The sequence below is a fragment of the Variovorax atrisoli genome (assembly GCF_014195185.1).
Classification (GTDB): Bacteria; Pseudomonadota; Gammaproteobacteria; order Burkholderiales; family Burkholderiaceae_C; genus Variovorax; species Variovorax atrisoli.
On sequence record NZ_JACIBG010000006.1, the window covers coordinates 443,136 to 499,438 of the forward strand.

A 56,303-nucleotide genomic window follows, 5' to 3' on the forward strand; every position below is an offset into this window, starting at 1 on the left:
GAGGGCCGGTCGTCGCTGAAGGCGCCGCGCAGCCTGCGCATCCGCCATGCGATCGAGGTGCGCCACCGCAGCTTCGCCGACCCCGATTTCATCGCCATGCTGCGCCGCCACGGCGTGGCCCTGGTGGTGGCCGACACGGCGGGGCGCTGGCCCCTGCTCGAAGACCTGACGGCCGATTTCGTCTACATCCGGCTGCACGGCGACAAGGAGCTCTATGCCAGCGGCTACGGCGATGTGGCGCTCGACCGCTGGGCGCAGCGCATCGAGGCATGGAGTCGGGGCCACCAGGTCGGCGACGCGCGGCTGGCCTCGGATGTCGCCGCGCGGCGGGGAAAACGCGATGTCTACTGCTACTTCGACAACGACATGAAGGTGCACGCGCCATACGACGCGGCGCATCTGGCGAAGCGGCTGGGGCTTGTGACGGGCTTCGGGCCCGACGACTCGTCCATCGATGAAGCCGCATCGGCCCTGCCGAAGAAGAAGGCCAGCCGCCGGGAATGAGAGAGAGAGAGGGAGAGCAGCGCGGCCGGCTCGCCGTGCGGCGCATTCTTCTTCAACTACATTGCCCGCATGACCGAATCCCTGCCGGGCGAAGCGCCCGTCTACCTCGAGGCCGCAGCGAGCGGCGAATTCATCGAACTGCACGAACACGACAATCGCCTGCGCGTGCGCGCCGGCGCGATCGGCCGGCCCTGTCTCGTGCTGCACGCCGGCTTCGAGTCGCCAGACAAGGCACATGCCCATCGCCAGCGCCTGCTCGATGCCTGGCGCGCCCGCGGCTTCGTGGAGTGTCCGCCATTGGCGCAGGTCCTCGAAGGCAGCGTCGCCGAAGAGCTGCATTGCGACGGCCGCGTGCCTCATCCGCTGCTGGCCCCGTTCTTCCAGATCGACGGCGCCGACGAACTGCAGGGCCAGCCCCGGCGGCTCGCGCTGTTTCGCGACGGCCTGCGCTGGCATGGCGACTTCGACTTGGAACGCATCGCCGAACTCGGCCTGTACGCGGGCGTCATCGTGGCCGGCGATGTCGACGTGGACGGCGTGTTCAGCCAGCTCACCCACACCTATCCGCGCCACGTGCTCGTGGGTGGCGACGTCCGTGCCGCCAGCTTCGGCCACGGGGACAGCCACATGCGCGTGCTCGGCGACGTGCGCGTGCGCAACATCGTCTACGGCGAGTACAACGACGGCAGCCTGCGCATCGATGGCGCCGTACATGGCCGCGCGTTCATCTCCGCCGACCATGCAATGCACGTCAAGGCCGGCTGCCATGCACCGGTGTGCGACTGGAACAGCGGGCAGAACTGGTCCGACTGCCTCCATCCGGGCCTGTTCGAGGCAGACGATCCGCAGGAGGCCGAGACCGGCGCCATGATTTCCCCCGACGCCATCCGCACCTTCATGCGCGAAGGCCGCGACCCGTTCCGTGATGGCACGCAGCCGGCGATGGACGAGTCGCCGCGGGCCACAGCGGAGCCTTCGCCGCTTCCACCGCCTTCATCGTCCTTTGCAGAGCGCCTGCGCGAGTGCGTCGAGGCCGGCGACACCGAAGCGATCACACAGCTGATCGAAACCTGGCCGCAGCGCGACGAGGAATGGCAGCAGGCCCTGACCGGCCGTCTTTTCGCGCCGAGCACCACGCCGCAGCAGCGTGTGCGGTTGAAGGCGGTGCAAGGCCAGGTTGTCTCCCGCACATGATCTTCGACCGCGACACCTACCGCCGCTTCTTCGACGGCTACTTCATCCGAGACTGCACCATCGGCATCGAGGACGGCCGCCTCGGCTTCCTGCTGTTTGAGGAGCAGGAAGACAAGGACCATGACGAGCCGTTCAAGGTCCGGCTGCTCGCCGTCAAGCTGGCGAATCCGGTCGAGACTCGGTTCTTCGCGCTGACCACCCAGGCGCTGGGGCTGGGCTGCGATCTGTCTAGCGCCTGGGCGCCAGACCATTCGGAGTTCGTCTCGGTGGGCATCGGACGGGAGACGCTGGCCTACAAGCCGAAGGTCCACAAGGGGCAGGAGGCAAGCATTCCTTTTCATGGCGCAGGCGAGCCGCATCCGGTGTCAGGGCTCCAGTACGACAGCATCGTGCTGCGCACCGCACGCGCCGGCACCACGGTGTTCTCGGTCGGTGCGCCGTTCCGGGTGTACGAGCGGCTGGGCCCTGAACAGTGGCGCGAGCACATGGAGATCCCGCTGCCCGAAGGGCTTGGCAGCACGGAGCCTGATGTTGCGGACGACACCTTGTCGAACTCGAACTTCAATGATCTTGCCGGCCTTTCTGCGCAGGACCTGTACGTGGTCGGGTCGCGTGGCGCCGTCTGGCGACGGCATGAAGGGCTCTGGAAGCAGCTGCCCTTTCCCTCGACACTGGATCTGAAGACCGTGGCTGTCGCGCCCGACGGCACGGCCTATGTCACCGACGAACGCGGCCACGTATGGCAAGGGCGCGACGACAGCTGGCGTTGCCTGACTCCGAAGCCACACAGCGAAAGCTTTCTCGACAGCGCCTGGTTCGCCGGCCGGCTCTGGTGCACTGGCAGGACGGGCGGCTGCTACGTGCTCCAGGGCAGCAGGATGGTGCTGGCCATGGATGCGCGCCGGCAGCCGATGCCCCATGACTACTCGCTGGTATCGCAGCGGCTGGATGTGTCGCCGGATGGCCGCAGGATGCTGGTTGCCGGTTGGCACGGGGCACTGGAGTTCGATGGCGAGCATTGGACGGTGCTGTTCTACGGCGAGCCCTGAGCCCGGCTATCCACCGGCTGCTAGGCTCGCGTGCTCATCCCCGCGAGAAGCTTCTCACCCATGTCCAGCAACAAGTTCCAGATCGGCAAGTGCGCGTTCGAGTTCGCACCGGATACCCAGGTCGTCTTCGAGGACGACGGCATGTCCTTCGAGCTGAAGGCACGGCCCGTCGCCTTCGACAAGGCGCTGCACGCGCCGCCCTTCGACCCGGAGGGCTCCGACAATCCTGCGCCCGGGCAGATCGCTCCTTCGTTCCGCTCCTCGACCTTTCACTTCTACGACAACCACGACACCCCACAGCGGCGCGTGCGCTACCTGAAGGACCAGCCGACGCACGGCTTCTACATGTGGGAGAAGGGCTTCGCGTACGGCACGCGCTTCTTCGGCGAGATCGACCTGCGGCCCGACCGGATCGCGATGCACGGCCTGCTGCGGCACGACTACGAGACGGACGAGGAGGGCGTCGCGGTGGATGTGGTGTGGCACTGCACGCCCGGAGAAGTGGAGCTGCGCCAGCACACCTACGGCAGCCTCGAGGAGGCGATGGCCGCGCCGCCCGAGCGCGTGCGCCGGCTGCTCGTCGGCGCATGGGACGCCCGCTGGCACGACGAGCTGCTTCGCTTCACGCAGCTCGAGTTCCTGTCGATGCAGGCCCTGTGGACCGGCGATGCGGAGAGTGCCGTCAGGGTCTTGCCGGAATCGCTCTGCACGCTCACGCGCCTGCGCGAGCTGCATCTGCGAAGCAGCAGCATCACCCGCCTTCCCGAGAACCTGGGTGCGCTCGAATCGCTGGAGGTGCTTTCGCTGCAGCATTGCCGGCTCGAAGCCTTGCCCGGCGGCATCGGCAAGCTCGCGCGCCTGAAGAGGCTGCTGCTGGACGGCAACCAGCTCAAGACAATTCCCGAGTCGGTGGGCCATCTGCCGGCGCTCGAACTGCTGAGCATCGACGGCAACCCCTTCGAATCGCTGCCGGCTTCGCTGCAGAACATCGAGAAGGTCAGCATAGAGAAGAAGAACGAGGCGCTCTTCCGCGACATCCGCTATCGACCGGAGTTGGAGATCTCGGTCGATCGCGAGGCCTTCATGGCCCGCAGCAGCCCGCGAGCGGCGGCGCTGCTGGGCGATGCCCTCGCGCGACATGGGCTCTCGAACTACGCAGGGCCGCTGCGGCGCCATGCACGTCAGGCGCTGCGTCTGCGCACCACCGAGCCCGAGGACTACGCGACGCCCGGCAGCACGCGCATCGGCGGCACGCCGGACCTGCCCCCCGGCGTCGACTACCCGAGCACCGACGGAAAGCTTTGGCGCTTCTTCGCGCAGATCGATCTCGCCGCGATCGCCGCGCTGCAATCGTGGCTGCCGCGCACCGGCCGGCTCTACTTCTTCTGCGAAGGGCAGGAGCATGGCGACGGTGTGCGCGTCCTGCATTCGGATGCGCCCGTTGCCGAACTGCGGCCCCATGCCTGGCCCGAAGGAGCGGAGTTCGCCGATGGCTTCGACGTGGGCGACGCGCACGAGGGCTACAAGGTCTGGATCGACTCCACGGTGTCGGTGCCGAATCTCTACAACGCAGGCGGAGGGCGCCTCATCGGCGAAGACGCCGTGCTGCTCGAGATCGAGGGGAATGATGAACTGCAGGAGGCCTGGTGGGCGCTCGAGGCCGAGCTCACCGGCGACGACGAGCGCAGGAACGGCGCGCACCTGATGAATGCCCATGTGTTCACGCAGCACGAGAACCCGCAGGAGCAGGCCTCGCGCGAGAAGGGCGGGCTGCCCGAGGAGTGGATCAACCTGCTGACGCTGCGGTCCGACGACAAGCCCGGCTTCTGCTTCTGGGACGCCGGCACCTTCACCTTCAGCATCCACGAGAAGGACCTGGCGCTCGGTGATTTCTCGCGCGTGCACGGTAGCCTGGAGAGCAGCTGAACCGGCTTTGCCGATGCGGACTAGAACTTTCGCAGTCCCGCCTGCGTTGTTCTTTCGCAATACCCGCATTTCGCCGCGCCAGATGGGACATCGGCGCGCATTCCGATACCTAGAATCGCGCCGGTCCGGGCGTCCGCCCGGCTCTGCCACTCCGGAGAAACCGCGATGTCCTTTTCGTTCGGTGCCGTCGTCGTCACGTACTTTCCCACCGACGGGCAACTGGCGAATCTCCATGCGCTTTCATGTATGTGCTCGCGCCTGTGCGTGGTCGACAACACACCGCAGCCCGGCGACTGGCACGGCAAGATCGCCGAAGAAGGGGTCACCGTGCTGCACAACGGCAACCGCGGCGGCATCGCGGGTGCCTTCAACTGCGGCATCGCCGCACTCGAAGCGCAGGGCGCGGAACTCTTCTTCCTTCTCGACCAGGACTCGGTGCTGCCGCCGGGCTACTTCGAGGCCATGTGCGAGGCGGCGGAGAAGGCACAGGGCATGGCTGAAGGCGAGGGCAAAGACGACGCCGCCTTCCTGATCGGCCCTCTCGTGCACGACACCAACCTCGATGCGCTGATCCCGCAGTTCGGCCTCCAGGGCAAGCGCGTCTACCAGTTCGACCTGCGCAAGCCCTTCACCGAGCCGCTGGCGCGCTGCGCCTTCATGATCTCCTCGGGCTCGCTGATCTCGCGCGGCGCATGGGCCAGGCTCGGCCGTTTCGACGAGCGCTATGTGATCGACCATGTCGACACCGACTACTGCATGCGCGCGCTGCGCAGCGAGGTGCCGCTCTATCTCAACACGCAGGTGGTGCTGCACCACCGGATCGGCGAGCTCGAGGCGAAGTCGCTCTTCGGCTGGAAGATCTACGTCATCAACTACCCGGCCGTGCGGCGCTACTACATCACGCGCAATGCGCTCGACCTCTCGCTGGCGCACATGCGCGCCTTTCCGGCGATCCTGTTCATCAACGTCTACACGCTCAAGCAGATCCTGCCCATGCTGATCTTCGAGCGCGACCGCCTGAGGAAGAGCGTCGCGCTGCTGGTCGGCTGCTTCGACGGCCTCTTCGGCAGGCTGGGCGGCATCCGCGAAGCTCGCCCGCGCGTTGGCAGGTACCTGAGCCGCAGCGGGTGAGGGCGCAGCGATGAGTTCAGGCCCCCAGGCACTTCACGTACCGCGCGTGCGCCGCGCAGCGCTCGCCTTCATCTTCGTGACGGTGCTGATCGACTTCCTGGCGTTCGGCCTCATCCTTCCCGGGCTGCCGCATCTCGTGGAGCGGCTGGCCGGCGGCAGCACCGCGGCGGCGGCCTACTGGATCGCGGTGTTCGGCACCGCGTTCGCGGCGATCCAGTTCGTGTGCTCGCCGCTCCTTGGCGCGCTGTCGGACCGCTTCGGCCGGCGGCCGGTGATCCTGCTGTCGTGCCTGGGGCTGGCGGTCGACTTCGCGTTCATGGCGCTGGCCGACAGCCTGCCGTGGCTCTTCGTCGGCCGCGTGGTGTCGGGCGTGTTCTCGGCCAGCCTCACCACCGCCAACGCGTACATCGCGGACGTGACGGCGCCGCAGGACCGCGCCAGGAGCTACGGCATCGTCGGCGCCGCCTTCGGGGTCGGGCTGGTGCTCGGGCCGGTGCTCGGAGGGCAGCTGAGCCACGTCGATGCGCGCCTGCCTTTCTGGTTCGCGGCAGGCCTCACGATGCTCAACTTCTGCTACGGATGCTTCGTGCTGCCCGAATCGCTGCCGCCCGAGCGGCGCAGCCCGAGGCTCGACTGGTCGCACGCCAACCCGGTCGGCTCGCTGATGCTGCTCAGGCGCCATCCGCAGGTCTTCGCGCTGGCAGCGGTGATCTTCCTGGTCAACCTCGCGCAGTACGTGTACCCGAGCGTGTTCGTGCTCTTCGCCGACTACCGCTTCCAGTGGAAGGAAGACACGGTGGGCTGGGTGCTCGGCCTGGTGGGCGTGCTCAGCGTGATCGTCAATGCATTGCTGGTCGGGCCGGGCGTGAAGCGCTTCGACGAGCGGCTGGCACTGTTGTTCGGGCTGGGCTGCGGCGTGCTGGGCTTCGCCATCTGCGGCGTAGCCGATGCCGCCTGGGTCTTCATGCTCGCGCTGCCGTTCTGCACCTTGCTGGCCTTCGCGGGGCCGGCCGCGCAGGCGTTGGTCACGCGGCAGGTCGACGCGGCGGAGCAGGGGCGCATCCAGGGTGCGCTGACGAGCCTGGTGTCGGTGGCGGGCATCGTTGGGCCCGCGGCCTTCGCCGGCAGCTTCGGCTACTTCATCGGCGCGGATGCACCGGCGCGGGTGCCGGGCGCGCCGTTCTTCATTGCCGCTCTGTTCCTGTGCGTGAGCGTGCTGGTCGCGTGGCGCTGCACGCGACCCGTGGTGGCGGCTGCAGGCGACGCAGCGGTAGAGCCAACCTGAGGCGCGCCGGCAGGCCGCTTCAGCCCAGGAACTCGCCCTCGTTGAACTGCTCTTCCATGCGCTGAGTCGCCTTCGCGACATGGGCGGCGAGCATCTCGTCCAGGTCGATGCCGGTCAGGGCCTTCTGGCAGAGCGGCTTGTATCGCGCCACCCAGTCTTCTTCGCCTGCGTCGTGCTCGTAGACGACGTTGTGGAAGGCGCCGTCCCGGTCGAAGGCCAGAAGGGTGCGGTCTTCATAGCGGTGATGCGCCCAGCCGAAGACCACGTAGTGCTCCGTCAGCGCTTCCTGAGAGGCCGGCTTCAGACCGCCGAACTCCTGCCGGCTGCCGAAGGTGCACAGCGCGCCCATGAGGCTGGGCCAGGCGTCGTCGACGTCCGGGCTCTCGCCCCAGGAGAGCAGTCTGTCGATGGCGAGCAGGTCGACATGGCGCATGCGGTTCTCGGGCAGCAGCGAGAAGGCGCCCAGCGATCCATAGAGCGCTTTCAGCGGCTCGGGCAGGCGCATCCCGATGCGGGCCTCCAGGCTCTCGATGGCGTCAGCGCTCTCGGGGCCCTGGCGAACCGCGGAGAAGGCGCATCCGAAATCCTCGGCCGTGTCTTCGTCCTCGATCCGGGCGACCTGCCTGGCGAGTTCCTCGACCCTGGCTTCGTGGCGGTCGAGGGCGGCGGTGAAGCGGGGGAGGCGGTCGGCCAGGGAAGGAACTGTCTGCATGGTCCGTGCGGCGGGGCAGGGCGCCAGCCGTGCTGTTTGGGGCGCGGCGAGTATAGGCGGGCGGTCTCCGGACGGCAGCCGGGCAGTACTGGCCGCATGGCCCGTACGTAATTCCCCTTACGGTCCGGTCAGATTGCAATCAGTTTGACGCCAGAGCATGCAGGGGTCCGGCTTTCCGCCCGGATGGAGACGATCAGTGCCGGTTCGCCGGTGCCGGTGATTTCGAAACCCATCGCACAAGAAGAGATGAAAAACAGAACCCTTGTCAGAGGCTTGTTCCTCATGGCGATAGCGTTGGCCTTCGGCCTGACCTCGCTTCGCTACCCCATCGGAGACTTGAGCCGCGCCGGCCCCGGTTTGTTCCCCGCCATGATCAGCGCGATGCTGCTGGTGATCGCGGTTTCCACCGTGATCCGCTCGTTCTTCGTGGAGAGCGTGAAGCTGGAGTTCAACTTCAAGAACATCTCGCTCATTCTCGGCAGCCTCTGCGGCCTGGCCGTGATCTCCATGTACGTGAACATGATCGCCGGGATCATCTTCATGGTCTTCTGCTCGGGCTTCGCAGCGTCGTCCTACTCGGTGATGCGCAACGTGAAGATCTCCGCCGGGCTGGTCATCATGGCGCTGGCCCTGCAGAAGCTGCTCGGCCTGAACCTGCCGCTGTATTGAGGAAAGACACGACATCATGGAAGTCCTCAACAATCTCGCGTTCGGGTTCTCGCATGCCCTGACCATGCAGAACCTGCTGTTCTGCGCCATCGGCTGCACGGTGGGCACGCTCGTCGGCCTGCTGCCCGGCCTCGGCCCGCTGGCCACCATCAGCCTGCTGCTGCCGCTGACCTACTCCATTCCCACCACCGGCGCGCTCATCATGCTGGCCGGCATCTACTACGGCGCCCAGTACGGCGACAGCGTCAGTGCCATCACGATGAAGATCCCGCATGCGAGCAGCATCGTGGCCTGCATCGACGGCTACGCGATGACGCTCAAGGGCCAGACGGGCCTTGCGCTCTTCACGGCCGGCTTCTCCAGCTTCATCGGCGGCACCGTGGCCATCATCGTGCTGTCGTTCCTTGCACCGGTGCTGGGCGAAGTGGCGTTCCTGTTCGGCCCCGCCGACTACGTCGCGATGATGCTCGTGGGCTTCGTGTGCGTGAGCTTCGTGACCACCGGCAGTCTGCTCAACGGCCTGGCGATGTGCATGATCGGCGTGCTGCTGGGCACCATCGGCACCGACGTGAACAGCGGCATGCAGCGCTTCACGCTCGACCTGCCGTTCCTGGTGGACGGCGTGGGCATCGTGAGCATCGCGCTGGGCTGCTTCGGCATCGCCGAGATCACCAAGAACCTCGACTCGCGCGAGGAGCGCTCGCCCTTCAACGGCAAGATCAACCTGATCCCGACCTGGGCCGAGTTCAAGCGGATCATCCCCAGCGCCCTGCGCGGCAGCGCGATCGGCTCCTTCCTGGGCATCCTGCCCGGCGGAGGCCCGACCATCGCCCAGTTCGCCGCCTACGCGATCGACAAGAAGGTCAGCAAGTACAAGCACGAGATCGGCACCGGCTGCATCGAGGGCGTGGCCGGCCAGGCCGCTGCCGACGAGGCCGCCGCGCGCACCAGCTTCATCCCGCTGATGAGCATCGGCATCCCCGAGAACGCGGTGATGGCGCTGATGCTGGCCGCTTTCATCATCAAGGGCATCCAGCCCGGCCCGAACATGATCGGCAGCCACCCCGAACTCTTCTGGGGCCTGGTGGCCAGCATGTGGATCGGCAACGTGTTCCTGCTGGTGCTGAACGTGCCGCTGGTGCGCTACTGGCTGTCGGTTTTCAAGATCCCGTACGCCGTGCTGTTCCCGTCGATCCTGTTCTTCTGCTGCATCGGCACCTACAGCGTGAACAACAGCCTGGAAGACATCTTCATCACCGCCGCCTTCGGCTTCATGGGCTACATGTTCATGCGGCTGGAGCTCGACGCGGCGCCGCTGATGCTGGGCTTCATCCTCGGCCCGATGCTGGAGGAGAACTTCCGCCGCGCGATGCTGCTGAGCCGCGGCAGCTTCGGCATCTTCGCCACCCGCCCGATCAGCGCCACGCTGCTGAGCCTGGTCGGCGTGTTCATCGTCTGGCAGGTGGTTTCGTTCCTGAACAACGTGCGCAAGAGCAAGGGCGCCGCGTTGCCGCCGCAGTCAGGCGCGGCGCTGGAGCCGCAGGAGTAAGCGGCCCGGCCGCCTTCCTGCAAGCGGACGAAACTGCATTCGCCGCGTTGCCCGATCCGGGTGACGCGGCGAATTGCTTTGCGGGGTGGTGGTCGCGCGTGGCGCGCCTGCCTCGCCTCGCCCTGAATCAATGCATGTCAATGCATGCGTGCGAACTTCCCCGGCGGCTGACCCACGTGCCGGCTGAATGCCGTGCTGAAGGTGCTCGCCGATCCGTAGCCTACCCGCTGCGCCACTTCCGCGATCGCAAGCTCGTCGCCGCGCAGAAGCTGCTTGGCCAGGGCCATGCGCCATGAGAGCAGGTACTCCATCGGAGGCATGCCGACCGCGCGGTTGAAGCGATCGAAGAAGGCCGAGCGCGAGAGCGCGCTCTTGCGCGCCAGCTGCTCCACCGTCCAGCTGCGTGCGGGGTCTCCATGCATGTGGCGGAAGGCGGCAGCCAGCCGCCTGTCGGCCAGGCCGCGCAGGAGCCCGGGCGAGGCCTGTTCGCCCGAGCTGCTGCGCAGCGCCTCCACGAGCAGCACTTCCACGAGCCGTGTGAGCACCAGTTCGCGGCCCGGCCTGCGTTCCAGCGATTCCTCGCGTACCAGCTGGGTCAGCAGCGGCAGCTTCTGCGAACCCTGCACATGCAGCACGGCGGGAAGCAGCGACACGAGCATGGCCGAATCGGGCGAGTCGAACTCGAAATAGCCGCCCAGCATCCGTACGTCGGGACGGCCGCCGCGCGTGCCGTGGCGGATCTCGCTGCCGCTCGTATCCATGGCGGCCTTGCGCGCATCGATGGCCACGGGTGTGCCGGGCTCCAGGCTCGTCATCGTGAAGCCGGGCGTGGTGGGCAGCAGCACGAAGTCTCCAGCTGCAAGCGTCAGCGTTTCCTCTGCGTCGACCGACAGCAGGCAGCTGCCTTCGAGAAGCGCGCAGAAGCTCGGAAGGCCGAACTGCGTGTAGCGCACGCCCCAGCGCCCGGCTCCGCTGATCACCTTGGAGAACACCGCGCGGGGCTTGAGCAACGAGATCACCTGCGACAACGGATCGACGGCCATGGCTGGACTCTCGCAAATGAATGATGGACTGATGATTGTAGATAGTCCGATCGAAGGCGCCTATCGTACGGGCTTCTTCCAACGCTCATTCACTCATCCACACAGAGGACCCCATGAAGACTGTTCTGATCACCGGCTGCTCGTCCGGCTACGGCCTTGCCACCGCGCGCCACTTCCATGCCCAGGGCTGGAAAGTCATCGCGACCATGCGCAAGCCGCAGGAAGGCCTGTTCGAGGACTCGCCGCGCATGCGCGTGCTGGCGCTCGACGTGGCGCAGCCGGAGAGCATCGCCGCAGCGCTCGATGCGGCCGGGCCGGTCGACGTGCTGGTCAACAACGCCGGCGTCGGCCTGTTCGGCGCCTTCGAGGCCACGCCCATGGCGACGACGCGCGAGCTCTTCGAGATCAACACCTTCGGCGTGATGGCCATGACCCAGGCCGTGCTGCCCGGCTTCCGCGAACGCCGCAAGGGCGTGATCGTCAACGTGACATCGAGCGCAACGCTCGCTCCCATGCCGCTGGTCGCTGTCTACACCGCCAGCAAGACCGCGATCGAGGGCTTCACCGCCTCGCTCGCCCACGAACTGCAGGCGTTCGACGTCGCAGTGAAACTCGTCGAGCCCGGCTATGCACCCACGACACGCTTCGCGGACAACGGCCGCGAGCGCATGCAGGGCCTGATCACCGAGCCTTACGCGCCCCTTGCGCATTCGATCTTCGGCATGCTGGCGCAGGCCACGCAACTGACGCAGGAGTCAGACGTCGCCGAGGCGGTCTGGCGAGCGGCGAACGACGCCACGGGGCAACTGCGATTCCCGGCGGGCGCCGACGCGGTCGCGCTGGCGCAGCGGGCCGCGGGTTGAAGCAGCCGGTCGGCGCTTTCGCCAGCCTCAGCCGGCCGAAGTCACTGCCGCGGTGGCTGGCTAAGAAGCCTCGGGCTCGCGCTGCAGCGCAGTGTCGGTATGGGGAATGGGCGCGGTGAGGATCTGCGCCAGCCAGTGATCGAGCGTGTCGCCCGATGGCCGTGCCAGGCGATGGCCGCCGGGCGAGGGTTGCGCGGCGCTTTCCGTGCGGCGCGTGATGGGCCCCACCTCGTCGGGAAACCATCTGAAGATGCTGAGCTGGCTCTTGTAGCCGTCACCCTGGCGCACGAACAGAAATCCCTGCTGCGCGTTGCCTTCCGCATCGACCGGGACACCGGCGGCACGCAGGGCCGTGACCCTTGCACCTGTGTCCATGTCGCGCGGCAGCTTCAAGGTGATGGTTGCGTTGTGGACCATTCGTCTCGCCATGTTCTTACCCTCATGCTTTCTTGTGGCTCGCTGACTCGAAAAGCTTTCCCAGGGGCCCGCGCTTTTTTGTGAGGGAGGCGCGGGCCTCCCGGAACTTCATTGCGCTACCGCTTACTTGTCGTGATGCAGGTAGCTCGCCTGCTTCGGCAGCAGCAGGCTCACGGTGAAGGCGACGACCATCATGGCCGTCACGTACCAGTAGAAGTACGACTCGTGCCCGATCGACTTCAGGCCCAGCGCCACGTACTCGGCGCTGCCGCCGAAGATCGCGTTGCCCACCGCGTACGACAGGCCCACGCCCAGCGCGCGGATCTCGGGCGGGAACATCTCCGCCTTCACGATGCCGCTGATCGAGGTGTAGAAGCTCACCACCGCCAGCGCGAGGGTGATCAGCGCACCGGCCACCAGCGGGCTGCTGACGTTCTGCAGGTTGCTCAGCACCGGCACCGTCATCAGCGCGCCCAGGGCGCCGAACAGCAGCATGTTGCTGCGGCGGCCGATGCGGTCAGACAGCGCGCCGAACAGCGGCTGCATGCACATGTAGATGAACAGGCAGGCCGTCATCACGTTGCTGGCGGTCTTGATCGACATGCCGGCCGAGTTCACCAGGTACTTCTGCATGTACGTGGTGAAGGTGTAGAAGATCAGCGAGCCGCCGGCCGTGTAGCCCAGCACCACGAAGAAGGCGCGCTTGTGGTGCGTGAACAGCTCGCGCATCGTGCCTGCGCCCTTGGCGGCACGGGTCTTGGTGCTGGCGGTCTCGGTCAGTGTGCGGCGCAGCATGAGCGCCACCACGGCCGCGATGGCGCCGAGCACGAAAGGAATGCGCCAGCCCCAGGCCTTGAGTTCGGCCTCGTCGAGCACCTGCTGCAGCACCACCACGACCACCACCGCGAGCAACTGGCCGCCGATCAGCGTGACGTACTGGAACGACGAGAAGAAGCCGCGCTGTCCGCGCATCGCCACTTCGCTCATGTAGGTGGCGGTGGTGCCGTATTCGCCACCCACCGACAGGCCCTGCAGCAGGCGCGCCAGCAGCAGCAGCGCGGGAGCGGCCGCGCCGATCTGCGCATAGGTCGGCAGGCAGGCGATGACCAGCGAGCCCACGCACATCATGACCACCGAGGTCACCATCGAGGTCTTGCGGCCCTTGCGGTCGGCCAGCCGGCCGAACAGCCACCCGCCGATCGGGCGCATCAGGAAGCCGGCGGCGAACACGCCGGCGGTGTTCAGCAGCTGAACGGTCGGGTCCGACTTCGGGAAGAAGGCCGGCGCGAAATAGATCGCGCAGAAGGCGTAGACGTAGAAGTCGAACCACTCCACCAGGTTGCCCGAAGAGGCGGCGAAGATGGCGAAGATGCGCTTGCGCTTTTCCTCGAAGGTATAGGGCGTGTTGTTGTTGGCGGAGGCGGTTGCCGCGTCGGGGCTCGATGCGCCGGCGGCCGCGCTTGCGATGGCGGTCATGGAAGGGGTCCTTGTCTCTGGCTGCGGCCCGCGGCGTAAGAAGAAAAGGCACGCGCGGGCCGTTGCGGCGAGTCTGTCCCGCTCGTGCGGCGCTGTCGTCCGTAGCTGGCCGTTGGCTGGCTACGTATCGGTACGCAAGGGTAAACCCCTAGATCGGGGGCACCCGGCAGCCTACAGCCCGTGTTCCCGCAGAAACCGATCCAGCTGGTGGCTGTTCGCCAGCCCCAGCTTCGCGAACACATGCGCGCGATGCGTTTCCACCGTGCGCTGTTCCAGCGGCGCCAGCTCCTGCGCGATCTGCTTGTTGGGCTTGCCCTCGGCCACGAGCCGGGCGACCTGCATCTCGCGCGGGGTGAGCTTGTCCCACAGGGCCTGCGCGGCCTGGCGGGCCTGGCGGCGGGTGGCGATCTCGCCGGCCTGCTGCAGGGCGCGGGCGATGGTGTCGAGCAGGCGCTCGTCGTTGCAGGGTTTCTCGAGCCAGCCGAAGGCGCCGTTCTGCACGGCCTCCACGGCCATGGGGATGTCACCGTGGCCCGAGAGGAAGATGACCACCAGCGGGCTGTCCTGGCTGCGCAGCGCGTCGAACACCTGCAGGCCGCTCATGCCCTCCATGCGCAGGTCCAGGATCACGCAGCCGGCGCGCTGCAGGTCGGTGCCTTCGAGGAAAGCCTCGCCCGAGGCGAAGGTCTGCACCGCGTAGCCGCGCGACAGCAGCAGCAGCCCGAGCGAGCGGCGCACGGCCTCGTCGTCGTCCACGATGCACAAGTTGTTGGCGGCAGCGGCGGTGTTGTTGGTCATGTCGGAGGCGATATTTCGAGCTCGAGGGTGAAGACGGTGCCACCGCCCGGACGGTCGGCGAAGGTGAGGCGGCCCCGGTGCGCCTCGACGATGGTGCGGCAGATGTTCAGGCCCAGCCCCAGGCCGCCGGTCTTGGTGGTGAAGAACGGCGAGAACACCTGGTCGGCCACTGCTGGATCGATGCCCGGGCCGCGGTCGGCCACATGGATGTGCATGCGGCCTTCCTTCAGCTCCGCCTCGATCTCCACCAGCCGCTGCTCGAGCGGCACGGCCTGCATGGCGTGCAGGCTGTTCGACAGCAGGTTGAGCAGCACCTGCTCCAGCAGCACGCGGTCGCCGCGCACCTCGGGCAGGCCGTCGGGAATGCGAAGCTCCGCGCGCGCCTGGCGCATGCGGATCTCACCCTGCATCAGCGCGATGGCGTTGCCGGCCAGCGCGGCCACCGAGCAGTCCTCGGTGCCCACGGTGCGCTGGCGCACGAAGCCCCGGATGCGCCGCACGATCTCGGCGCTGCGCTGGGCCTGCGTCACCGCCTCGTCGAGGCTGCTCACCAGCAGCTGCTGGTTGCCCTGCTCGGCGAAGGCCTTGGCGGCGCTCGCGAAGTTGCTCAGCGCCATCAGCGGCTGGTTGAGTTCATGTGCCAGCGTCGAGGCCATCTCGCCCAGGCTAGCGAGGCGCTGGGCGTGCTGCAGCTGCTCGTCGTTCTGGCGCTGGCGCAGCTCGGCGCGCTTCTGCTCGGTGATGTCCACCACCGAACTCATCCAGCCGGCGTGCTTGCCGTCGGCATCGATCAGCGCGGCGGTGTAGACCATGGTGATGACCTCGTGCCCGTCGCGGTGACGCAGGCGCGACTCGAAACCCGAGCGCGCGGGCTGTCCGCTCATCATGGCGTCGTAGTGGCGCCAGTGCTGCGTCACGTCGTTCGGGTGCCAGTAGGGGTAGGGCGGCAGCTTGCCCAGCAGCTCGTCGGCGCCGTAGCCTGTCATCTCGCAGAAGGCCGGGTTCACGTAGATGATGCGGCCCTCCAGATCTCGCGCGCGCATGCCCACCAGCAGCGAGTCTTCCATCGCCTTGCGGAAGGCATGGGCTTCGTCGAGCTCGTGGGTGCGCTCGCGCACGCGCAGCTCCAGGTCGCGCCGTGCGTCGCGCTGCTCGGCGAAGCGGCGCTCGCGCAGCTGCCAGTAGAGGCCCGCCAGCAGCAGCACGACGGCGCACAGCAGCCCCAGCATCCAGGCACGCTCGCGCGCGTTGGCGACCTCGGCGTGGTCGGTCATCACGGTCAGCGTCCAGCCGAGGTCGGGCAGGCGCTCGTCCACCGCTAGGTACTGGCGCGGTCGTCCACCGATGCTGGTGCGCACCAGGTAGCCGAGTTCGCCTTCCTCGCGCTCCACCTTCCACGGCAGCGCGCCGAAGGCGGTGTGCGTGCCGTACTGCTGCTCGCGCCGCATGCCTTCGAGTTCGGAGGCCTGCAGCGGTCGCGAGGCGCGGTACATCCACGCCGGCACCGAGCTTAGGAACACGACGCCGCGCGCGTCGCTCAGCAGGATGGGGTCGCGCGCGAAGTTCCAGGTCTCCTGCACCTGGCGCAGGCTGACCTTGACCGTCACCACGCCCCTTATCTCGCCGCCTTCGCCGCGCACCGGCGATGAAATGAAGAGCCCCGGCTCGCCGGTCGTCTGGCCCACGCCGTAGAACAGGCCGTTGCGCCCCGAGCGCGCATCGATGAAGTAGGGCCGGTTGGCGTACGACTGCCCGACGAAGCTCTGCGGCGTGTTCCAGTTGCTGGCCGCCAGCGTGAGGCCCTGCATGTCGCTCAGGTAGAGCGCGTCGGAGCCCGCCTGCCGGTTCACCTGCTCGATGTAGAGGTTGGCGCGCTGCTTGGCGGCCATGTCGTTGGGCCGCGCCAGCGCCGCCAGCACGTCGGGATGAAGGCCGGCGGTGAAGGGCAGGTAGCTGTACTTGCCGGCGGCATCGCGCAGGCCGAGCACGTGGACTTCCATGGCGCGGCGTATCGAATCGGCCAGGAAGTTCGATTCGCGCTTCGCCGCCCACTGCCCGGCCAGGCCGATCAGCAGCAGCGCCACCGCGCATGCGGCCACCCACGCGGCCACGGCGCGATGCCGGCGGCGCTGGCGGGCCGGGGAGGGCGCCGGCGCCATGTGCGTCGGGCCGGGAACGGGGGTGGACAGGGAGGTGGGCGGCATGGAGGGGCGGGGCCGACCGGCGGCGGGAGGAGGATTTTGCCCTGATCCTTCCGCACGGGCCCGGCAGCCCCTCCGGCGCTCCTGCGGCTCAGGCCGATCAGGCCGATCAGGCCGATCAGGCCGATCAGGCCGCCACCGGCTGCACCTGCGCAGTCGTGTGCTGCCCGGCTCGCGGTGCCGGTCGCGCGTCGAGCTGCTTCGCGAGCGCCGCCCACCGCACCCGCGCCGACACCACGCTTTCTTCCTTCACATGCCCGAAGCCGCGGATCTGCTCCGGCAGCCGCGCGAGCGACAGGGCGGTGTCGAAGTCGACGGCGGCGAAGCGCGCGATCACGTCCTCGACCATCGCGCGGTAGTCTTCGATGAGCTGCCGCTCCATGCGCCGCTCGGCAGTGCGGCCGAAGATGTCGAAGGCGGTGCCGCGCAGGCCGCGCAAACCGGCAAGCACGCGGAAGGCGCCCATCATCCACGGCCCGAAGCTGGTCTTGAGCGCGCGGCCCTCGGCGTCGCGTCGGCCCAGCACCGGCGGCGCCAGGTGGAAGCGCAGCACCGGCTTGCCCTCGAACTGCTCGCCCAGCTTTTCCATGAAGCCCTTGTCGGTGTACAGGCGCGCGACCTCGTACTCGTCCTTGTAGGCCATGAGCTTGAAGAGGCCCGACGCGACCGCCTTCGCCAGCACGTCGCTGCCGCGCTCGCGCTGCTCGACCGCGCGCACGCGCTCCACCAGCTCGGCATAGCGCTGCGCATACGCGGCGTTCTGGTAAGCCGCGAGGAACTTGCTGCGGCTCTTCACCAGTGCCTCCAGGCCCTGCGGCCGCTGCAGCGCGACCACCTTCTGCGGCGAAGCCTCGCGCGTCACCGCCGCGAGGTCGAGCGCCGCCTTGCGGCCCCAGCGGAATGCCGCCTGGTTCGCCTTCACCGCCACGCCGTTGATCTCGATGGCCTTGTCCAGCGCCTCCGCCGACAGCGGCACATGGCCCTTCTGGAAGGCGAAGCCCAGCAGGAACAGGTTGGCCGCGATCGCGTCGCCCATGAGACGCGTGGCCAGCTGAGTCGCATCGACGAAGTCGGCGCGGCCTTCCACCGATTCCTCGATGAGCGCGCGCACCTGCGCCGCCGGGAACTGCCAGTCGGGCTGCTGCGCGAAATGGCCCGTGGGCTGCTCGAAGGTGTTGACCAGTGCATAGGTGCGGCCCGGCCGCATCCGCGCGATGGCGTCGGGCGCGCCGGCCGTGAGCATGTCGCAGCCCAGGATCAGGTTGGCCTCGCCGGTGGGAATGCGCTGTGCCTTCAGCTGCGCCGCATCTCGCGCGATGCGCACGTGCGAGGTCACCGAGCCGTTTTTCTGCGACATGCCCGTCATGTCGAGCACGCTCACGCCCTTGCCCTCGAGGTGCGCCGCCATGCCGATCAGCGCGCCGATGGTGATGACGCCCGTGCCGCCGATGCCGGTGATCAGGATGTTGTGCATGCCGTCGAGCGCAAGCTGCTTCGGCTGCGGCAGCGAGCCTTCTTCGGCCGCGGCCTTGGTGGCGACCGGCGCCTGCCTGCGCGGCTTCACGCCTTCGACCGTCACGAAGCTGGGGCAGAAGCCCTTGATGCACGACTCGTCGGCATTGCAGGCGCTCTGGTCCACCGCGCGCTTCAGGCCCAGCTCGGTCTGCCTGGGCAGCAAGGCGGTGCAGTTCGACTGCTCGCCGCAGTCGCCGCAGCCTTCGCACACCGCCTCGTTGATGAACACGCGCCGCGCGGCCTGCGGGAACTCGCCCTTCTTGCGGCGGCGGCGCTTCTCGGCGGCGCACACCTGGTCGTAGATCAGCACCGAGACGCCCTCGAACTCGCGCAGCTCGCGCTGCACCGCGTCCATGCTGTCGCGATGGTGCACGGTGAGCACGAAGCCATCCCGGTCGGGCGGCAGCACGCTGCGGTCGGCCCAGCGCGACGGGTCTTCGGCCACCAGCGCGAGGCGCTTCACGCCCTCGGCCGCCATCTGGTGCGCGATGCGCGGCACGGTGATGGGGCCGTCCACCGGCTGGCCGCCGGTCATCGCCACCGCGTCGTTGTAGAGGATCTTGTAGGTGATGTTCACGCCCGCCGCCACGGCCGCGCGGATGGCGAGCGAGCCCGAGTGGTAGTACGTGCCGTCGCCCAGGTTCGCGAACACGTGCCTGCGCTTGGAGAACCAGGCCTGCCCCAGCCACGGCGCGCCTTCGCCGCCCATGTGCGTGGTCGTGCGGTTGTGCTCGGGGTAGATGGCGGTGGCCATCACGTGGCAGCCGATGCCCGCGAGCGCGAGGCTGCCTTCGGGCACCTTGGTCGAGGTGTTGTGCGGGCAGCCCGAGCAGTACCAGGCCGGTCGCGAGGGCGTGGCGACGGCCTTGCCCAGCACCACGTCCTTCGCGTCGAGGATGGCGAGCCGCATGCGGATGCGGTCGCTGGTGTGGAAGCGCGCCACGCGCCCCGCGATCACGCGCGCGATCTGCGCCACCGAGAAATCGGCCGTGGCCGGAAGCAGCCACTTGCCGCGCGGATGCGCTCCCCATTCGCCCTGCTCGTCGAACTTGCCGATCACGCGCGGGCGCACGTCCTCGCGCCAGTTGTAGAGATGCTCCTTGAGCTGGTACTCGACGATCTGGCGCTTCTCTTCCACCACCAGGATCTCTTCAAGACCGTCGGCGAATTCGCGGATCGAATCGGGCTCCAGCGGCCACGGCATCGACACCTTGAATAGCCTGATGTCGATGCGCGCCGCCTCGTCGGCGTCGATGCCCAATTCTTCCAGCGCTTCGAGCACGTCGCGGTACGACTTGCCCGAAGCCACGATGCCGAGGCGCGCCTTCGGCGAATCGATGGTCACGCGGTTGAGCCGGTTGGCGCGCGCATAGGCGATGGCGGCGTAGATCTTGTAGTCCTGCATCAGCGCTTCCTGCTTGCGCGCCTGCACGCCGAGCGTGTCGGTCGACAGGCGCGCATGCACGCCGCCGGGCGGGAAGACGAAGTCGGAAGGCAGCTGGGTGTGCACGTCGAGCACGCCGGCCGGAATGGAGCCTGAAGACTCCACCGTATCGGCCAGCGCCTTGAAGCCCACCGGCAGCCCGGCGAAGCGCGACATCGCGAAGCCGTGCAGGCCGAGCTCGATGTATTCCTCCACGCTCTGCGGATAGAGCATCGGGATCATCGACGCGGCGAACAGGTGGTCGCTCTGGTTCGGCAGCGTGGACGAAGACGCGCCATGGTCGTCGCCCGCCACCAGCAGCACACCCCCGTGGGGCGAGGTGCCCGCGTGGCTCATGTGCTTGAACACGTCGCCGCAGCGGTCCACGCCCGGCGCCTTGCCGTACCACATCGCGAAGACGCCATCGACGGCGGACTCGCCCGTCAGGTGCACCTGCTGCGTGCCCCAGACGGCGGTGGCGGCCAGCTCCTCGTTCACGCCGGGCAAGAACTTCACGGCGTTGGCTTCGAGCTGCGGCTGCGCCTTCCACAGCGCTTCGTCCAGGCCGCCCAGCGGCGAGCCGCGGTAGCCCGAGACGAAGCCCGCGGTGGTCAGCCCGGCCTTCTGGTCGCGCCATTTCTGCACGAGCATGAGGCGCACCAGTGCCTGGATGCCGCTGAGGTAGATCCGGCCTTCGGTGGCCGTGTATTTGTCGTCCAGCGCAACGCTGGCCAGTTCGTGGGATGCCATGACTGAAAAAGACTCCGGGTAGGACTCGTCGGAATGCGGGCATGGCCCCGGTAGAGGGCCGGCTCGCGGAACGCCCCGGCGGGGTAGACGCCGGGACAGCAACGATTCTTCCGCCTCGTCCACGGAAAGTGCTTCTTCGTTTTGGCAAAGAGCGATCCATTCCGGAAGATCTGTCTTCTGCAGGTGCAATCCGCCGAAAGTATTTCGGAGGAGGCTGCGGTTCCCGCCGGCCCGACAATGTCGGCCTTGCAGACCTCTCCCGCACCCCATGAGACCCGACCTCGATTCGCTGGCGCTCTTCCTTCGCGCCATTGAGCACGGCAGCCTGTCGAAGGCCGCAGCCGAGAGCCACATGGTGCTGTCGGCCGCCAGCCGCCGCCTCGCCATCCTCGAAGAGCAACTGGGCGTGGCGCTGCTCAACCGCAGCTCGAAGGGCGTGACGCCGACCGGCGCCGGCGAGTCGCTGGCCATGCATGCGCGGCAGATCCTGCGCGACGTCGACCGCATGCGCGCCGACCTCTCGGACTACGCGCAGGGCGCCACCGGCCGCGTAAGGCTGCATGCCAACGCATCGGCCATGGGCCAGTTCCTGCCCGACGACGTGGCGAGCTTCCGCCAGCGCTACCCGGAGATCCGCGTGAGCGTCGAAGAGCACCGCAGCGTCTACATCGTGCAGGCCATCCGCGACCGGCAGGCCGACGTCGGCGTCATCACCAGCGAGGCGGCCGACCCGGCGCTGCACTTCATTCCCTACCGCACCGACCGGCTCGTGGCCATCGTGCGGCAGAAGCATCCGTGGCGCGGCCGCGAGGTGTCCTTCGAGGAACTGCTCGACTACGACTTCGTCGGCCTGGAAGACGACTCCGCCATCTCCCGCACCATGGAAGACGCCGCGATGAGCGCACGCAAGGTGCTGCGCCTGCGCGTGCGCGTGAAGAGCTTCGAGGCCGTGTGCCGGATGATCGAAGCGGGCATGGGCGTGGGCATCCTGCCCGAAGGCGCTGCAGTGGCCTATCGCAAGGAGATGAAGCTGCGCTTCATCAATCTCACCGACGCGTGGGCCTCGCGCCGGATGTACCTGTGCACGCGGCAGGAGGCGTTGAGCTTTCCGCAGCGGAGGCTGGTGGATCACCTGCTGGCGCGCGGGATGTCGTGAAGCTCTGGCTCGGCTTCGGGGGCGTTCAGGGCGACGCTCACGCCGATGGGGTACCTTGCTCCGCGAATGTCCCCCGGCCTTTGGCCTCCTCCTTTATTTCGCTGCGCAAGGCACCCCATCGGCGTGGGCGTTTTGGAGCCGCTTCGGGCTGATATGGCTCGGGGCTTGCGAGGTCTGCCACGGGGTGTCGCGGAAGCTGCATTTGTTGGCAGTCTGTGCGACTTCGTGCTGTTGCAGCAGCTACTTGGCCGGCTTCTTCTCTAGAGTGAATGCCCCTGTCACTCGATACCCCAACAAGGGGAGCAGAAAGGCCCACACACCAAGCCACCACCGAGATGTTCGAAGGCTGCTTGCCTCGCGGCAGGTCGTCGGTGCGAAAGCACCGATGCAGATGCGAGGTATCAAAAGGCGACGGCCAGGGTGTTACTAGCACCCCGGCCGTCTAACCAAGTTCGTGCAACCACCTTGGAAGGAACCGCACAAAAATGGCTACCAAGACTATAGCCCGGCCAACTACGCCGGTAGCTTCCGCAGAAACCGCCCAACAAGACCCGGCGGATCTTCTCGAAAACACCCTCACTCAGCTCGAAGCTCTCCTGTGGGTCTGCCACGGCGAAGAGATCGACTGGTGCAGCGGGGATGGGCCTCGGCAACTGAACAATCTGCTTTGGCTTGCGGCCGAGATGGCGCGCAAGGCTGGGGAGCTGTTTCAGATGAGCGAGAAGAGGCGGCGTGGGGCGCCTGGGGCTGGCGGTTGATTGCCGGTCTGCGGGCTGCGGATCGCGGCCCGACAGGAGCCAACTATCTATAGCTAGCTCCCTTTGCGATAAAGCCTCAGAATACGCCGCGCCGGTCTGGTCCCTCAAAGTGGAGTTCCGATATGAAGAATCGCTTCGCGCTTGTGCTCGCGCTGTTGACTGCCGTGCTCTGCACTGCGAATGCCGCAGCACAACCGACCTTCCCGAGCAGCTTCAAGACCCGGACCGTCACCACGGCGGATGGCGCAAGCATCTTCGTCCGCTCCGGCGGTGCTGGTCCCGCCGTGGTGCTCATTCATGGATTCGGCGACACGGGCGACATGTGGGCCCCGCTGGCGCAAGAGCTGGCAAAGACGCACCTGGTGATCGTCCCAGACCTCCGCGGTATGGGGAAATCGTCAAAGGCCGCCAGTGGCTACGACAAGAAATCGCAGGCTGTAGACATCCGCGCGGTCGTGACTGCGCTGAAGCAAGACAACACCGCCGTCGTCGGCCATGACATCGGCACGATGGTCGCGTATGCGTATGCGGCCAGCTACCCCGACAAAGTCGACAAGCTCGTCGTGATGGACGCACCGGTGCCCGGCATCGCTCCATGGGACCAGATCATCCTGTGGCCGGCGCTATGGCACTTCAATGCCGGTGGCCGCGATTTCGAGCGACTGGTGGCCGGCAGGGAGCGCATCTATCTCGACCGGTTCTGGAACGAGTTCGCCGGCACGCCCTCCAAAATCGACGAGGCAACGCGGCGCCACTACGCCAAGCTCTACGCGCAGCCGGGCGCAATGCGCGCCGCCTTCGCTCAGTTCAATACCATCGCCAAGAGCGACGTTGCCGACAACATCGCGTTCTCCAAGACCAAGCTCCCCATGCCGGTGCTCGCCATCGGCGGAGAGAAGTCCTTCGGCGAGAACATGGCGATCGTCATGCGCAATGCGGCAACCAATGTGCACGGAGAAGTCGTACCGGGCGCAGGGCACTGGTTGATGGAGGAGAGCACCGGCGCCACGGTCGGTTTGATCGAAAAATTTCTGGCCGCTTCGCAGTAGGCTGTCGGCGCACATCTGTTGGCGAACGTCGGCTTCAGAGAAGCGCGAGGGAACGCAACAGGCCCGTTGCTCCAACGATCTGCTTGGCTGCGGCTGGCCACAACCAAACCTTCGCCATGAAGCCAGAAAATTGCCCGATACCTGCAGCAACAGTGGACTACGTCAAAGTTGGTCGCGAGTCGCACGAGTTGGCGCTTCGCCATGGGAGGGATGCACACAGATATGCACGGCGCCTGTCTCAGCACGCCAAGGACGCTGGCGATGCAGAGGCTGCCGCATTCTGGTACGCGGTCAACCGGACGCTAGATCCGAGGGCATAGCAAGGCACTTGCAAGGCTCCCTCAGGGCCTTCGCGATGATTGGGGGAACAGCTACAGTCGGCCAGAACCGGCCGTTCGCAATGGACGCTCACAGATGGCCTGACATCCAAAATGCTTGATCTCTATGCCCCCATTGAGCCAGGAAACTCCGCCGCAGGATTCAGGATAGGTCAGTCACTATCGAGCATAGAACCGTTCCTTCAAGACGTTAGTCATGTTGACTACACTCCTGACTTTCACCTCAGCGCCGAACTGGCAGCGAACGAGGGAGCCCTTGTCCTCCGAAACTTTGGTGGCCACGGAGGTGTCACGATATTCTTTGGTTCAGACGTCGTCCGACTCGTATTTTCGGCGCGCGAGCAACTTGGGTGCATTTACGTTTTCGAGGGCTATTTGGGCACATACGAAGGCGTGCGGGTCGGTGACATGCTGGCAGCGCTGCCAACGTCTGAGGCATTCGAATTTGATGATGGCGACGAGATGTATTACCGCCACGATAGCGAAGGGCAATACCTTCCCGGCTTTGCGGTTGTCGCGGAGGTGGCCGAGACGCCAGAGCGCGCTTCAACTCAGGTCACGGGCTACTGTGTCCACAACTGGAACATCCTCCGAGCCCGGGCTTGATCGCGTACGCATTGAGGGAACTTCGGCTACAGACGCGGTCTTGCGAGCAAAACCCATCTCGCCTTCCGGCCCAAAATCGGTCGGTCGCAGCGCCCGGAAAAATTAGCTCAACAGCAAATTTGCACTTCCGAGAATGCCGACCGATCTGACATGTCCGAGCTGTGACCTTAGGGTCTCTATTGGTGGCTACTTCACTAATCATAAAGACGGCTTCAGCGGCAGAAGCCTCGTTCCCTGTGGAGCATGCGGGACGCAACATGCGATCAAGCATGGGATACGCGACTCGGGTCCAGAGTACTTTGACGTCCAGAAGATCATTGTTGACTCTTTCCCTCCAGACGCGCTTGACCGCGTCGTGGTGCGAGTTCAAAAGTTCCGCAAACCAAAGACGACCCTTCCGGAAGCGCTAGCGATTGCGAGGGATGTGCCATTCACGCTGGTCGAATCCACCTCCGCTAGCCAAGCCCTTCAGATCGTAGAAGATCTTGAAAAGATCGAGATCCAGTCTCATCGGGAGACCATTGGCCGTGAGCGAAACCCACTCTTCGGCCTGTCGCAAGCTGACCGTATCGCATATCACGCTCGACCTCAGCATGGTGATGTGGCGCTTCCATGGCTGGAAACGGAAGAGTCGGTGCCGGCGGACGTATCGGCGATGCGTTGCATGGCGTGCGGTTGCCTCGGAACTTTACTGCGCACTCCTCCTGCTGCTCTATGCTGCCCGGCGTGCGGAAGGGCAAATTTGGCCGAGGCAGGTTTTTGGCTCACCTAGTAGTCAGTAGCAAACGGCTAGGTTCGGCCAGAAGCAGCCGCTGGGTGTTGAGGCAGAATTCTCACAAAGGCAGCCGGTCGCCGTCGGCTTTCAGGCTACACCTTAGATTCCACTGGCCGCTTCAGCTCGTTCAATGTGAATTCGATTGACTACGCTCTGTTCAGATCTGAGTTCCGCACGGCGCTTGGGGAAGACGGGTATCGCCGATTCGTAGCGGCCGGAACAGCGCGGCGACTTCGATACTGGCAGGAAGTCGAACTCAAGAAATTCTTCGCGCTCCATCCTGAGCGGCAGTTGGACATGACACAGCTTGCAGACGCGCTGAGGGTCTGCGAGCTGCATGATGGTTTGCTGCAGTCTGAAGTCGTCGAGGTGATCGACGGATGCATCGACTACAGCCAGACATACCTCGATGCAAGGCGGGGCACGTTTCCGCATGCAGCCGCTGACCCGGTGTCGACAGAGGGCCGGATGGATATGCCAACGCTTGTTAGCGTTTGGTACTGCGCTGCATGCCGCGCTGCACGCTCTGCATGGATGAACGAGCCGCCATGAGCAGGCCTTCGGCACATCAGCTTCGTTGCCTATGACTATTGGGGCTCTCCCAAGGTTCGTACGGCTGGCCGCAGTCGCATTTGGAGCGCTGGCGCTGATGGCGCCAGCGTGGGCCGAAAGGACCTGTGCGTTGAAGAAGCCTCCTCGCGCTGCCGGTGTGAACGCCAGCAATGGAAACTATTTCTTCGTCTTCCCTCGCAAGGTGAGTGCCGGATACACCGGCTGTCAAACGATGTGGAACGAGATGGGCGAGCGCGTCCTGGTGATTCGGTTTCAGCGCGGCTCCCCGCTGACATACGAAGAGCATGCTCGTCCGGGGAACGGGGCTACGTTGACATGTGACTTCCGGCGCGGCGCTGTGCGCGCGGGCGACTGCCCCGCCTATGAAGACTTGCTGGATGGTCTCCGGAGCATTCCGGCCGAACAAGAACTTCAAGTACGACCCCGCAATGACCCGCGAAAGTCGTGATGCTGTGTGGGCATCGAAGACAGAGTGCGGCCAAGACCGGACATTTGCAGAGCGCTTTTCAATGGGGGACGTGTGAAAAGTAGACTTTGTTTCTTTCTGCTTTTGACAGTGTTGTCAGACCTGTCGCTTGGCCAGCCAAATCCGGCGCCGCCGCCTCCAGACGCGAGTCGTATGTTTTTCGATGGCAAATGGGCTGGCGACGCCAAGTTCGAGGCGCAAGCGTGGGCTCTTTCAGCAGACCAACGTCAGAAGGTTCTTGACCTTATGACGAGGCCGGCCCGGTTGCTAGAACACAAGCAGGAATGGTGTATGACCCAGTACTGGGTACTTCAGGGCATCGCTGATCCGAGCGAGGGCCTAGAAGCCAAAAGGCGCCAGCTGTCTTTGAAACGCGCAGATTCCGTAGCAGCACTGTTGGTTGCCCACGGGGTAGCTCGCTCCGACATATGCGTAACAGCACGGCGGACTGACGTTCCTGCTCTCCCTGCCGGTCAAGTACATCGAAGGGTTGAAATCGAATTTTTGTGTGGCAAGCCGGAAGTACCGTTTGCTGGCACCTGTTGAGAAATGTCCGCCTTGCCGAAATCCAACAGGCAGCCATGGGCCCCTTCGCGAAGGCAGAGCCGCCGGCTACAGTCAGCCAACAGCGGAAGTTCAGGGCGACCGCTCCACAGCAGTGTCTAGTTCAGGGGGAACATGAACAAAATCGACGACTATCGATCTCTCCTGGAGTGGTATCAGAAGGGTCTTTACACATGGGCCGAGGTTGGCGGGCAGACCTTCCGGCTTCTCTACTCGAGCGATGACCGCAGAGCATTCTGGGACGCGCTTGAACCGGATCATCGTGACCGGCTGGCTGAGGTTCTGATGGCATTCGATGAATCCGCAGAGCCATTCGCAATCGAGGCAGACCCGATTCAAGTCTGGCGCGAGATAACGGATCTCAAGGCATGGCTCCTAGCTCAGTGCCGATAACTAACGGCCGGAACCGGGCGGTCGGCCGCGCGTCAGAATTCGCGGGGAGCCGGGTGGTGAATGCGACGCCCCCGAAATCCTCAACAATTTATCCCCTGTACCTGACCGATGCTTACTCTTCACGCATTCATCACATCAGCCGACGACGTCGAGCCGCTGGAGGCCCTGGAGCCCAAGCTAACCGGACTTTTCCAGGGGGAATGCAGCACTCGGCCGGATGTGTCGTCTAGTAGCTTGCCGTTTCGGAGCGTGCCCCGGCTGCTCTATCGCTGGCCAACATGGAGTTTTTCCGTGACATGCGAGAGCGGCTCGGAAGTGGCCGCAGATGCAGCGCTCGCGCAAGAGGCAGGTGCCGAATTCCCTGGCGGCCCGCCCGTCAATCGCATACGCTTTGTTTTTGCACAGGACGAGAGCCAGCTCTTCACGAACCACATCATCTGGATTGCGGACTGGCTCAAAGAAATCCCAAGCGCCGTGGTCTACGACGAGGTAGGCAAGTGTCTGTGGTGACAGGTCCTTCAGCGACGAGGTTCGGCCACCAGCAGACACTCGCAGCATCGGACAGAATGCGGCGCAGAGCGGTCGTTCGGCCGTTGCACCAATGGAGGCATTGCCCATGAATGAAGATTTGGATGTAGCGAAACGCGCTCTCGACCTCCAGGCTCGTGCGCGGGACTATGCGCTCGTGCAACTACCAGGTTATCGAGCGTGGTCGGAGCGAAAGCTTCTTGAAGGTACCTCTGAGGCCCTGATTGCGCATCTCGATGCCACAGCTATGTGGCTCCTACCCGAAGATGTATCTGGTGTGAGCGAAGACGATTTTGAGGAGCTGCTGGCGGATCTGCGTGATGCGGTGGAATAGATAATCAAGCCGCTTTCGGCCAAGAGCGGTCCTTGGTGCCGAGTTGCCAGTCACTAGGCCTAGAGGTCTTTGAGGAGTTGAGCAAGGTGAAACTGTTCGGAACAATTGACCGAGTCGAGGGAGAAACACACGACCGACTGTTGGAGGTTGTCACGGATGCGCGCAGGTATTGGGTAAGTGCATTCGAGGGCGGCTCCTACGATTCGGAGGCTTCCTTTTGGCGGCTAGGACCATGCAATATGGAGGTCAAGATTTCACTAGTTGCGCGCGTTGCCGGTGTTGAGGCCCACGACGCCCTGACGTTCCAGCAACCACTCGTGGGCTCGCCATCGTGCGAGGTTCGCGCCCGCGTCACCGATGTAGAGAACGAATGGGCCTTTCGTTGTGATGCCGGCAGCGAGCACGGCGCCGTTTTGGTCGAAGTGGAGAAGCCGCATGGGCTTTCCATCGGCCAGTTGGTTTACTTCCGCGGCGAGCTTGTGGCGGTCGACGAGAGGTGACGGCGCTCAATGAGCGTTCTGTCCACCACCGCCAGACGGTCGCTAACGCCGGCACAATTCGGCCAGAAGCGGACGTAGCTGCAGAATTCTCATATGCCTTTTCTAGACCCCTCAATCGTTACGGTAGAAGTGCTCATTCTGTACAGCCGGACGGTTCGCGTGAAAGATCTGGACGCCTACGCTAAGACGTTAGTTGGCTCTGGAAAGCGTACGCGAAATAAGCTTCACGGCATGCGAACCCGTATGCTGCCTGGAGACGAGTTCTGGGAATTTGACTATAGAGAGGACGCTAAGGTGAGGCCTCGGCACTTTAACGGTTGGGCGCTTTTGCGGGATGGGCGTGTCGTTGAGTATTCGGCCGACGAGTGATTGCTTGGGTTCCCTTGCGACGGCAGTGCAACCGGCTACAGTCGGCCAGAACCGGCCATTCGCCGAGTCGACACAGACGCGGCCAGGACCAGTTGTTCTAGTAATTTGGTGAGATCGCGATGAGGGTTCGTATCCGTGAAAGAAACCGACAGAGTTTGTACAACCGAAAATCTAGCATGCAACTCAATCCTGTAAGTCTTGATCAGATCAGTTCGCTGAAGCACGAGGTCCTGCTTCCGACTCATGCCAAGTTCAAGCCCCCGAGCTTCAAGGTGATTGCATATATCGGCGAGTATCGGCTAGGTGCACAAGGCCGAGATGACGCTCTTTACATCATGGCGACCGCCGCTTCAGCTCACAAGGCTTGGTACACCGATGGAATAGTGATCGACTTCAGCCGCCTTCACTACGAGTGGGGTGATGAGATGGAATGGGTCCTCCAAATCGGGCAAATAGGGGCGGTGAACTGCGATTTTCCTCTCGTGATTGTTGTTGGGCCGGACTGCGAGGGCGCGCTGAGGAGCCTTATTCCTGGTGAATATGAAGACTACTGCGTAACTTGCTTAGACGATGCAGTCACACTCCTTGATACGAAGCGAAGAGCATACGAAAAGTGTCTCGCCGCTTGGCGAGCGGCGCCTGTCGTTTAAGCGATTTCATCCATTTAAGAGCAAAGTTGAGCGTGCCTGCGCTCGCGAAACACGAGCAGACCATCGCGATTCATAGACACTTAAAGCACGTAGCGGCAACGGCCCCGAAAAGATGCGAACCTATCTACAGGACCTCATTTCGCGCATGACGTTGCGAGAGAAGGTCATGAACTCCGAAGAGTCGGTTTCATGGCACGCCTACAGGGAGGCTGAATCGCTCCAAGAACTTTCCGCGATCCAAGAACTGGACGCCTTTCTTCGCGGAGGGCCGTCGAAGGCGGAGCGTTCCGCTGCCTACTTCATGATCGGCGCCATCGGGAATAACCTCGAAGAATCAAGGTGTGCGTCCACGCTGATTTCGTATATCCCGTCCGAAACAGACAAGCAGGCTCTCGCAACGCTACTGGACGGCATTGCCAAAATCCCCCTAGCCATCGGCACAGACCTTGAACCGGTCTATGAACTATTGCGCGAGACACGCTGGCTCGTGCGGCATCGTGCCATCCAGGCATTACGGACATCAACGGCTCCGGAAACCGAAGACCGGTTGCTGGCAGTCCTTGCGGAATCAACCGACCCTTACGACAGGGTCTATTGCCATTCCGTATTGAACCGAATCGGAACGCTGAAATCGATTCCCGCGCTTGAAGCCGGCCTTGAATCGAGCAAGAGGGACGTGAAGCTATCTGCGAAAGCCGCCATCCAGGAAATCCTGCTGCGTTCTGCCCCATCTACATCCTGAATGGCTGCTCTGGGGTAGCGGCAATGTCTCGAATGGGCCCGAAGCTGCCAGTCGCCAAATCCAAAAGAGGACATTCAAGTAAAGTCGTTCGCCCGCCAGCATCAGCGAACTGCCATGCCTAAGACATTACCCCGAACCATCAGCCTCGTGACTTGCAGCACGCGCGAGATGACAGTGCGGCATTCCTTCGGGAATCGCTTGGCCTTTGCGAACGCAGCAAGGACGTGACAAGCCGTCCGGATGCCCCGAGCCGCCGGCGGCCGTGGCTACAGTCGATGGTGGCTCTCGCCGTCGCGACATTCATCGGCTGGGGGTGCCTTATGGGCGCGAGCGAAGTGGTGGAAAGCCTGCGAACCGGGGTGCTCGACAACCGCAGAGGACCTGACATCCTTGCAGCCGAGCAGCCCGTCATCTACTGGGCTCTGATCAGCTTCTACACGGCGGCAACTCTGACTGCCGCCGGCTTGGGGCTTGTGGTGCTGGCCATTGCCGTGCGCGATCTGATCGGTGCAAGAGGTCCGGATCGATGAATGCGTCGTCCACACGCTTGGTGAACCGCGTGCCGGCGGTGACCAGCCTGTTGTCGGTTGTCCGCCCGGCGCAGTTCTCCTGGCCGACTGTAGCCAGACTCTAGCCATCCACGCGCCCCGCGAAGAAATCGCGCTGACAATGCAAACTCCTCTGCGGGAGCCCCGGACGATTGCCTGCATCTGATCGGCCCTCAGGTCGTCAAGCCTCCACCCTCGTTCAAGCTTGAAGCAGGCTCCATTGCTCAGAAAAAGTTTCGAGGCTGATCGGCTTCGCATGAGGGTCCTCCTCCCTGAACAATCCGCGGCCAACACCGAGGTCCTGCACCGCGTCGCGAAAGCCTCCCGTCGAGCCTGATGCGATACCCCAGGCTCGACGTTTGCAAACCGCGAGGGGACTTTGGAGCAGCGTCGCGATGGCGGTCATTGCTGACCGGAGGTCGTCTCTGCGCGCAACGGGAGCGCCAGCTGTCAGCGCGACCACCAACACGGAACCGAACAGAGGCTCAATTCCATGTTGTACGTGAGGCGCCCGAAGCAGATGGAAGTAGAAGTCCGGCGCCTCGTGCTCTTTCACGCACACCGTCCACGATGGTGTCCATGCTTCCATTCCAAGGAACCTCCGAAGACTTGGCTCAAGGGCACCGGAGGGTGACCCGTGCGTTCAACGCAAATGCGACTTCGAGTCCCAGCCCATCTTTCCGAAAGCGATCGATCTAGATTCCTTTCCCACACCTGAGGTCTGGCTTGACCGGACTGTCGGCTTTCCTCGGTCGGAAGAGACAAATGGCGCGAGCAACGGCTCGATCTTCATCCATACCTCCCATTGCCAGGGGAGCAAGTTTGGCGCACCAAGCAATGCATACACATCGTAGTTCTTGGCGTAGTACGGATTTGAGCTGTTCACGAGGAGTGCGTCTTTATTCAACTGAAAGTACGCCCTGATGCGCGCCACGAGCTTGTCATGGGTGCGGATGTCTGCGCCGGGCGCGGAAGAGGCCCTGTGACCTCAGGCACCGACCGGCGAACAAAGCTCCACCAGCGCCCCATCCGGACAGCGCACATACGACACTATTTGCCCCCAAGGCTTGGCACGAGGCGGTGCCAGCTCTGCAGCGCCGGCAGCCAGTGCCCGCGAATGCGCAGCTGCAACGTCGTCGGTGACAAGACCCAGTTCCATCCCCAGCGGCTTCTCCGATTCCGACGCGGCAACGTGACCGCCATTGAAGTTCATCGATGCAAGCTCGTGTGCCGCGAAAGCGAGCGTGGTCTCGCCGCTTTCCAGCTCGCCATACGTTCCCGATTCATGCAGGAAGCGCCTAGAGAAGCCGAATGCCTGCTCGAAGAACCGCAGCGAGTCTTCGACACTGGGGACGTAGATGATGGTGTAGCCGAGCTTCATTGATGCTTTCCGGTTGATTCGCCTGCTGGATCGATGCGGCGGCGTGTGAGTCAATCTTGCCATGTGGCGATCGGCTGCTTGCCTTCGACACCGCACAGTCCATGGGGGAACCGATGAAGACGAAGACTGGCCCCCGCGGCGATCAGACAAGGACGTAATACGCCATGCGATGAGGCGTCCATAAGGCGTATGCCATCCTGTCTATGCCCTCCAGCTTGCGAAGCATTCGAACTCGATGGAGCGAGTACAACGCAGCCAGGCCCTTCATTCGAAGATGCAATGTAGAAGGGCATCGAAAGCGCTCGACATCCAGCTTCGTGTGGATGCTTGAACCTTCGGTCGAGCACATCACCGCCTTGCAAAACAGCTGCCTCCTCATGACTTTGGTCATTTCGGGATCGCAATCACGAGCACTAAGATGCCCGCACCATGGTCAATGCCGCACCACTGCCACTGCATGTTGCGCCGTCGCGCAGCGAGGCCGGCGTGACCATACCGGCACGGGGCATCCTGGTGGTCGACGACCATGAGCTGGTGCGGCTGGGCCTGCGGGCGCTGTTGCTTGCGGAGACTGCGAGCGTGCCGGTGCATGAGGCGCGCAGCCTGGCGGACGCGTTGAGGCTGTACGAGTTCTATCTTTCTTCGCATCTGCTGGTGCTGCTCGATCTCGATCTTCCCGACTCCCAGGGGCTCGATACGCTCGTCCGTTTCAGGCGCGCGTTTCCTGCATCGCGTGTGGTGGTTCTCTCTGGCAAGGACAGCCAGGCGTTGATGCAGGGAGTGACGGCGCTCGGGGCGCAGGCCTTCCTGCCCAAGACGGGGCACCTGGGCGAGGTGTTGCGCTACGTGCGTGACAACGATCTGGTCGCGCAGCCGGGCTTGTCGACCGCTTCACCGGTTGCTGCACCTCACGCCGTGCCCGCGATGGCCGAGCCGCAGCCGCAGCTCAATGCGCGCCAGGTCGAGATCCTCGACTGGGTGCTGTCCGGCAAGTCGAACAAGGAGATCGCGCAGCTCTCGCACCTGACCGAGGGAACGGTCAAGAATCACGTGTCCACGCTGTTGCTGCTGTTCGGCATGCGCTCGCGCGCGCAGCTCATCAGCAGCCTGCGGTAAGGGACGCGATCGAATCGCGCGATGCGGCTCTCTGGATGGCTGTCCGCATGCCGGCGATGAATGACCCTCAATCGCCAGAACTCGCCCAGCGCGTGCTGCGCGAGCAGGTGGCCTCGGTCCATGCCAATGCGCCGGGGGCCTATCTGGCGGACCTTCTCACGGCGCAGTCGCTGGGCATCGCGCTGTTCCTGTCCACGTGGCGCTGGCAGGTGCTGCTTTGGATGGCGCTGCACCTGGCGTTGACGCTGCGGCGTGCGTACCGGCGCTATCGGCGCAGTCCCGACGCGGCCGATCACCCCGAGTACTGGGCGCGCTTCAATGCGCGCAATGTGCTGCTGCGCTCCTGCGTCTGGGGACTCGCTCCGTGGCTGTGCGTGCCGCCGGGTCGCCACCTGGGTCTGTGGGTCATGGTGATCGTGATGATGATGGGCGGCTGTGCGGGCGGTGCGCTGTCGCTCGCCGTGCTCAAGCGGAACATTCCGCGCTTCATCGTGCCGAGCATGGCAAGCCTCACTCTGGCACTGGCCTGGCGCGGAGACAGCACGCACCTGTTCCTGGCAAGCGGCTGCCTGCTCTACATGTGCGTGATGATCATGTTCGCGCTGCAGCACCACAGGCTGCTGACCGCTTCGTTGACCATGCGCTTCGAGAAGGAGGCGCTGGCCGAGCAGCTCAGCCTCCAGATCGCCGCCACGCAGCGCGCCAGCGAGGAGAAGACGCGCTTTCTCGCTGCGGCGAGCCACGACCTGCGCCAGCCCATGCACGCGATCGCGCTGTTCGGCGCGGTCATCGAGAAGAAGCTTCGCGGCAGCGAGGACTGGGATCACGCCGCGCGGCTGATGGATGCGGTCGGAACGCTCGGCGATTCGCTCGACACGCTCCTCGACATCTCGCGGCTGGATGCCGGCGAGGTGGCACCGCAGATACGGCCGGTGGAACTCAACCCGTTGTTCCTCGCGCTCAACAATGTGTTCGCGGCGCAGGCGGCCGACAGGGAACTGCAGCTTCGGCTGCGCGCCACGCCTTGCTGGGTGCTGAGCGATCCGCAGTTGCTGCAGCGGCTGCTGTCCAACCTGGTGGACAACGCGCTCAAGTACACGCAGCGCGGCGGCGTGGTGGTGGCCGCGCGTGCACGCGGGCCTCTGGTGTGGATCGATGTGCGCGACACCGGCATCGGCATTGCCGATGAGCACCTCGGCAGCATCTTCGACGAGTTCTATCAGATCGGTAACCCAGGGCGCGATCGGGCGAGAGGCCTTGGCATCGGGCTGTCGATCGTGCAGCGGCTCTCGCGCCTTTTGGGGCATCCGCTGCAGGTGCGTTCGCGCGCGGGGCGGGGCAGTTGCTTTCGGCTGGTGCTTCCCGCGGTGTCGGCCCTGGGCGTCGTGCAGGCGACGGCTCGCCCGGGTACCGCCTTGCCGCTGCCTCGGCGTGTGCTGCTCCTCGACGACGAGGCCGCGATACGGCAGGCCGTCTCGGGGCTGCTGCATGCCCATGGCGTGACCATCGACGCGGTGTCCGGCGAAGCAGAGGCCGAGGCCGTGCTGGCGCACGCCGCGGAAGGGAGCTCGCCCGTCGAGGTGCTGCTTTGCGATGTGCGGCTTGCAGAAGGCGCCGACGGATTGGCCGCGGCGCAGCGTTTGCGCGCACGCTTCGGACCCGGTCTGCACGTGATGCTGATCACCGGCGAAACCGCGCCGCAGCGGCAGCAGCAGATGCGCGACTCCGGGCTGCAGGTCCTGCTCAAGCCGGTGGCTGCCGACAGGCTGCTGCAGGCCCTCGCATCGATGGCACAGCTCGACAAGGCACCTGCCGGCATGCGCTCGTGAGCGTGAATTTTTTGCTGCGTTGCGATGACCTTCGACACTGGATCGGGGGTGTTGCCTTCCATACCGTGGAGCCTTCTCGTTCACTCCACTTTGAAAAAAGGAAGGCCCATCATGAATTCCACACGTACAGCTTCCCGCGCATGGCGTGCACCCGTTGCACTTCTCATGACGAATCTCCTGCTGGCCGCCTGCGGCGGCGGTGGGGGAGGCGGCGGTGGCTTCCCCGGGTTCGCCGTCGCTCCTGCGCCGGCCCCTGCGCCTGCGTCGCAGGGAACGCTGCCACCCGCACCTGCACCCGAGGAAACTGCGGTCGCCATCACCACGCAGCCGTCGGATATCACCATCGGCCAGGGCGTGGCCGCCACGTTGAAGGTGCAGGCGGTGCGCGCGACGGCCTACCAATGGCAGCGCAGCGTCGATGGCGGCAGCAGCTGGACCGATGTTTCCGGCGCTACGAGCGACAGCTTCACCACTGCAGCCAATCAGCTCGCCGACAGTGGTCAGAAGCTTCGCGTGCGCGTGAGCGGCGCAGATAGCAGCGTGACCAGCCAGGCTGCGACGCTTACGGTCAAGCCCTGGGTCGCGACCGTGCTGGCGACCACGGGCGTGACCTACAGCAGTCCCTATCAGATGGTGCTGGACTCCAGCGGCGCGAATCTCTACGTGGCCATGGGCGGCAACGGTGCGGTCTATAGGATCGACACGGCCAGCGGCAACGGTGCCGAAGTGGTACCTGTCTCGAGCATGAATGCGCCGTTCGGCCTGGCACTCGCGGCCGATGGAACCCTGTATGTGAGCGAGCGGCATCGCATCAACAAGATCGCTCCCAACGCGACCACGTTCACGACCTGGGTGGGCTCCGGCAGCAGCGGCTATGCAGACAGTCCTTCGGCTCCGTTGTTCAACACCCCCGCCAGCATCGCGCTGGACGGCGCAGGAAACCTGTTCGTGGCGGACCTCGAGAACAAGCGCGTGCGCAAAGTGGCCGCTGACGGCACCACCACGACGCTCGCGGGTGACGGCACGCAGGCCTATCTCGACGGAGTCGGCACCGCCGCACAGTTCGCCCGCCCGCAGGGCCTGGCGATCAGCCGCGACGGACGCACGCTCTACGACACAGACACCGACAGCCTGTGCCTGCGCAAGATCGACGTGGCCACCGCCGAAGTGAGCACGCTGCTGGGCGATTGCACCAGCACCACACCCGGCCTTGCCGACGGAACGGCCGCCACGCCGGCCAAGATCGGCTACACCTACGGCGTGACGGTGGACGCGAGCAACAACGTCTTCCTGACCCACGCCTGGGACGGCGTGGCGCGAGTGGTCGCGCCCTCTGGCGAGATCAGCACGCTGCGCGACAGCACCGGCGCAGCACTGAGCTTCAACTTTCCCATCGGCGTGGCGGTGGCCGGCGACGGCACCGTGTACGTGGGTGCCTCGCACGGCAACAAGATCTTCAAGCTCACGCCGGCGCCTTGAAGTGCATCGGAAAGTCCGGCTTGCAGGTGAGGCCGGGCTGAGGATGTGTGGAAGCGGTGCTTGGGCTCACCTGCGAAGAAGTCCTGTGTCGAGCACGCGCCGATGTTCAGCTCGCAGGGCGCTGTTGCAGCGGTTGTGCAACGGCCCTGTTGCCCGAACTCGATGGTGGTGTTAGCCTCCGCTCCCCAAAGATTTGCAACCATCGAGTACGGCCAACGGCCGACAGTACGAAAGATCATGAAGCAGAACCCCACCACGCAATACGCATCGACGATCCGCGCAGCCGCGGCGGATGTGCTGCGTGCATATTTTGCTGAGTTGCTTTCGTAGAGCCTTTCCCCTGGAGGCTCGGCCTCCTGAGTTCAAAGACCCGGTAGGCCCAAAGCCACCGGGTTTTTTGTTTTTTTGCCTGCCTAACTGGAGATCTGGAAATGACTTTCGAACGAGAACTTCCCTTCGCTGCACTTGCTGTCGCGGCAGCGCTGCGCGCTTTTTCGGTGGAGTGGTTCGTGTAGAGCCTCCAGGTCCATGTGTGCCTGGAGGTCCATCCTTCAGGCAAAGAAAAGCCTGTCGGGTGGTCCACCCGGCAGGCTTTTTTCTTGCCCGTGTAGCGGGCTCCCTGAGTCTGGCGCGCGCGCCGACAACCCGCCGAATGTTTCGCCTGGCCAGCGAAGCGGATCGGTCTATCACTCTCAAAACTGGAGAAAACGATGATGAACAAGGTTCATGTGAATGTCGGAACCATCGGTCATGTCGACCATGGCAAGACGACGCTGACGGCTGCTCTTACTTTCGTGCAGGCTGCTCGCATTGGCGGCAGGGCGCTTTCCTATGGGCAGATCGATAACGCCAAGGAAGAGCGCGAACGCGGCATCACGATCAATGCCTCGCACGTCGAGTACGAGTCGGACAGCCGTCACTATGCGCACATCGACTGCCCCGGCCATGCCGACTACATCAAGAACATGATCACCGGCGCCTCGCAAATGGACGGGGCGATCCTGCTGGTGGACGGCACCGAAGGCGCCGCTCGGCAGACCATCGAGCACGTGCTGCTGGCACGCCAGGTGAACGTCGGCCACATCGTGGTGTTCGTGAACAAGATGGACCTCGTTGCCGAGATCGACCGTGCCGACATCGAGCAGTTGATCGAAATGGAGATCGGCGCGCTGTTGGCTTCCCACGGCTACGACGAAGCGTGCTTCGTCTTCGGCAGCGCGCTGAAGGCCCTGGCCGCCGCTGAACGCGGCGAACTCGAAGGGCCGGACGTGCGATGCATCGTCGAGCTCGTGGACGCGCTGGACTCGCGCATCCCTGACCCGGTACGCGACTACGACGGGCCGTTCATGATGCCCGTCGAAGGAGTGCACACCATCACAGGCCGCGGCACTGTGGTCAGCGGGCGCGTAGAGCGCGGCGTGATCCGCGTCGGAGACAGCCTGGAGATCGTCGGCCTTGCTTCGGACGGCGATGAACAGGTGGTCGTGACCGGCGTGCAGTCCTTCCACAAGGATGTTGCCGAAGCTCGGGCCGGCATGAACGTCGGGCTGCTGCTGCGCGGTGTCAAGCGCGACGATGTCGTGCGAGGCCAGGTCGTGGTGAAGCCCGGTGCGCTGAAGCCGTACCGGACGGGGCGTGCTCAGATCTTCGTCCTCAGCAAGGAGGAAGGTGGTCGCCATACCCCGTTTGGCTCCGGCTATCAGCCGCAGTTCTTCTTCGGGACGACCGACGTGACGGGTGTCATCCGGGTCGATACCGAGACCGGTGTGGTCGAGCCGGGTGCGCAGGCGCAGATCGGCTTCGAGCTGAACAAGCCCGTGGCCATCGAGAGCGGCATGCGTTTCGCGATGCGCGAAGGCGGCAAGACCGTCGGTGCGGGCATCGTGACCGAGGTGCTCGGCTGAAAGGCTGATGCCTTTATTGCCCCTGTCGTCTGCTTGTCGGACGGCAGGGGCTTTTTTTTCATCTCGATCGCCGCCGCACGTGATGCGCGGGGATATCGAGGACTCAGGCGAGTCGCTTGCGATCAGCCCAACTGCTCGGCCAGCCCGACGATGATGCCCTCAGGACCGCGAATGTAGGCGAGCCGGTACGACTGCCCGTACTGCATCTGGCCGATGAGTTCGGCGCCATGCGCCTGCATGCGCGCGAGGACGGCGTCGAGGCCGTCGACGGCGAACATGATGCGGCGCAGGCCAAACGTGTTCACCGGCGCATCCACCGGTCCGAACCTGATCGCGTCGGGCGTGTGGAACTTGTCGAGCTCGATGCCCTGACCATCGGGCGTGCGCAGCATGGCCAGGGTGGCGCGCACATCCGCGAGCCCGATGAGGCTTCCGACGGAGGGCCCCTCGACCGTGGTCTGGCCCTCGAGCTCGAGGCCGAGTTCGAGGAAGAAAGCCTTCACTGCCTCGAGGTCGTCGACCACGATGAGGACGTTGTCCATTCGCTTGATCGTCATGTCCTTCGATCTCCCTTCTTTCGATTGCCGGTGATCAGGCAGGAGCGGCGAGCAAGGCCTTTGCCCGTGCCAACAACTCCTTGACCGCCTTCTTGGACGGCCGTCGATCCGCGATCCTTGCGGCGAGCCGCTCGACGATGGGGCGGTGACCGATGCCGATGGCGATCTCCAGGAGTTCCTCCTGGTGCGGATGGATGGCCGTGTAGTCCCTGCCGATCTCGGCGCACCGCGCCACGGCTTCATCGAAGAGCTGCGCGAAGCGCTCGGGTTCGCCGCGGGCGTTCAGCAGCAGTTGGAAGAAGCCCCATTCGACCATGTGGCTGTCCTGCGCCAGCCCGTGGCCGGCCCAGTCGAAGGCGATGGCCTGGCGCAGCAAGGGTTCCGCGGTCTCGGCCTGCGCCGCGCGATTGAATGCGATGCCTGCGCGCACCAGATGGTTCATCGCCTGGTTGGGCTTGGACTGATCCGCGCGGTGCTCGGCCTCGGCCCTTTCGGTCGCGAGGCAGAAGAGCAGGGCGGCCTCCGCGTGGAGTTTCCTGTCCTGGCGCTGATGCGCGCGGCTGGCGACATCGAAGGCGGAAAAAGGTGCGTCGGCTTTTTCCTTGATCAGGGCGCGCGCCGCGTCTCGGTCGTAGGTCGGCAGTTTCATGCTGAGGAGAGGCGGAGGTGGTGGGTGTCGGTGTGTCAGGCATCCACGCTGCGGCCGCAGCCGGCGGTGGCGCTACATGACGTGGATGTCGTTCAGCCGCACCGTGAGCCCGTCGGCGCCCTGTTCGACGTGGAAGGTCGCGGTGAGGTCGGAGGCATGGCCGTCGATGTTCAGGTCGTACCAGATCTCGCCCATGCCGCTGCTGCCGTCTTCGTGCCAGCGGCTCACTTCCTTGCGCTGGGAGATGTCGGTGGGCTTGCCGTGCAGCGTGACCTTCTGGCTGGCGCTGCATTCGCCGTACGACTTGATGACCTCGCGTATCAGTTCCGGCGTCCAGCTCATCGATGGCTCGTGCGCAGTGAACGCGAAGGCCGCCACGTAGTCTTCCGCCTCCAGCAGGCTGGCCCATTCGTCTGCGAAATGGATCAGGTCCTCGTCGGATGCGGAGGCTGGCAGGTGGGCCATGGTGGCTGATGCGAAGGAAGAATGGACGCTGCGCGCACGGGCCTCGTGCAGGCGAGGCCCGGGTCTTTCAACATGCTTTCAATGGGCTTTCAAACCCCTTCGATGATCCGCAGGTCGCGCTCGGCGCCATCGCCCAGTGCGTCGAGCGCGGCCTTGTATTCGGGGCTGTCGTGCGTGGCGGTGGCCTTCTCGAGGCTGTCGAACTCGATCAGCACGGTGCGTTCGGACAGGCCGGACTCGTAGACCTTGGCAGGCAGGCCGCGCGCGAGGAAGCGTCCGCCTCCTGCCGTGATCGCCGGACCTGCCAGCTTTGCGTAGGCTGCGAGCTTGTCCGCATCCTTGATGGCGCGATAGGCGCTGACCCAATAGGCTTTTGCCATGTTGGCTTCTCTCTCGTTGTTGGACCAGCGGGCAATATAGCCTGCCTGTCCGAGAAGCCCCTGGCCTCAGCAGGTTGCGGGAATCTCCGCGCGAGCCACGGCCACCTGCGCATCCTCGTCGCGCCACATCAGCAGGCCCCTTTGCATCGCCTCCCGCACGGCCTGCGTGCGCGAGCGCACACCCAGCTTGCGGTACATGCTCTTCACCTGCGCCTCGATGGTGTTGATCGAGCGGTGGGTCGCATCGGCGATCTCGCGATTGGTGGAGCCGCCGGCGATCATGCACAGCACCTTGAGCTCTCGCGACGACAGCGGCGAGGTGAGTGCGTCGGGCGCCGGCTTGCAGCCCGCAGCGGAAGACGCGATGGCGCCGAGGATGCCCTGCGCCGCGCGTGCTGCGGCCGGCGCGTCGCCCGTCTCGATGGAGCGCAGCAGGAACGCGAGCTGCACTTCGCTGGCCTGGGTGAACAACTCGCACAGGGCACCGGCCACCGCCATCGCATGAGCGGAGCGGCCGGCGTGCACGGGCATGGAGAAATCCTCTGGAGCGTGAACGGACTGCATCATGGAAAGTGGAAGGGAAGGCTGTATGGGCCCGACGGCTTCCGGACCGTTGTCCTTGGCGCTACCGAGCGAAGTCGATGGTATTAATCGCCTCGCTCCGGCGCACTCGCTATATCGGCCCGGATGTGCTGTGGATCACATTCCGGTGCAAAGAGTCCGAAGCTCGTGGATCGGCTCCAGCGGTACCGCGTTCGAATGCAGTCTGGCCGATCACGACCCCTGGAAAGCCCCGCGGACGCGGTCCGTACTGCTCAATTCGGATGTACGAAGAAGTAATTAATCTGGCAATATCGCGCCCCAGACGCCGACGGCCATGCTGAACTTCACCACAGACGACATCCGACCCCAGGACCGCTTCGACCACTGGTGCGAGGTGCGAGGGCGGCATCTGTTCGGCGTGACCATCGAACTCGACCGCGCGCGGCGCGACAAGTTCGAGGGCCGGTTCGCCGCGGTGGCGGTCGGCACGGCCACCGTGTCGGAGCTGCGCGCGTCCTCCTACCGCGTGAGCCGCACACCGTCCGACATCGCGCGTGTCGCGGGGCGCAGCCTGTGCATCGGGTTGCAGGTGCGCGGCCCGGGGTGGATCGGCGTGGGCCGTGCGCCGCCGCAGCGCGTGCGCGAGGGCGACCTGCTCGTCAATCATTCCGACCTGCCTTATGCCGGCGTGCCGGAGCGCTCCGACGGCTTCGATTTCCGTACCCTGCGCATCCCGCTCACGCATGAACTGCTGCTGGGGGCCGAGGCCGAAGACCTGTTCGCCACGCCGCTCGACAGAAACCTGCCGGTCGCGCGACCGTTGATGGCGCTCTTCCACGCGCTGACCACGAGACCGGCCGACATTCCCGATCCGCACGCCGAAGTGGCGCACATCGTGCGATTGGCCCTGGTGTCGCGCGGCCGGCTCGCACCGGGCCTGCCGGAGAGCCGCGCTGCGCTTCGCAGCGGCCTGCTGCATGCGGCACGGGGCATCCTTGCGCGCGACCTCCGGCAGCCGGGACTGTCGCCTGGTGCTGTGGCGCGCGAGCTGGGCATCTCGCTGCGGCAGGTGCATGTGCTGTTCGAGCCGACGGGGCAATCCTTCGCGCGCACGCTCACTGCGATGCGGCTGGCCGATGCATCGCGCATGCTGGTGGCGCAGCCGGCTTGCTCGGTCACCGACATCGCCTACCGTTGCGGCTTCGACAGCATCGCGACCTTCTATCGCGTGTTCCGTGCGGCCTACGGCATGGCGCCCAACGATGCACGGGAGAAAGGCCGCCACACGGATCACTGAGCAACTGGCACGGCAGCATGGGGCGCCTGCGCGCATTGAGAAGACGCGGCGCGCGCCTTCGCGAATCATGCGCGCCCATGTATCTGCATCCCCTGACAGCCAGCCTGCCGGCGGCGGAGCGTGCGTCGTTCGCCCGGCTGTGCCGGCTGTCGCATTTCAAGCGCAACCAGACAGTGCTCGAAGCCGGCGCATCGACCGACCAGCTCTACTGCGTGGCGACAGGGCTGCTGCGCGTGGTCACGCCCGAGTGCGGCGACAGGCCCGAGGTCACGAGCGAGTTCATCCGGCCCGAGGGCTTCTTCGATCTGCCGGTTGGCGAAGACCGCTACCGCGCAGAGCAGTCGCTGGTGGCGGTCCTGCCTTCGTCGGTGTACCTCGTGCCGGTGATGGCCATGCGCGAGCTGTGCGCGCGCCATCCCGAAGTCGCGATGGCGCTGCTGGGCCTCGTCGTGAGCCGCATGGGCATGCTGAGCGGGCAGATGCGGCGCGTGTCCACGCTGCCTTCGGAAGAGCGGGTCCATCGCGTGCTCCACCAGCTCACCCAGCTGGCACCGGTGCGCGAGGGCGGCTACGACAAGCGCATCTCGCAATCGATGATCGCCTCCTACTCGGGCCTGTCGCGCGAGGTGGTCAACAAGACCATGCGCGACATGGAGCAGCGCGGCCTGCTGCGGCGCGACGCGCATGCGGTGCATGTCATGCATACATTTGCGCGGGCCGCCTGAGCGCATCGCATGCGCGGCCTCCCATGTTTGTGTGTTCCCTCGAAGCGGCCTTGGGAAGCACCATTCGATGATGTACCTACATCCCCTGATGGCGAGTCTGCCGCTGGCGGAGCGCACCAAGCTCGGCGAATCCACCCGCCTGCATTCCTACAAGCGCAATGAAGTCGTGCTTGCAGCCGGCGATTCAACCGACCAGATCTACTGCGTGGCGAGCGGCCTGCTGCGCGTGGTTTCGTTGAATCAGCGAGGCGACGCGGAAATGACCACGGAGTTCATCGGTCCGAACGACTTCTTTTTCCATCTGTCGATGCAGGAAGACAGCTACTGCTCGAAGAAGACCTTGATTGCCGCACTGCCCTCGTCGGTGTATCTGATACCCATCGGGGAGATGCGCAGCCTCTGCACCAGGCATCCGGAAGTGGCGCTCGGCCTGCTGGGGCTCGCGATGAAGCGCATGAGCACCTTGCGCGGCCAGTTCCATCGCATCTCCGTGCTGACGGCGGAAGACTCCGTGCTTCGCGTACTGCAGCAGCTCACGCGGCTCGCGCCGGCAGGCGAGCAAGGCTATGACAAGCGCATCACGCAATCGGTGATCGCCTCGTACGCCGGGCTGTCGCGCGAGGTGGTCAACAAGACCATGCGCGACTTCGAGCTGCGCGGCGTGGTGCGCCGTGACGACGACGGCGTGTACGTCGTCGACGATTTCGCGACGACCGACTTCGCCTGATCCGCTCGAGGTAGGGCAAGGGGGCAGGCAGGCCGCAGCCGGCCTGCCGGATTCAATCTTCCTGCGATTCGCCGCTTCGGCCCGCGTGCCGCATGTCGAAGAACTCCGGCGGAAGCATCGGGTCGTGCTGGTAGGGCTCGACCGCCGACAGGCTCTGCTCGATGGGCAGCAGCCCGCCGAAGTCCGTGGCGGCGAAGTCGGGCTGCACATGGATTCCATCCTCGTCGCGCCGTACGAGGCCGCGGTTCTCCATGTCGCGCATGGTCTTGTTGACCACCTCGCGCGAGAGGCCCGAGTAGGAGGCGATCACCGATTGCGTGATGCGCTTGTCGTATCCGCCCGAACCCGCGGGCGCCAGCAGCGTGAGCTGGTGCAGCACGCGGCCTACCAGGTCTTCGGCCGACAGCGCCGAGATGCGTCGCAGCTGGCTGCGGATGACGCTCATGCGCTTCATCGCGAGGGTCAGCAGGCCGATGGCCACTTCGGGATATGCGCCGCACAGCCGGCGGATGGCGGCCACGGGCACCAGGTAGACGGCCGAAGGCAGCGCGGCGACCAGCGTCTGCATGGCCTGGTAGCGGTCTTCGGCGAAAGAGGGGCTCAGGAAGAAGTCGTCCTGGCGGATGAAGTCGGTGGTGACGTCGCTGGCCTGCGCGCTGCCCTTGCCGTGGGCGACCACACGCAGCAGCCCGCTGGCCACGCAATAGATGCGGTCGGTCCAGGTGTCGGCCTCCAGCACGATTTCGTTGCGCCTGAATGAGCGCAGCTCGCAGCTCTGGACGAGCGCGGCTCGCTCCGCTGGCGGCACGTTGGCGATGAGTGGATGCAGGTACATGGTTCGCGCGAATGCCCGGCCCGGAGGCGGGCGGAAAAAGCCCCGGCAGGGCGCGCAGCGCACCGGCCGGGGCAGGGGACGATGCTCAGCGGGCCGAGGCGATCGTCGACACGGCGGAGTTGCCCACCGCGGTCGCCGTCACCTGGTTGCCTGCGGCGCGCAGCGTGCTGCCTGCGGCCGCACCGGTGACGCCCACGCCGTAGTTCACGGCGGTGGCGGTCGCGGTGATGGCGCCGCTGTTGGTCTGGTAGTTGCCCACCGCGACCGTCGGACGGTTGGCCGCCGTGGCAGCCACGGTCACCGCGTTGGTGGCGGTGTTGCCGTAGGCCTGCGCGGCGACGGTGTTGCCCGTCAGCGCTGCGGTGCCGTTCGTGATGCCGGGGGCGGTGCCCGCGGTCACGCCGTTGAGCGCGACCTGGTACGTGCCGCTCGCACTGGCCGACACGTTGCCGCTGTTGCCCTGCGTGTTGAGCAGTGCCGCCGTGGCCTGCGTGGCGCCGCCGGCCGAGCTGCCCGCGACCGGCGATGCCGCGGCATAGCCGCTGCCAGCCGACACGTTCAGCACGTTGCTGGCTGCGTTGCCGCGTGCCAGCGCCGTGGTGCTGTTGCCGTCGATGGTGATGCCGCTGTTCAGCGCCGCAGCCGTGGCCGGCGAGGTGCCTTCGAGCTTGAACGTCGCCGAGGTCGACGCGCTGGCCGTGACGGCCGCGCTGCTCGACTGGCTGTTGTTCAGGCCGGCGTTCGCGCCCAGCACCGCCGCGCCGTTGAGCGCCACGCTGTTGTCGGCACGGTTGGCCGAGGCTTCGGCGGTTGTGGTGTTGCCGCTGATGGTTGCCGTGCCGTTGGCCAGGCCCGTCGTGGCCGAGGCCGTCTGGTCCTGGTTGTACAGGCGCGTGGTCGCGTTGCTGCTCACCGAGGTGGTGGCCGTCTGCGCGTTGTTCAGCACGTGATCGCCGTTGGCGGTGCCGGCCGTCAGCTGTGCGTTGATGGCGGCGCCTGGCGGCGTCACGTTGGAGGCCGTCACGCTCAGCGAGTTGGTGGCATCGTTGATCACGCCCAGCGACACGTTCTTGTTGCGCGACAGGTCCACCGACGACGCGGAGACCGCGCCAGGCGCATACAGCTCGAGGTCGGAAGCCGCCGATACGGCTGCGTTGCCCGACTGCGCCGACGACAGCGCCGAGGTGCTCGCCACGTTGGTGCCGGTCACGCTCAGGCTGTTGGTGGCCGTGTTCGCCACCGCGCTGCCGCGCTGGCTGTTGTCGGACACGCTCAGCGTCGAGCCGGAGATGACCGCGCCGGCCGCCGCGTCGATGGCATAGGTGCCGTAGACGCTGGTCGACAGCGCCGCGCCGCCCGTGACCTGCTGCACGTTGGAGACCGTGTGGTCGGCCTGTGCGCCGGTCGCGCCGAGCGCGAGGCTGCCTGCGCTGGCCGTGGTCGCACCGCCCGAGGCGATCGCGTTGCCCGTGACCGAGGCGCTGTTGGTCGCGCTGTTGCCGGTGACGGCCGCGCTGCTGCTGTTGCCCTTGACGGCGAGTTGCGAGGCGGTGACGTTGCCGCCCACGGCGACGGTGACGCCGCCCTGGTTGGGGATGGCGGCGACGGCCGACGTGCCGGGGATGGTGGCGCCGAACGCGACCGACTGCGCGTTGCGCAGGTTGTCGTACGTGGTGGTCGTCACCGTGCCCAGGATGCTCGCCGGTGCCGTGAGCAGGCCACTGTTCACGCCAGTACCGACAGTCCAGCCGTGCGAGGTCAGGTAGGCGATCTCCTGCGAGGTCAGGCTCGACTGCTGCACGCCCAGCGTGCCGCTGGTGATGGTCGTGTTGCCGCCGAGCGTGCTGCCGCCCAGGGCATCCGGGTCCAGCACGTGGGCGTTGTACGTGAACGGCGTCGCAGGCGACGCGGGCGTGCCCGGCGTGCCGGCCTGGCCGGCGAGTGCCTGCACCGATGCGCTGCTGCCCTGCACGTTCTGCACCGCGCTGGAGGTCGAGAGGCTGTTGCCCGCGAGCGTCAGGCCGTTGGTGGCGCTGTTGGCCGTGGCGGCTGCGCTGGCGCTGTTGCCGTTCGACACCACGCTGGAGCCGGTCACGTCGCCGCCGATCTGGGTGCGGATCTGCGAAGCGGTCGCGCCCGGGGCGTCGCCGGTGCGCAGCGAGGCGGTGAGGCTGCCCGAGGCGGTCTGCGCGCTCTGCACGCTGAAGGCGGCATCGGTCGTGGCGGTGCCGCCGGCGATCACGGCGCGCGGCTGCGCGGTGAGGGTCGCCAGCGTGTTGCCCGAGACGTCGAGCGTGTTGCCGCTCGCGCGGTTGCCGTAGGCCAGCGCCTGCAGCTGGTTGCCGGAGGTCGCGACCGTGGAGGCGGCGACGTCGTCCTCGATGGCCGTGGCCACCACGTTGGCGCCCGAAGCGGTCGCGGTGATGGTCGAGCCGGCGGCGTTCTGCACGCTGGTGACGTTGCCCACCGGTGCCGCGCCGGCCAGGGTGGCGCCCGTGCCCAGTGCCAGCTTGGCGGCGTTGGTCGCATCGTTGCCGTAGGCGGCGGCGACGAAGGCATTGCCCTGGTTCGACACGCTGCCGCGGGTGACGTTGCCTTCGATCAGCACGGTTTGCGCGCCGATGGGCAGGATGCCTGCGCCGTCGGCCACCGCGCTCACTGCGCCGGCGGCCGTCTGGTTGCTCAGCACGCCATAGGCCGCGGTGACGGTGGCGGTGCCCAGCGCCGGCGTCGCGACCGATGCGGGCGAGTCGATGGCGGCCACGTTGGCGCTGTTGGCGGTCACGTTCAGGCTGTTGGCTGCCGAGTTGGCGTAGGCCACGGCGCGCTGCAGGTTGTTGGTGAGCGCGACGGTGCTGTCGGTGGCGTGCGTGCCCAGGTAGGCCGCGGCGGTGGAACCCGAGAGCAGGGCGCCGACCGGCGAGCCGCCGTCGGTCACCTGCACGCTGGACACGCCTGCGCCCGAGCCCACGGTGGTGCCGGTCAGCGACAGCGCGTTGCTTGCGCTGTTGCTCACGCCCACGGCTTCCTGCGTGTTGCCGCCCACGGTGAAGCTGCTGGCGTGGATGGTGTCGCCGCCGTTGCCGCGCGAATCGGCCAGCACCCCGACGACGGAGCCCACCGTCTGCGCCGAGACCGGCGCCGAGTAGTTGCTCTGCAGGTTGGTGACCGTGGCCGCGCCGAACGCGTTGACGTTGCCGTCCGGCAGGCTGCCGCCTGCGAGCACGGCCGTGGTGCCGGACAACGGCAGCGCGTTGGCTTCGAGCGCGAGGCTCTGGCTGGCGTTGTTGCCGTAGGCGGTGGCGGCCGAGCGGTTGCCGGTGACCGAGACGGCTGCAGCGTTGTTGGTGCCGTTCTCGGTGCCGGTGGCGGCGCCGATGACGGTCGGGCCCGAGACGGCGCTCACGCCGCCGTTGTAGTTGCTCTGCTGGTTGGCCAGGGCGGCGGTCGCGGTGAACGCGGCGGCATCCTTGCCGCTGAGGATCGCGTTCGACGCGGCATTGCCGGTGGCCGAGGCGGTGGCCGCGTTGTTCGCGACCGTGACCGCGCCACCGTCCACCGACTGCGCGAAGGCGAGTGCGCCCGAGCCCTGCGTTGCGGCGGAGAGCGACACGCCCACGTTGCCCTGGCTGTTCGACACGGCCAGGTCGGCCATCAGCACGCTCGACAGGTTGCCGGCGCTGTACGAACCGTTGTTGATCGCCGGGCCGCCGGAGCCGGAGACCGACACGCCGTCGGCCAGCACGATGCGGTTGCCGGCCGTGCCGGCGGTGGCGCCGAGCGCTTCGTTGCCGGTGGCGGTGCTGGAGATGGTGTTGCCCTGCACCGAGAGCGAGCCGGTCAGCGTATTGGTGTCGCCGGCGGCATTGCCGCCGATGGAGGCGATCACGCCGTTGCCGGTGGCCGAGGCCGTGTGCGTGACGGGAGCGATCGACTGGTTCAGCTGCTGGTTCGATACCACGGCCGAGCCGGTGAAGGCCGGCGCGCCGCCCGACTGGACGCTGATGGTGCTGTTGGCGGTGTTGCCCTTGAGCGTGGCCGAGACCGTGTTGCCGTCGAGCGCGGGCGCGGCGGCGACGCTGTTCTCGCCATCGGCCGTCAGCGTGAGCGACACCGTGTTGCCGCTGGCGGCGGCGGTGGAGGCCGCGCCTGCGCCTTGCTGCACCGAGGTCGAGACCAGGCTGCCGCGCACGGCGCTGCTCGCGCCCACGGGCGAGTAGTTCAGCATGACCGAGCCGGGGGTGGTCGATGCGTAGTCCACCGGCACCGTGCCGGAGATGGTCGAGGAGCCGCTATTGAGCGTGGTGTTCGCAGAGATGGTGTTGGCGGTGTTGGCCGCGCCGCCGCTGGAGAAGCCGTCGAGCTCGACCTTCACCGTGTTGCCGGTGGCGGCGCTGGAGATCACGCCGCTGTTGGTCTGCACGCCCAGGGAGGCCGCGCCTTCGGCGGGCACCGGGCCGGTGCCGCCTGCGAGCGACAGGTCGACGGCGTTGGTGAAGGTATTGGCCGTGGCGCTGGCCTTCACGCTGTTCTGCGTGACGGTGTTGTTGCCGCCGGTCTGGCCGCCGGTGGTCGTGACGTCGATGACGCTGCCGGCGGCGGTGGCCGTCACGGGCTGCGACTTGTCCTGCACCGACTGCACGCTCTGGTAGGCCGTGGTATTGACTGCCACCGCGGGGATGGTGGAGACCGTCGTGTCGGCTGCCTGCGCGCCGCCGGCCACGAGCGTGGCCAGCACGGCCAGGCCGATGCTGCTGAGCGGTGCGCCGTTGGCGCGGCCGCGCGGATTCCTGCTGCGGTTCTTCTGCATGGTTCTTCCTTTGATGGATCTGGAAAAAAGACTGGTTCGATGAAAAAAAGCGGGACGACGGACGTCGCGTCGTCCTGTGGTGAAGACTTGCTGGTGCCTTTCGGTTGCTTACTTCCCTCCGGTTGCGTTCTCCTCACGGACCGGACGGGCCGGCCCACCCCTTCCCGCGCCCTGGACGCGGAGCTTGGCGATCTCCTGCAGGCCGGGCCCGTCGCGGTGGATCGACGTGTCTGCCTTGTCCGGGCGCCATGTGACGCTGATGCCGCCGGGCGCGATGCCGCGCGAGGCGAGTGCGGTGGTGACCACGCCGATGCGCTGGTCGATGAGCAGGTCGCGCTTGCCCGCGTCCCAGTTCTCGGTGTCGCGAGCGACCAGCACCACCTCGGTGGGGGCCTTGGCAGCGGCCGCCGCGATCTGGTCGATGAGGTTCAGCGTCCCGCCCGTAAGCGCTGCCGCGCCGAACTCGAAGGGAATCTGCAGGCTGGTGCCCGTGAGGCTTGCGCCCGTCTGGCTGGCCGCGTTGACGGCCTCGCCCTGCTGCACCGGCATGCCCGAGGCGTCGACCAGCGGGTTGGGCACCGTGCGCATCTGCTCGGCGGGCTTGAGGCTGAGCTCGCCCGTCATGCGCATGCCCAGGCACGGGTTCGGGTCGACCTTGGACACGGCAGCCACCAGGCGCACCACGCCCTCTTCGAGCGCGGCGCGCACGCCCATCTGCACCGGCTCCTGGCCCTTGGCGCCGACGTCGATGTCGTAGAGCTTGCTGCCGAAGAAGCGGAAGACGTTGAAGCCGACCTCGTAGCCGTTGAACTGCTTCGTCAGGCTGATGGTCTTCACGATCATCAGCGTCTTGGTGTCGACGATGCGCAGGTCGATGCCCACCGACTGGCTGAAGGTGCGTGCCTTCACGCCCACCTGGTTCACGCCGATCTCGGCGCCGCCCGAATTGATGTTGTAGTTGAGCTCGGTGATGCCGCCGACGATGAAGTAGTCGGACTTGTTGATCGAGCCGCCGAAGTAGGGCAGCCACGGCACCGTCTGGCCGCCGTTGGGCCCTGCGAGCTGGTGGGTGCGGCCGTCGCCGAGCTGGCGCCGGTCGGCGTAGCCGAGTTCGCGCTCGGCGATCACCGGGTCGAAGCGCTCGGCCACCTGCACCGCGCCGCCGAGCTTGCCCAGCGCCGAATACACCATCAGCGCGCCGCCCTGCGTGATGGCGTTGCCTTCGTTGATGCTGTACTTGCCGGTGTAGTCCTTCACGTCGCCCACGGTGATGACGATCGGCGGGCGCTGCGTGGCTGCCACGTGGTCGCCAAAGCAGGCGAGCACGGCTTCCATGGGCGTGACGTTCTCGCGCACGGCCGGGCCGAGCACCACGGGCGCTTCCTTGGGCGCCATCTGCTGCTGCGGCGCGACGACGCAGCCGGCCAGGCTCGTGACGGCCGCTGCGGCGGCCAGCGCGCGCGATGCGGCTTTTCCGCGCGGCAGCGCGCGGATCGACTTGAATGGGGTCATTCCTTTTTCTTCCCTGTCGGTTGGGTGGTCAGTTGAGTGCGCCGAATGCGCAGGCCGAGCTGCCGCTGATGCTTGCGCTCTGGCTGCCGGTGTTGGTCTGGTTGGAGTTCAGTGCCTGGCTCGACCAGCCCTGCACGTTGCTGGTGGTGGAGCCGATCACGGCCGAGCCCACGGCGCCGCTGTTGGCCTGGCCGGTGCTCACCGTGCCGCCGCCACCCATGCCGGTGTTCGAGTTGCCGGTGGAGTTGGCCGACGCGCCGCTGGTGCCGGGCGAGTTGGCCGTGGTGCTGTTGGTGCCCTGGTTGCCCTGCGCGGTCGAGGTGACGTCGCAGTTGTACTGGCGGCCGATGTAGTTGTTGGTGGTGTAGTTGGCCGCGCCGTACGAGCCGGCCTTCTTGCGCTGGATCATGTCCTGCACGGCGGCCTGGTTGGCCTTGTCGGCGGCGGTCTGGAACTGCCAGGCGCTGTTCTCGCCGACGTTGTTGGCCGACGCACATGCGCATGCCGCGGTGAGCAGCAGGCACAGCGCGGTGCGCGCGGCTGCTGCCGAAGAGGAGACGGTGGACGGCCGCCGCGCACGCGCTGCACGCACGTTGCCGGAGACCTGGTCGAGTTGGATGGGCATGGAAGTCCTGCGAAGGGAAATGGAAAACATGGAGACCGGGCGAGCGCTCGCGCGCTCAGGCGCGCATCGCCCGCTGCACGGGTGGTGGAAAGCCGGGCCAGGCGAGCAGCTCGCCGCCCTCGCTGCGCTGCGAGCCCGGACCCGAGCCCGAACCCGAGTGCCTCGGCGCATGCAGCGCGGCTTCGAGCGCGCGGTACTGCGCTGCGGCGATGAGGTCCTGCTCGCTGGCGCCGGGGTCGCGCGGGCCGCATTCCTGCATGAGCTCCAGCACGGCGCGCTGCATCTGCAGCAGGTCGGTGCTCAGCCGCGCGAGGCGCAGCTGCATGTCGGCGGGGATGCTCATGGCTTGCCCCCCTCGCGGCCGATGCCGTAGCCCTGCAGCCACTGGGCGCCCGCGTCGGCTGCGATGTGCACGTCGTCGTCGCGCTCCACGCCGTCGACGACGACGTGCGGCGCGAAGTGCGCGCTCGTCGCCAGCATTCCGCGCAGGCACTCGCGGCCGAACTCGCTGTCGCGCGCGCGGCGCAGCAGGGCCGCGTCGAGCTTCACGATGTCGGGCTTGCAGGCCTGTACGGCAGCGACGTTGTCCGCGCCGCCGCCGAAGTCGCGGACGGCGATGCGGCAGCCGCGCATCTGCAGCTGCACGCAGAAGTCGTGCGCGGCCTCGAGGTCGGGCAGCGAGGCGCTGCCCGCGATCTCGATCACCAGGCGGGAGGCCAGCGCGGGCTCCCTTTCGAGAACCGCGAGCAGAGACGCCCACCAGTGGTCGATCTGGATGCTCTGCGCCGAGATGCTCACGCCGATGTGCGCCGAAGGCTGCAGCCGCAGCGCGGCCACGGCCCGCCGCATCGCGGTGCGGTCGAAGGCGCGCGTGAGGCCCAGCCGCTGCAGGCAGGGCATGAACACTTCGGGCGCGAGCGAGGCCGCATCGCCTCGGCTGGGTGCGATGCGAGCGCGGCCCGATCGGTACAGCGTGGTCGCGACGCTGCCGGGATGCACCACCGGCTGCCACGAGAACGAGAGCTCGTCGGCGCGCAGCGCTTCGCTCACGCGCACCGCGACGTCCATGTCGGCGCGATAGAGCTGGCGCCACCCGTCGGCGCGGCTCTCGCGCGAATCGGGAAAGGGCTGCGCGGTCCACAGCGTGAGTTCGATCTCGGAGGCGCCCATCTGCTGCGGCGAACGCACGTCGATCCAGTCGGCATGCAGCTGCACCAGCGCGGCGATGCCGCCGGAGCGCACCGGCTCCGCACCGAGCACCGCGAGCAGCGTCTCGACCGGGTGGCTCGCTCGCCGCGAGGCGCCCGATGCCTTGCCCGCTTCGTGGATGCCGAAGGGGCCGCATTCGAAGGCCTCGTTGGCCCACACCAGGAAGCAGTCGTCGCGCAGCCGCGCCATGTCGGAAGAGGGCAGCGAGGTGAAGCCGGCGCACAGCCTGCGCTGCACCTCGAGGCTCGCGGCGGATGCGAAGTCCTGCCCGTAGGCTTCGGCCAGGTGCGGCAGGTTCGCGATGAACACGAAGGCGCAGGCCCTGCGTGCGGCGGCGCGCTCCACGGATGCGCCGGAGGCCCTGGACATGGGCTCGGCTAGCGGCCCATGGGAGTCATGCGTGCCTTGTGTGCCTTGCGTGCCATGTGAACCATGTGCGCGGTTGGCCGCGGACGTACGCTGCGCCCATGCGGCGGGCCGGTGCGTGCCTGCAGGCCAGGCGGTCGGTGATGAGAGAGCGGCCATTTGCGTCCTCGATCGAATTTCTTTTCTCGAACCCGGTGAAGGGAGAAGGGGCCGCGTTTCTTGCGGCAACACTTCTCCATTCCGCGCGGTGGTGCGGAATCAAGACGGAAAGCAGGAAATCACCGGACGTGCGAATCCCTCACGCAGTACGGCGCTCCTCGGCGGAGTGCCGGCGATCGGCTATCGGGTCACAGGTGGGAAAGGGGGCGCTTCGCCAACGGCGTCGCGCGGTACGCGGCTGCTAGGTGTACGGCATGGATGTGGCCTTCGGCTCGGCGGGGCCACGCGTTCGTGCGGCGGCCCCATGAACCGCATCGAGCGGCTCGTACGTTCGGTGGAACGAGGGTCTGCAGGCCATCACGTGCAAGCTCCGTAGGACAGTTGTGAAACAAAATGAATACTACGGATTGCAGTAGGACCCCGCATTCGCTTTCGGACCGCGAATGTGTGCCAGTTCACATTTGTCAACACTGACCAGGACAAATCGCGGTTTCCGGGTCGAAGGCGGGTTCGCGGCCCGGCCCGAGCGGCTTCGCGGCGCCCTGCCTTGTTCGTGCATGCAGAATGCCGGGCACCGATTTCTCAGCACTCTTCGCCATCGCCGCGGCCTCCCCGCGGACCATGGCGGGAGTGGCACCGCACCGAGGGAGTCCATGCTGTTGTATCTGTTCGATCTCGCGGGCGTCGCCGTGTTCGCGATAAGCGGCGTGCTGGCCGCCGGACATGCGGGGCTCGACTGGCTGGGCGTGCTCGTGATCGCCTCCGTCACTGCCGTGGGCGGCGGCACCCTGCGCGACCTGCTGCTCGACCGCCATCCGGTGTTCTGGATACGAGACGTGCGCTATGTCTACGTGATCCTCGCGGCGACGGCGGCAGGCATCGCATGGGTGCAATTCATGCCGCTGCCCGAGCATGCGCTGGCCTTGGCCGATGCGCTGGGGCTGGGGCTCTTCGCCATCACCGGTGCGCAGATCGCCGAGGGGCGGCGGCTGCCCGTGGTCATCGTGACGCTGGTCGGCACCATGACCGGCGCGGCCGGCGGGCTGGTGCGCGACGTGCTCACCGCGCATGTCCCGCTGCTGCTGAGCAGCGGCATCTACGGCTCGGCCGCCATCGCGGGCATCGCCGCCTACCTGCTGCTCCAGGCGGCCGGCGTCGGCAGGCGCTGGGCCTTCCATTCGGGCGTGCTGATGATCGTGGCGCTGCGCCTGGGCGGCATCTATGGCGGCTGGCATCTGCCGCTGCTGCGGCTGCCAGCCTAGATCGATGACTCCTTCCTGCTTGTTCCGGCGGCACGGCCGAGGTGGCCGAGCCGCTTCGCTCAGGCCGCGGCGGCCCTTCCGGGGCTCCTGAGTAGGCTCACGACGCTCCCCGCGAAAGCGGTCGATGCCGCCAGCGCGAGTCCCAGGTGGACGGCCGTGTGCGACGGCAGCAGCCCGAACAACAGGCTCATCGCGAGGCTTCCGAGCGTCAGCCCCGTGAGTCGCGCTGTTCCCTGCGCGCCGCCGGCCGCGCCGCTGCGTTCCTTGGGTGCGGACAGCAGCATGTTCTGGTTGTTGGGCGTCTGGAAGAGCCCGAAACCGAAGCCGGCGAGGCTGGTGAAGAGTGCGATCGGCAGTGCCGGGTTGCCGTGGATGGGCCACAGCGCGCACAGCGCCAGCCCGGTCGCGAGGAACGCGCTGCCCGCCGCGCAGAGCCATGCGGTGGGCACGCATTGCGCGAGTCGCGCCGACAGCGGCGCTGCCAGCATCACCGCAAGGGGCCAGGGCGTCATCAGCAGGCCGGTGGCCGCGGTGCTTTGGCCCAGCTCGTGCTGGATGTAGAAGGGCAGTGCCACGTAGCTGGCCATCTGGCCGGTGAAGCAGCAGACCGAAGCGATGATCGAGATGCGGAAGGAGTGCACGCGCAGCAGGTCGAGCGGCACCAGCGGCGCCTTCCTGCTCGTCTCGCGGCGCACCAGCAGGACCATGGAAACCACCGCCACGCCGAGCAGTGCGCCGCCGTGCGTCAGGCTCGACGGCAGCCGGTCGCTTCCGAGCACGAAGGTGGCGAACATGACCGCGTTGAGCGCGATGCTCCAGAGATCGATGCGGTCGCTCGTCGATGCCGGGCGCGGCAGCTTCGTGCATGCGAGCAGCACGAGGATGCCGATCGGCAGGTTCACCGCGAAGAGCCACGGCCAGCTGGCGGTCGAGAGAATGAAGGCGCCGATGGAAGGCCCCGCCGCGGTGGCGCCCGCGATCGAGAGCGCGTTCCAGCCGATGGCGCGCGCCAGCAGCCGGCGCGGATAGGTGAAGCGCAGCAGCGCCAGGCCGAGCGGCATCACCGCGGCGGCGCCCAGCCCCTGCAGGCAACGCGCGGCCACCAGCCACGGCAATGAAGGGGAAAGCGCGCACAGCACCGACGCGGCGCTGAACAGCGCGATGCCGCCCGCGAACACACGGTGATAGCCCAGCCGCGCGCCGATGGCCGAGGCTGGCAGCAGGAACATGACGACCGCGAGCTGATAGGCCGTGATGATCCAGACCGCATCGGCAGCCGTCGCGTTCAACTGCCCGGACATGGTCGGCAGCGCGACGTTGGCGATCGCGCCGTCGAGCACCACGAGGGCGCCCGCGCCGAGGATCGCGGCGGCGGCTGCGATGCGCCGAGGCATCGGCAGGCCATCGGCATCGTTCGCTGTCTCGGGCGCAGCGGCGCGGGGGCCGGGGGCAGACGAGTCGGCGGAGGAAGTGGGGGAATGGATCGGGGGTGAAAGCAGCATGGGAGTGGCCTTGTGGAGTGAAGACGCTCGATTGCGTGAATCCAGAATAGGACGCGGCGCAGCACCGGCCCAGAGCGCGGGACGCAGGTTGTTCCTGCATGCGGCGCCTGTTCCCGC

50 protein-coding genes (1 of these 50 only partly in view) are annotated in these 56,303 nt (G+C 66.2%); 29 read left to right on the forward strand and 21 right to left on the reverse strand.

Features of this window, described 5'->3' with window-relative positions; genetic code table 11:
• From FHY06_RS22690 to FHY06_RS22715, 6 genes are all read left to right on the forward strand, one after another.
• Positions 1 to 504 carry the final stretch of a DUF72 domain-containing protein gene (locus tag FHY06_RS22690; RefSeq protein WP_221404336.1) on the forward strand. It extends 504 nt beyond the left edge of the window, so only the last 504 of its 1,008 coding nucleotides appear in the window; its start codon lies beyond the left edge, outside the window; its stop codon occupies positions 502 to 504.
• A gap of 69 nt (positions 505 to 573) precedes the next feature.
• Positions 574 to 1,698: a hypothetical protein gene (locus tag FHY06_RS22695; RefSeq protein WP_184606353.1), complete on the forward strand. Its 1,125-nt coding sequence runs from the start codon at positions 574 to 576 to the stop codon at positions 1,696 to 1,698.
• Positions 1,695 to 2,747, forward strand: a complete 1,053-nt coding sequence (locus FHY06_RS22700; protein ID WP_019657022.1) for a beta propeller repeat protein — start codon at positions 1,695 to 1,697, stop codon at positions 2,745 to 2,747. Before FHY06_RS22695 ends, FHY06_RS22700 begins: the two co-directional genes overlap by 4 nt.
• Before the next feature lie 60 nt (positions 2,748 to 2,807).
• On the forward strand, positions 2,808 to 4,673 hold the full coding sequence (locus tag FHY06_RS22705) for a DUF1963 domain-containing protein (protein WP_184606354.1): 1,866 nt from the start codon (positions 2,808 to 2,810) through the stop codon (positions 4,671 to 4,673).
• A 165-nt stretch (positions 4,674 to 4,838) separates the two neighbouring features.
• Complete coding sequence (locus FHY06_RS22710) at positions 4,839 to 5,804, forward strand: glycosyltransferase family 2 protein (protein ID WP_184606355.1); 966 nt, start codon at positions 4,839 to 4,841, stop codon at positions 5,802 to 5,804.
• Positions 5,805 to 5,814: 10 nt separating this feature from the next.
• On the forward strand, positions 5,815 to 7,089 hold the full coding sequence (locus FHY06_RS22715; protein ID WP_184606356.1) for a TCR/Tet family MFS transporter: 1,275 nt from the start codon (positions 5,815 to 5,817) through the stop codon (positions 7,087 to 7,089).
• A gap of 19 nt (positions 7,090 to 7,108) precedes the next feature.
• On the opposite strand, the gene FHY06_RS22720 is transcribed toward FHY06_RS22715, so the two are convergent.
• Entirely contained in the window at positions 7,109 to 7,801 is a 693-nt protein-coding gene (locus FHY06_RS22720) for an SMI1/KNR4 family protein (RefSeq protein ID WP_145761973.1), read from the reverse strand.
• Positions 7,802 to 8,047: 246 nt separating this feature from the next.
• Between FHY06_RS22720 and FHY06_RS22730 the strand changes: the two genes are divergently transcribed.
• Positions 8,048 to 8,470, forward strand: a complete 423-nt coding sequence (locus tag FHY06_RS22730) for a tripartite tricarboxylate transporter TctB family protein (RefSeq protein WP_026346643.1) — start codon at positions 8,048 to 8,050, stop codon at positions 8,468 to 8,470.
• Positions 8,471 to 8,486: 16 nt separating this feature from the next.
• Positions 8,487 to 10,019, forward strand: coding sequence for a tripartite tricarboxylate transporter permease (locus FHY06_RS22735; protein WP_019657027.1), 1,533 nt, complete (start codon positions 8,487 to 8,489; stop codon positions 10,017 to 10,019).
• A gap of 137 nt (positions 10,020 to 10,156) precedes the next feature.
• Here the strand turns inward: FHY06_RS22735 and FHY06_RS22740 are convergent, their stop codons facing one another.
• The gene (locus tag FHY06_RS22740) at positions 10,157 to 11,062 is read right to left on the reverse strand and encodes an AraC family transcriptional regulator (RefSeq protein ID WP_145761793.1); all 906 of its coding nucleotides are present in this window, start codon (positions 11,060 to 11,062) and stop codon (positions 10,157 to 10,159) included.
• A 113-nt stretch (positions 11,063 to 11,175) separates the two neighbouring features.
• Here FHY06_RS22740 and FHY06_RS22745 point away from each other — a divergent pair, with 113 nt between their 5' ends.
• Complete coding sequence (locus tag FHY06_RS22745) at positions 11,176 to 11,925, forward strand: SDR family oxidoreductase (protein WP_132754963.1); 750 nt, start codon at positions 11,176 to 11,178, stop codon at positions 11,923 to 11,925.
• A 60-nt stretch (positions 11,926 to 11,985) separates the two neighbouring features.
• On the opposite strand, the gene FHY06_RS22750 is transcribed toward FHY06_RS22745, so the two are convergent.
• From FHY06_RS22750 to FHY06_RS22770, 5 genes are all read right to left on the reverse strand, one after another.
• Positions 11,986 to 12,342 (reverse strand): hypothetical protein, encoded by a 357-nt coding sequence (locus tag FHY06_RS22750; RefSeq protein WP_184606357.1) that lies wholly within the window; start codon positions 12,340 to 12,342, stop codon positions 11,986 to 11,988.
• A gap of 123 nt (positions 12,343 to 12,465) precedes the next feature.
• A complete protein-coding gene (locus FHY06_RS22755) occupies positions 12,466 to 13,818 on the reverse strand; it encodes an MFS family transporter (RefSeq protein WP_019657031.1) in 1,353 nt (450 codons plus the stop codon).
• Between the two features lie 171 nt (positions 13,819 to 13,989).
• The gene (locus FHY06_RS22760; RefSeq protein WP_019657032.1) at positions 13,990 to 14,616 is read right to left on the reverse strand and encodes a response regulator transcription factor; all 627 of its coding nucleotides are present in this window, start codon (positions 14,614 to 14,616) and stop codon (positions 13,990 to 13,992) included.
• Positions 14,613 to 16,775 (reverse strand): ATP-binding protein, encoded by a 2,163-nt coding sequence (locus FHY06_RS22765; RefSeq protein ID WP_184606403.1) that lies wholly within the window; start codon positions 16,773 to 16,775, stop codon positions 14,613 to 14,615. Before FHY06_RS22765 ends, FHY06_RS22760 begins: the two co-directional genes overlap by 4 nt.
• 169 nt (positions 16,776 to 16,944) lie before the next feature.
• Entirely contained in the window at positions 16,945 to 20,505 is a 3,561-nt protein-coding gene (locus tag FHY06_RS22770) for an indolepyruvate ferredoxin oxidoreductase family protein (RefSeq protein WP_184606358.1), read from the reverse strand.
• Positions 20,506 to 20,773: 268 nt separating this feature from the next.
• On the opposite strand from FHY06_RS22770, the gene FHY06_RS22775 reads away from it, so the two are divergent.
• From FHY06_RS22775 to FHY06_RS22830, 12 genes are all read left to right on the forward strand, one after another.
• Positions 20,774 to 21,661 (forward strand): LysR family transcriptional regulator, encoded by an 888-nt coding sequence (locus FHY06_RS22775; RefSeq protein ID WP_019657035.1) that lies wholly within the window; start codon positions 20,774 to 20,776, stop codon positions 21,659 to 21,661.
• Positions 21,662 to 22,146: 485 nt separating this feature from the next.
• Complete coding sequence (locus tag FHY06_RS22780) at positions 22,147 to 22,419, forward strand: hypothetical protein (protein ID WP_126183306.1); 273 nt, start codon at positions 22,147 to 22,149, stop codon at positions 22,417 to 22,419.
• 122 nt (positions 22,420 to 22,541) lie between these two features.
• A complete protein-coding gene (locus tag FHY06_RS22785; RefSeq protein ID WP_184606359.1) occupies positions 22,542 to 23,468 on the forward strand; it encodes an alpha/beta fold hydrolase in 927 nt (308 codons plus the stop codon).
• Between the two features lie 431 nt (positions 23,469 to 23,899).
• Entirely contained in the window at positions 23,900 to 24,412 is a 513-nt protein-coding gene (locus FHY06_RS22790; protein ID WP_157773862.1) for a hypothetical protein, read from the forward strand.
• A gap of 907 nt (positions 24,413 to 25,319) precedes the next feature.
• Positions 25,320 to 25,739 (forward strand): hypothetical protein, encoded by a 420-nt coding sequence (locus tag FHY06_RS22795; protein WP_019658591.1) that lies wholly within the window; start codon positions 25,320 to 25,322, stop codon positions 25,737 to 25,739.
• Between the two features lie 1,165 nt (positions 25,740 to 26,904).
• On the forward strand, positions 26,905 to 27,183 hold the full coding sequence (locus FHY06_RS22800) for a hypothetical protein (RefSeq protein WP_019658592.1): 279 nt from the start codon (positions 26,905 to 26,907) through the stop codon (positions 27,181 to 27,183).
• A 108-nt stretch (positions 27,184 to 27,291) separates the two neighbouring features.
• A complete protein-coding gene (locus FHY06_RS22805; protein ID WP_019658593.1) occupies positions 27,292 to 27,693 on the forward strand; it encodes a hypothetical protein in 402 nt (133 codons plus the stop codon).
• A gap of 106 nt (positions 27,694 to 27,799) precedes the next feature.
• Positions 27,800 to 28,045 (forward strand): hypothetical protein, encoded by a 246-nt coding sequence (locus FHY06_RS22810; protein ID WP_132797465.1) that lies wholly within the window; start codon positions 27,800 to 27,802, stop codon positions 28,043 to 28,045.
• Between the two features lie 239 nt (positions 28,046 to 28,284).
• The gene (locus FHY06_RS22815; protein WP_184606360.1) at positions 28,285 to 28,545 is read left to right on the forward strand and encodes a hypothetical protein; all 261 of its coding nucleotides are present in this window, start codon (positions 28,285 to 28,287) and stop codon (positions 28,543 to 28,545) included.
• 545 nt (positions 28,546 to 29,090) lie between these two features.
• Entirely contained in the window at positions 29,091 to 29,564 is a 474-nt protein-coding gene (locus FHY06_RS22820; RefSeq protein ID WP_184606361.1) for a hypothetical protein, read from the forward strand.
• A gap of 166 nt (positions 29,565 to 29,730) precedes the next feature.
• Complete coding sequence (locus FHY06_RS22825; RefSeq protein WP_184606362.1) at positions 29,731 to 30,306, forward strand: HEAT repeat domain-containing protein; 576 nt, start codon at positions 29,731 to 29,733, stop codon at positions 30,304 to 30,306.
• 152 nt (positions 30,307 to 30,458) lie between these two features.
• Entirely contained in the window at positions 30,459 to 30,836 is a 378-nt protein-coding gene (locus FHY06_RS22830) for a hypothetical protein (protein WP_184606363.1), read from the forward strand.
• 217 nt (positions 30,837 to 31,053) lie between these two features.
• Here the strand turns inward: FHY06_RS22830 and FHY06_RS34905 are convergent, their stop codons facing one another.
• Entirely contained in the window at positions 31,054 to 31,260 is a 207-nt protein-coding gene (locus tag FHY06_RS34905) for a hypothetical protein (RefSeq protein WP_260310594.1), read from the reverse strand.
• Between the two features lie 582 nt (positions 31,261 to 31,842).
• Positions 31,843 to 32,235 carry a VOC family protein gene (locus FHY06_RS22840; protein ID WP_019657042.1) on the reverse strand — a complete coding sequence of 131 codons (393 nt, stop codon included), beginning with the start codon at positions 32,233 to 32,235 and terminating at the stop codon, positions 31,843 to 31,845.
• 429 nt (positions 32,236 to 32,664) lie between these two features.
• Here FHY06_RS22840 and FHY06_RS22845 point away from each other — a divergent pair, with 429 nt between their 5' ends.
• The 4 genes from FHY06_RS22845 (at position 32,665) to tuf (ending at position 38,563) form a co-directional block, all read left to right on the forward strand.
• Positions 32,665 to 33,351 carry a response regulator transcription factor gene (locus tag FHY06_RS22845; protein WP_019657043.1) on the forward strand — a complete coding sequence of 229 codons (687 nt, stop codon included), beginning with the start codon at positions 32,665 to 32,667 and terminating at the stop codon, positions 33,349 to 33,351.
• A gap of 56 nt (positions 33,352 to 33,407) precedes the next feature.
• Positions 33,408 to 35,180 (forward strand): ATP-binding response regulator, encoded by a 1,773-nt coding sequence (locus FHY06_RS22850; protein ID WP_260310595.1) that lies wholly within the window; start codon positions 33,408 to 33,410, stop codon positions 35,178 to 35,180.
• 165 nt (positions 35,181 to 35,345) lie between these two features.
• A complete protein-coding gene (locus tag FHY06_RS22855; RefSeq protein WP_184606365.1) occupies positions 35,346 to 36,659 on the forward strand; it encodes a DUF8696 domain-containing protein in 1,314 nt (437 codons plus the stop codon).
• Positions 36,660 to 37,369: 710 nt separating this feature from the next.
• Positions 37,370 to 38,563: an elongation factor Tu gene (gene tuf, locus FHY06_RS22860; protein WP_221404338.1), complete on the forward strand. Its 1,194-nt coding sequence runs from the start codon at positions 37,370 to 37,372 to the stop codon at positions 38,561 to 38,563.
• Positions 38,564 to 38,685: 122 nt separating this feature from the next.
• On the opposite strand, the gene FHY06_RS22865 is transcribed toward tuf, so the two are convergent.
• From FHY06_RS22865 to FHY06_RS22885, 5 genes are all read right to left on the reverse strand, one after another.
• The gene (locus FHY06_RS22865; protein ID WP_184606366.1) at positions 38,686 to 39,120 is read right to left on the reverse strand and encodes a VOC family protein; all 435 of its coding nucleotides are present in this window, start codon (positions 39,118 to 39,120) and stop codon (positions 38,686 to 38,688) included.
• Between the two features lie 34 nt (positions 39,121 to 39,154).
• The gene (locus FHY06_RS22870; protein WP_184606367.1) at positions 39,155 to 39,769 is read right to left on the reverse strand and encodes a hypothetical protein; all 615 of its coding nucleotides are present in this window, start codon (positions 39,767 to 39,769) and stop codon (positions 39,155 to 39,157) included.
• 72 nt (positions 39,770 to 39,841) lie between these two features.
• Positions 39,842 to 40,234, reverse strand: a complete 393-nt coding sequence (locus FHY06_RS22875; RefSeq protein ID WP_184606368.1) for a DUF7668 domain-containing protein — start codon at positions 40,232 to 40,234, stop codon at positions 39,842 to 39,844.
• An 89-nt stretch (positions 40,235 to 40,323) separates the two neighbouring features.
• Entirely contained in the window at positions 40,324 to 40,614 is a 291-nt protein-coding gene (locus FHY06_RS22880) for a DUF1330 domain-containing protein (RefSeq protein ID WP_184606369.1), read from the reverse strand.
• Between the two features lie 66 nt (positions 40,615 to 40,680).
• A complete protein-coding gene (locus FHY06_RS22885) occupies positions 40,681 to 41,145 on the reverse strand; it encodes a response regulator transcription factor (protein ID WP_019657050.1) in 465 nt (154 codons plus the stop codon).
• A gap of 346 nt (positions 41,146 to 41,491) precedes the next feature.
• On the opposite strand from FHY06_RS22885, the gene FHY06_RS22890 reads away from it, so the two are divergent.
• From FHY06_RS22890 to FHY06_RS22900, 3 genes are all read left to right on the forward strand, one after another.
• Positions 41,492 to 42,454, forward strand: a complete 963-nt coding sequence (locus FHY06_RS22890) for a helix-turn-helix transcriptional regulator (protein ID WP_184606370.1) — start codon at positions 41,492 to 41,494, stop codon at positions 42,452 to 42,454.
• A 77-nt stretch (positions 42,455 to 42,531) separates the two neighbouring features.
• The gene (locus tag FHY06_RS22895; protein ID WP_184606371.1) at positions 42,532 to 43,179 is read left to right on the forward strand and encodes a Crp/Fnr family transcriptional regulator; all 648 of its coding nucleotides are present in this window, start codon (positions 42,532 to 42,534) and stop codon (positions 43,177 to 43,179) included.
• 88 nt (positions 43,180 to 43,267) lie between these two features.
• Entirely contained in the window at positions 43,268 to 43,906 is a 639-nt protein-coding gene (locus FHY06_RS22900; RefSeq protein WP_240649957.1) for a Crp/Fnr family transcriptional regulator, read from the forward strand.
• A gap of 52 nt (positions 43,907 to 43,958) precedes the next feature.
• Here the strand turns inward: FHY06_RS22900 and FHY06_RS22905 are convergent, their stop codons facing one another.
• The 6 genes from FHY06_RS22905 to FHY06_RS22930 form a co-directional block, all read right to left on the reverse strand.
• Complete coding sequence (locus tag FHY06_RS22905; RefSeq protein ID WP_019657054.1) at positions 43,959 to 44,741, reverse strand: Crp/Fnr family transcriptional regulator; 783 nt, start codon at positions 44,739 to 44,741, stop codon at positions 43,959 to 43,961.
• An 85-nt stretch (positions 44,742 to 44,826) separates the two neighbouring features.
• On the reverse strand, positions 44,827 to 49,551 hold the full coding sequence (locus tag FHY06_RS22910; RefSeq protein ID WP_184606372.1) for a beta strand repeat-containing protein: 4,725 nt from the start codon (positions 49,549 to 49,551) through the stop codon (positions 44,827 to 44,829).
• Between the two features lie 108 nt (positions 49,552 to 49,659).
• Positions 49,660 to 51,063, reverse strand: a complete 1,404-nt coding sequence (locus FHY06_RS22915; protein WP_026346647.1) for a CsgG/HfaB family protein — start codon at positions 51,061 to 51,063, stop codon at positions 49,660 to 49,662.
• 28 nt (positions 51,064 to 51,091) lie between these two features.
• Positions 51,092 to 51,688 (reverse strand): hypothetical protein, encoded by a 597-nt coding sequence (locus FHY06_RS22920; protein WP_126183331.1) that lies wholly within the window; start codon positions 51,686 to 51,688, stop codon positions 51,092 to 51,094.
• A 55-nt stretch (positions 51,689 to 51,743) separates the two neighbouring features.
• The gene (locus FHY06_RS22925) at positions 51,744 to 52,031 is read right to left on the reverse strand and encodes a hypothetical protein (RefSeq protein WP_184606373.1); all 288 of its coding nucleotides are present in this window, start codon (positions 52,029 to 52,031) and stop codon (positions 51,744 to 51,746) included.
• The gene (locus tag FHY06_RS22930; protein ID WP_221404339.1) at positions 52,028 to 53,266 is read right to left on the reverse strand and encodes an EAL domain-containing protein; all 1,239 of its coding nucleotides are present in this window, start codon (positions 53,264 to 53,266) and stop codon (positions 52,028 to 52,030) included. Before FHY06_RS22930 ends, FHY06_RS22925 begins: the two co-directional genes overlap by 4 nt.
• Before the next feature lie 809 nt (positions 53,267 to 54,075).
• Here FHY06_RS22930 and FHY06_RS22935 point away from each other — a divergent pair.
• Entirely contained in the window at positions 54,076 to 54,684 is a 609-nt protein-coding gene (locus FHY06_RS22935; RefSeq protein WP_184606375.1) for a trimeric intracellular cation channel family protein, read from the forward strand.
• A gap of 59 nt (positions 54,685 to 54,743) precedes the next feature.
• Here FHY06_RS22935 and FHY06_RS22940 read toward each other — a convergent pair whose 3' ends face one another.
• Positions 54,744 to 56,186 (reverse strand): MFS transporter, encoded by a 1,443-nt coding sequence (locus FHY06_RS22940; RefSeq protein ID WP_184606376.1) that lies wholly within the window; start codon positions 56,184 to 56,186, stop codon positions 54,744 to 54,746.
• Between the last annotated feature and the right edge of the window lie 117 nt (positions 56,187 to 56,303).

Excerpts from the sequence above, each read along its gene's own strand:
- FHY06_RS22720 (WP_145761973.1), bottom strand. The coding sequence starts at position 7,801 with ATGCAGACAGTTCCTTCCCTGGCCGACCGCCTCCCCCGCTTCACCGCC.
- FHY06_RS22735 (WP_019657027.1), top strand. The coding sequence starts at position 8,487 with ATGGAAGTCCTCAACAATCTCGCGTTCGGGTTCTCGCATGCCCTGACC.
- FHY06_RS22845 (WP_019657043.1), top strand. The coding sequence starts at position 32,665 with ATGGTCAATGCCGCACCACTGCCACTGCATGTTGCGCCGTCGCGCAGC.
- FHY06_RS22895 (WP_184606371.1), top strand. The coding sequence starts at position 42,532 with ATGTATCTGCATCCCCTGACAGCCAGCCTGCCGGCGGCGGAGCGTGCG.
- FHY06_RS34905 (WP_260310594.1), bottom strand. The coding sequence starts at position 31,260 with ATGACCGCCATCGCGACGCTGCTCCAAAGTCCCCTCGCGGTTTGCAAA.
- FHY06_RS22880 (WP_184606369.1), bottom strand. The coding sequence starts at position 40,614 with ATGGCAAAAGCCTATTGGGTCAGCGCCTATCGCGCCATCAAGGATGCG.
- FHY06_RS22910 (WP_184606372.1), bottom strand. The coding sequence starts at position 49,551 with ATGCAGAAGAACCGCAGCAGGAATCCGCGCGGCCGCGCCAACGGCGCA.
- FHY06_RS22900 (WP_240649957.1), top strand. The coding sequence starts at position 43,268 with ATGGCGAGTCTGCCGCTGGCGGAGCGCACCAAGCTCGGCGAATCCACC.
- FHY06_RS22885 (WP_019657050.1), bottom strand. The coding sequence starts at position 41,145 with ATGCCCGTGCACGCCGGCCGCTCCGCTCATGCGATGGCGGTGGCCGGT.
- FHY06_RS22760 (WP_019657032.1), bottom strand. The coding sequence starts at position 14,616 with ATGACCAACAACACCGCCGCTGCCGCCAACAACTTGTGCATCGTGGAC.
- FHY06_RS22810 (WP_132797465.1), top strand. The coding sequence starts at position 27,800 with ATGAATGAAGATTTGGATGTAGCGAAACGCGCTCTCGACCTCCAGGCT.
- FHY06_RS22905 (WP_019657054.1), bottom strand. The coding sequence starts at position 44,741 with ATGTACCTGCATCCACTCATCGCCAACGTGCCGCCAGCGGAGCGAGCC.
- FHY06_RS22705 (WP_184606354.1), top strand. The coding sequence starts at position 2,808 with ATGTCCAGCAACAAGTTCCAGATCGGCAAGTGCGCGTTCGAGTTCGCA.
- FHY06_RS22915 (WP_026346647.1), bottom strand. The coding sequence starts at position 51,063 with ATGACCCCATTCAAGTCGATCCGCGCGCTGCCGCGCGGAAAAGCCGCA.
- FHY06_RS22715 (WP_184606356.1), top strand. The coding sequence starts at position 5,815 with ATGAGTTCAGGCCCCCAGGCACTTCACGTACCGCGCGTGCGCCGCGCA.
- FHY06_RS22745 (WP_132754963.1), top strand. The coding sequence starts at position 11,176 with ATGAAGACTGTTCTGATCACCGGCTGCTCGTCCGGCTACGGCCTTGCC.
- FHY06_RS22920 (WP_126183331.1), bottom strand. The coding sequence starts at position 51,688 with ATGCCCATCCAACTCGACCAGGTCTCCGGCAACGTGCGTGCAGCGCGT.
- tuf (WP_221404338.1), top strand. The coding sequence starts at position 37,370 with ATGATGAACAAGGTTCATGTGAATGTCGGAACCATCGGTCATGTCGAC.
- FHY06_RS22775 (WP_019657035.1), top strand. The coding sequence starts at position 20,774 with ATGAGACCCGACCTCGATTCGCTGGCGCTCTTCCTTCGCGCCATTGAG.
- FHY06_RS22940 (WP_184606376.1), bottom strand. The coding sequence starts at position 56,186 with ATGCTGCTTTCACCCCCGATCCATTCCCCCACTTCCTCCGCCGACTCG.
- FHY06_RS22790 (WP_157773862.1), top strand. The coding sequence starts at position 23,900 with ATGCTTGATCTCTATGCCCCCATTGAGCCAGGAAACTCCGCCGCAGGA.
- FHY06_RS22855 (WP_184606365.1), top strand. The coding sequence starts at position 35,346 with ATGACGAATCTCCTGCTGGCCGCCTGCGGCGGCGGTGGGGGAGGCGGC.
- FHY06_RS22820 (WP_184606361.1), top strand. The coding sequence starts at position 29,091 with ATGCAACTCAATCCTGTAAGTCTTGATCAGATCAGTTCGCTGAAGCAC.
- FHY06_RS22765 (WP_184606403.1), bottom strand. The coding sequence starts at position 16,775 with ATGGCGCCGGCGCCCTCCCCGGCCCGCCAGCGCCGCCGGCATCGCGCC.
- FHY06_RS22840 (WP_019657042.1), bottom strand. The coding sequence starts at position 32,235 with ATGAAGCTCGGCTACACCATCATCTACGTCCCCAGTGTCGAAGACTCG.
- FHY06_RS22930 (WP_221404339.1), bottom strand. The coding sequence starts at position 53,266 with ATGTCCAGGGCCTCCGGCGCATCCGTGGAGCGCGCCGCCGCACGCAGG.
- FHY06_RS22785 (WP_184606359.1), top strand. The coding sequence starts at position 22,542 with ATGAAGAATCGCTTCGCGCTTGTGCTCGCGCTGTTGACTGCCGTGCTC.
- FHY06_RS22755 (WP_019657031.1), bottom strand. The coding sequence starts at position 13,818 with ATGACCGCCATCGCAAGCGCGGCCGCCGGCGCATCGAGCCCCGACGCG.
- FHY06_RS22730 (WP_026346643.1), top strand. The coding sequence starts at position 8,048 with ATGAAAAACAGAACCCTTGTCAGAGGCTTGTTCCTCATGGCGATAGCG.
- FHY06_RS22695 (WP_184606353.1), top strand. The coding sequence starts at position 574 with ATGACCGAATCCCTGCCGGGCGAAGCGCCCGTCTACCTCGAGGCCGCA.
- FHY06_RS22825 (WP_184606362.1), top strand. The coding sequence starts at position 29,731 with ATGAACTCCGAAGAGTCGGTTTCATGGCACGCCTACAGGGAGGCTGAA.
- FHY06_RS22750 (WP_184606357.1), bottom strand. The coding sequence starts at position 12,342 with ATGGTCCACAACGCAACCATCACCTTGAAGCTGCCGCGCGACATGGAC.
- FHY06_RS22710 (WP_184606355.1), top strand. The coding sequence starts at position 4,839 with ATGTCCTTTTCGTTCGGTGCCGTCGTCGTCACGTACTTTCCCACCGAC.
- FHY06_RS22700 (WP_019657022.1), top strand. The coding sequence starts at position 1,695 with ATGATCTTCGACCGCGACACCTACCGCCGCTTCTTCGACGGCTACTTC.
- FHY06_RS22800 (WP_019658592.1), top strand. The coding sequence starts at position 26,905 with ATGAACAAAATCGACGACTATCGATCTCTCCTGGAGTGGTATCAGAAG.
- FHY06_RS22740 (WP_145761793.1), bottom strand. The coding sequence starts at position 11,062 with ATGGCCGTCGATCCGTTGTCGCAGGTGATCTCGTTGCTCAAGCCCCGC.
- FHY06_RS22770 (WP_184606358.1), bottom strand. The coding sequence starts at position 20,505 with ATGGCATCCCACGAACTGGCCAGCGTTGCGCTGGACGACAAATACACG.
- FHY06_RS22780 (WP_126183306.1), top strand. The coding sequence starts at position 22,147 with ATGGCTACCAAGACTATAGCCCGGCCAACTACGCCGGTAGCTTCCGCA.
- FHY06_RS22805 (WP_019658593.1), top strand. The coding sequence starts at position 27,292 with ATGCTTACTCTTCACGCATTCATCACATCAGCCGACGACGTCGAGCCG.
- FHY06_RS22890 (WP_184606370.1), top strand. The coding sequence starts at position 41,492 with ATGCTGAACTTCACCACAGACGACATCCGACCCCAGGACCGCTTCGAC.
- FHY06_RS22875 (WP_184606368.1), bottom strand. The coding sequence starts at position 40,234 with ATGGCCCACCTGCCAGCCTCCGCATCCGACGAGGACCTGATCCATTTC.
- FHY06_RS22925 (WP_184606373.1), bottom strand. The coding sequence starts at position 52,031 with ATGAGCATCCCCGCCGACATGCAGCTGCGCCTCGCGCGGCTGAGCACC.
- FHY06_RS22935 (WP_184606375.1), top strand. The coding sequence starts at position 54,076 with ATGCTGTTGTATCTGTTCGATCTCGCGGGCGTCGCCGTGTTCGCGATA.
- FHY06_RS22850 (WP_260310595.1), top strand. The coding sequence starts at position 33,408 with ATGAATGACCCTCAATCGCCAGAACTCGCCCAGCGCGTGCTGCGCGAG.
- FHY06_RS22870 (WP_184606367.1), bottom strand. The coding sequence starts at position 39,769 with ATGAAACTGCCGACCTACGACCGAGACGCGGCGCGCGCCCTGATCAAG.
- FHY06_RS22865 (WP_184606366.1), bottom strand. The coding sequence starts at position 39,120 with ATGACGATCAAGCGAATGGACAACGTCCTCATCGTGGTCGACGACCTC.
- FHY06_RS22815 (WP_184606360.1), top strand. The coding sequence starts at position 28,285 with ATGGAGGTCAAGATTTCACTAGTTGCGCGCGTTGCCGGTGTTGAGGCC.